The 57,671-nt window shown below is 29.8% G+C and carries 57 protein-coding genes and 1 tRNA gene (1 of these 58 cut by a window edge); 44 read left to right on the top strand and 14 right to left on the bottom strand.

What is annotated here, in order from left to right; translation table 11 throughout:
- The 8 genes from ELQ11_RS05320 to putP all read left to right on the top strand — a co-directional run.
- Window positions 1-895, top strand: the 3' portion of a protein-coding gene (locus ELQ11_RS05320) for a formate dehydrogenase subunit gamma (RefSeq protein WP_002867229.1). Its footprint begins 38 nt before the window's first position; only the last 895 of its 933 coding nucleotides appear in the window; its start codon lies beyond the left edge, outside the window; it ends in the stop codon at window positions 893-895.
- 172 nt (window positions 896-1,067) lie between these two features.
- On the top strand, window positions 1,068-1,850 hold the full coding sequence (gene fdhD / locus ELQ11_RS05315; RefSeq protein ID WP_134225182.1) for a formate dehydrogenase accessory sulfurtransferase FdhD: 783 nt from the start codon (window positions 1,068-1,070) through the stop codon (window positions 1,848-1,850).
- Window positions 1,843-2,580 carry a winged helix-turn-helix domain-containing protein gene (locus tag ELQ11_RS05310; RefSeq protein WP_002870865.1) on the top strand — a complete coding sequence of 246 codons (738 nt, stop codon included), beginning with the start codon at window positions 1,843-1,845 and terminating at the stop codon, window positions 2,578-2,580. The genes fdhD and ELQ11_RS05310 overlap by 8 nt, the downstream gene beginning before the upstream one ends.
- Before the next feature lie 113 nt (window positions 2,581-2,693).
- A complete protein-coding gene (ccaA, locus tag ELQ11_RS05305) occupies window positions 2,694-4,796 on the top strand; it encodes an aspartate chemotaxis receptor CcaA (RefSeq protein WP_002870866.1) in 2,103 nt (700 codons plus the stop codon).
- Window positions 4,797-4,907: 111 nt separating this feature from the next.
- The gene (yedF, locus tag ELQ11_RS05300) at window positions 4,908-5,480 is read left to right on the top strand and encodes a sulfurtransferase-like selenium metabolism protein YedF (protein ID WP_002870867.1); all 573 of its coding nucleotides are present in this window, start codon (window positions 4,908-4,910) and stop codon (window positions 5,478-5,480) included.
- Between the two features lie 10 nt (window positions 5,481-5,490).
- Window positions 5,491-6,513 carry a selenide, water dikinase SelD gene (gene selD / locus ELQ11_RS05295; RefSeq protein ID WP_079860378.1) on the top strand — a complete coding sequence of 341 codons (1,023 nt, stop codon included), beginning with the start codon at window positions 5,491-5,493 and terminating at the stop codon, window positions 6,511-6,513.
- A 130-nt stretch (window positions 6,514-6,643) separates the two neighbouring features.
- Window positions 6,644-10,132, top strand: a complete 3,489-nt coding sequence (locus tag ELQ11_RS05290; protein ID WP_134225181.1) for a proline dehydrogenase family protein — start codon at window positions 6,644-6,646, stop codon at window positions 10,130-10,132.
- A 17-nt stretch (window positions 10,133-10,149) separates the two neighbouring features.
- The gene (gene putP / locus ELQ11_RS05285; RefSeq protein ID WP_002870870.1) at window positions 10,150-11,619 is read left to right on the top strand and encodes a sodium/proline symporter PutP; all 1,470 of its coding nucleotides are present in this window, start codon (window positions 10,150-10,152) and stop codon (window positions 11,617-11,619) included.
- 15 nt (window positions 11,620-11,634) lie between these two features.
- Here the strand turns inward: putP and yedF (ELQ11_RS05280) are convergent, their stop codons facing one another.
- Both yedF (ELQ11_RS05280) and yedE read right to left on the bottom strand, forming a co-directional pair.
- Entirely contained in the window at window positions 11,635-11,862 is a 228-nt protein-coding gene (gene yedF / locus ELQ11_RS05280) for a sulfurtransferase-like selenium metabolism protein YedF (protein WP_002867050.1), read from the bottom strand.
- Between the two features lie 3 nt (window positions 11,863-11,865).
- Window positions 11,866-13,074 carry a selenium metabolism membrane protein YedE/FdhT gene (gene yedE, locus ELQ11_RS05275; protein ID WP_126217917.1) on the bottom strand — a complete coding sequence of 403 codons (1,209 nt, stop codon included), beginning with the start codon at window positions 13,072-13,074 and terminating at the stop codon, window positions 11,866-11,868.
- A gap of 139 nt (window positions 13,075-13,213) precedes the next feature.
- On the opposite strand from yedE, the gene ELQ11_RS05270 reads away from it, so the two are divergent.
- The 30 genes from ELQ11_RS05270 to ELQ11_RS05125 all read left to right on the top strand — a co-directional run bounded on the left by ELQ11_RS05270 (window position 13,214) and on the right by ELQ11_RS05125 (window position 41,693).
- Window positions 13,214-13,311, top strand: a tRNA-Sec gene (locus ELQ11_RS05270).
- A 27-nt stretch (window positions 13,312-13,338) separates the two neighbouring features.
- Window positions 13,339-14,589 carry an adenylosuccinate synthase gene (locus tag ELQ11_RS05265; protein ID WP_126264474.1) on the top strand — a complete coding sequence of 417 codons (1,251 nt, stop codon included), beginning with the start codon at window positions 13,339-13,341 and terminating at the stop codon, window positions 14,587-14,589.
- A complete protein-coding gene (locus ELQ11_RS05260) occupies window positions 14,586-15,014 on the top strand; it encodes a flagellar export protein FliJ (protein WP_002880459.1) in 429 nt (142 codons plus the stop codon). Before ELQ11_RS05265 ends, ELQ11_RS05260 begins: the two co-directional genes overlap by 4 nt.
- On the top strand, window positions 15,007-15,525 hold the full coding sequence (locus ELQ11_RS05255; RefSeq protein ID WP_002851265.1) for a MotE family protein: 519 nt from the start codon (window positions 15,007-15,009) through the stop codon (window positions 15,523-15,525). Before ELQ11_RS05260 ends, ELQ11_RS05255 begins: the two co-directional genes overlap by 8 nt.
- A gap of 92 nt (window positions 15,526-15,617) precedes the next feature.
- A complete protein-coding gene (locus ELQ11_RS05250) occupies window positions 15,618-16,169 on the top strand; it encodes a DUF507 family protein (RefSeq protein WP_002851269.1) in 552 nt (183 codons plus the stop codon).
- On the top strand, window positions 16,169-17,287 hold the full coding sequence (carA, locus tag ELQ11_RS05245) for a glutamine-hydrolyzing carbamoyl-phosphate synthase small subunit (RefSeq protein WP_070252602.1): 1,119 nt from the start codon (window positions 16,169-16,171) through the stop codon (window positions 17,285-17,287). Before ELQ11_RS05250 ends, carA begins: the two co-directional genes overlap by 1 nt.
- Entirely contained in the window at window positions 17,284-17,943 is a 660-nt protein-coding gene (locus ELQ11_RS05240) for a sulfite exporter TauE/SafE family protein (protein ID WP_134225180.1), read from the top strand. The genes carA and ELQ11_RS05240 overlap by 4 nt, the downstream gene beginning before the upstream one ends.
- On the top strand, window positions 17,940-19,151 hold the full coding sequence (gene bumS, locus ELQ11_RS05235; protein ID WP_052949149.1) for a butyrate sensor histidiine kinase-like phosphatase BumS: 1,212 nt from the start codon (window positions 17,940-17,942) through the stop codon (window positions 19,149-19,151). The genes ELQ11_RS05240 and bumS overlap by 4 nt, the downstream gene beginning before the upstream one ends.
- Before the next feature lie 2 nt (window positions 19,152-19,153).
- Window positions 19,154-19,834: a butyrate response regulator transcription factor BumR gene (bumR, locus tag ELQ11_RS05230; protein ID WP_002862143.1), complete on the top strand. Its 681-nt coding sequence runs from the start codon at window positions 19,154-19,156 to the stop codon at window positions 19,832-19,834.
- 125 nt (window positions 19,835-19,959) lie between these two features.
- A complete protein-coding gene (gene ccoN, locus ELQ11_RS05225; protein ID WP_002862142.1) occupies window positions 19,960-21,426 on the top strand; it encodes a cytochrome-c oxidase, cbb3-type subunit I in 1,467 nt (488 codons plus the stop codon).
- A gap of 12 nt (window positions 21,427-21,438) precedes the next feature.
- Entirely contained in the window at window positions 21,439-22,104 is a 666-nt protein-coding gene (gene ccoO / locus ELQ11_RS05220) for a cytochrome-c oxidase, cbb3-type subunit II (RefSeq protein ID WP_002870875.1), read from the top strand.
- A 4-nt stretch (window positions 22,105-22,108) separates the two neighbouring features.
- Entirely contained in the window at window positions 22,109-22,372 is a 264-nt protein-coding gene (locus ELQ11_RS05215; RefSeq protein ID WP_002870876.1) for a cytochrome c oxidase, cbb3-type, CcoQ subunit, read from the top strand.
- The gene (locus ELQ11_RS05210; RefSeq protein ID WP_002870877.1) at window positions 22,372-23,235 is read left to right on the top strand and encodes a cbb3-type cytochrome c oxidase N-terminal domain-containing protein; all 864 of its coding nucleotides are present in this window, start codon (window positions 22,372-22,374) and stop codon (window positions 23,233-23,235) included. The genes ELQ11_RS05215 and ELQ11_RS05210 overlap by 1 nt, the downstream gene beginning before the upstream one ends.
- Entirely contained in the window at window positions 23,232-23,453 is a 222-nt protein-coding gene (locus ELQ11_RS05205; RefSeq protein ID WP_072223679.1) for a DUF4006 family protein, read from the top strand. Before ELQ11_RS05210 ends, ELQ11_RS05205 begins: the two co-directional genes overlap by 4 nt.
- On the top strand, window positions 23,450-23,551 hold the full coding sequence (locus tag ELQ11_RS05200) for a hypothetical protein (protein ID WP_002858872.1): 102 nt from the start codon (window positions 23,450-23,452) through the stop codon (window positions 23,549-23,551). The genes ELQ11_RS05205 and ELQ11_RS05200 overlap by 4 nt, the downstream gene beginning before the upstream one ends.
- A complete protein-coding gene (locus ELQ11_RS05195; RefSeq protein WP_002870878.1) occupies window positions 23,548-24,150 on the top strand; it encodes a hypothetical protein in 603 nt (200 codons plus the stop codon). The genes ELQ11_RS05200 and ELQ11_RS05195 overlap by 4 nt, the downstream gene beginning before the upstream one ends.
- A complete protein-coding gene (locus ELQ11_RS05190; RefSeq protein ID WP_002862138.1) occupies window positions 24,137-24,658 on the top strand; it encodes a FixH family protein in 522 nt (173 codons plus the stop codon). Before ELQ11_RS05195 ends, ELQ11_RS05190 begins: the two co-directional genes overlap by 14 nt.
- Complete coding sequence (locus ELQ11_RS05185; protein WP_070298951.1) at window positions 24,655-27,021, top strand: PD-(D/E)XK nuclease family protein; 2,367 nt, start codon at window positions 24,655-24,657, stop codon at window positions 27,019-27,021. The genes ELQ11_RS05190 and ELQ11_RS05185 overlap by 4 nt, the downstream gene beginning before the upstream one ends.
- On the top strand, window positions 27,018-29,783 hold the full coding sequence (locus ELQ11_RS05180) for a RecB-like helicase (RefSeq protein WP_072223678.1): 2,766 nt from the start codon (window positions 27,018-27,020) through the stop codon (window positions 29,781-29,783). The genes ELQ11_RS05185 and ELQ11_RS05180 overlap by 4 nt, the downstream gene beginning before the upstream one ends.
- Window positions 29,784-29,866: 83 nt before the next feature.
- The gene (gene rplM / locus ELQ11_RS05175; protein ID WP_002779321.1) at window positions 29,867-30,292 is read left to right on the top strand and encodes a 50S ribosomal protein L13; all 426 of its coding nucleotides are present in this window, start codon (window positions 29,867-29,869) and stop codon (window positions 30,290-30,292) included.
- A gap of 2 nt (window positions 30,293-30,294) precedes the next feature.
- Entirely contained in the window at window positions 30,295-30,684 is a 390-nt protein-coding gene (gene rpsI, locus ELQ11_RS05170; RefSeq protein WP_002851459.1) for a 30S ribosomal protein S9, read from the top strand.
- Between the two features lie 124 nt (window positions 30,685-30,808).
- On the top strand, window positions 30,809-31,768 hold the full coding sequence (gene cadF, locus ELQ11_RS05165; protein ID WP_070233839.1) for a fibronectin-binding outer membrane protein CadF: 960 nt from the start codon (window positions 30,809-30,811) through the stop codon (window positions 31,766-31,768).
- Window positions 31,768-32,409 carry an HAD family hydrolase gene (locus ELQ11_RS05160; RefSeq protein WP_002862133.1) on the top strand — a complete coding sequence of 214 codons (642 nt, stop codon included), beginning with the start codon at window positions 31,768-31,770 and terminating at the stop codon, window positions 32,407-32,409. Before cadF ends, ELQ11_RS05160 begins: the two co-directional genes overlap by 1 nt.
- Window positions 32,410-32,488: 79 nt before the next feature.
- Entirely contained in the window at window positions 32,489-36,049 is a 3,561-nt protein-coding gene (nifJ, locus tag ELQ11_RS05155; protein WP_002870883.1) for a pyruvate:ferredoxin (flavodoxin) oxidoreductase, read from the top strand.
- A gap of 23 nt (window positions 36,050-36,072) precedes the next feature.
- Entirely contained in the window at window positions 36,073-36,384 is a 312-nt protein-coding gene (locus ELQ11_RS05150) for a hypothetical protein (protein ID WP_002862131.1), read from the top strand.
- On the top strand, window positions 36,362-37,774 hold the full coding sequence (gene mshL / locus ELQ11_RS05145; protein WP_002870886.1) for a pilus (MSHA type) biogenesis protein MshL: 1,413 nt from the start codon (window positions 36,362-36,364) through the stop codon (window positions 37,772-37,774). The genes ELQ11_RS05150 and mshL overlap by 23 nt, the downstream gene beginning before the upstream one ends.
- Window positions 37,767-38,375: an ATP-binding protein gene (locus ELQ11_RS05140; RefSeq protein WP_002862129.1), complete on the top strand. Its 609-nt coding sequence runs from the start codon at window positions 37,767-37,769 to the stop codon at window positions 38,373-38,375. The genes mshL and ELQ11_RS05140 overlap by 8 nt, the downstream gene beginning before the upstream one ends.
- 3 nt (window positions 38,376-38,378) lie before the next feature.
- The gene (locus ELQ11_RS05135; protein WP_134225179.1) at window positions 38,379-38,966 is read left to right on the top strand and encodes a transformation system protein; all 588 of its coding nucleotides are present in this window, start codon (window positions 38,379-38,381) and stop codon (window positions 38,964-38,966) included.
- A complete protein-coding gene (locus tag ELQ11_RS05130) occupies window positions 38,956-40,515 on the top strand; it encodes a GspE/PulE family protein (protein WP_134225178.1) in 1,560 nt (519 codons plus the stop codon). Before ELQ11_RS05135 ends, ELQ11_RS05130 begins: the two co-directional genes overlap by 11 nt.
- Window positions 40,512-41,693, top strand: coding sequence for a type II secretion system F family protein (locus ELQ11_RS05125; protein ID WP_126264994.1), 1,182 nt, complete (start codon window positions 40,512-40,514; stop codon window positions 41,691-41,693). Before ELQ11_RS05130 ends, ELQ11_RS05125 begins: the two co-directional genes overlap by 4 nt.
- Here the strand turns inward: ELQ11_RS05125 and ELQ11_RS05120 are convergent.
- The 10 genes from ELQ11_RS05120 to ELQ11_RS05075 all read right to left on the bottom strand — a co-directional run bounded on the left by ELQ11_RS05120 (window position 41,686) and on the right by ELQ11_RS05075 (window position 49,381).
- Window positions 41,686-42,450: a TSUP family transporter gene (locus ELQ11_RS05120; RefSeq protein WP_002855301.1), complete on the bottom strand. Its 765-nt coding sequence runs from the start codon at window positions 42,448-42,450 to the stop codon at window positions 41,686-41,688. The genes ELQ11_RS05125 and ELQ11_RS05120 overlap by 8 nt on opposite strands.
- A 3-nt stretch (window positions 42,451-42,453) precedes the next feature.
- The gene (locus ELQ11_RS05115; RefSeq protein ID WP_126229029.1) at window positions 42,454-43,218 is read right to left on the bottom strand and encodes a TIGR02757 family protein; all 765 of its coding nucleotides are present in this window, start codon (window positions 43,216-43,218) and stop codon (window positions 42,454-42,456) included.
- A 16-nt stretch (window positions 43,219-43,234) separates the two neighbouring features.
- Window positions 43,235-45,061 (bottom strand): flagellar hook-associated protein FlgK, encoded by a 1,827-nt coding sequence (gene flgK / locus ELQ11_RS05110; protein WP_002870892.1) that lies wholly within the window; start codon window positions 45,059-45,061, stop codon window positions 43,235-43,237.
- A gap of 9 nt (window positions 45,062-45,070) precedes the next feature.
- Window positions 45,071-45,505: a flagellar protein FlgN gene (locus ELQ11_RS05105; RefSeq protein WP_044778880.1), complete on the bottom strand. Its 435-nt coding sequence runs from the start codon at window positions 45,503-45,505 to the stop codon at window positions 45,071-45,073.
- A gap of 40 nt (window positions 45,506-45,545) precedes the next feature.
- Window positions 45,546-45,743 (bottom strand): flagellar biosynthesis anti-sigma factor FlgM, encoded by a 198-nt coding sequence (gene flgM / locus ELQ11_RS05100; RefSeq protein ID WP_002792053.1) that lies wholly within the window; start codon window positions 45,741-45,743, stop codon window positions 45,546-45,548.
- Between the two features lie 62 nt (window positions 45,744-45,805).
- Complete coding sequence (locus ELQ11_RS05095; protein ID WP_002862122.1) at window positions 45,806-46,147, bottom strand: hypothetical protein; 342 nt, start codon at window positions 46,145-46,147, stop codon at window positions 45,806-45,808.
- Window positions 46,147-47,193, bottom strand: a complete 1,047-nt coding sequence (locus ELQ11_RS05090; RefSeq protein ID WP_002870893.1) for a flagellar basal body P-ring protein FlgI — start codon at window positions 47,191-47,193, stop codon at window positions 46,147-46,149. Before ELQ11_RS05090 ends, ELQ11_RS05095 begins: the two co-directional genes overlap by 1 nt.
- Window positions 47,194-47,251: 58 nt before the next feature.
- On the bottom strand, window positions 47,252-47,935 hold the full coding sequence (rsmD, locus tag ELQ11_RS05085; RefSeq protein WP_044778878.1) for a 16S rRNA (guanine(966)-N(2))-methyltransferase RsmD: 684 nt from the start codon (window positions 47,933-47,935) through the stop codon (window positions 47,252-47,254).
- A complete protein-coding gene (locus tag ELQ11_RS05080; protein ID WP_002870895.1) occupies window positions 47,928-48,311 on the bottom strand; it encodes a hypothetical protein in 384 nt (127 codons plus the stop codon). Before ELQ11_RS05080 ends, rsmD begins: the two co-directional genes overlap by 8 nt.
- Window positions 48,308-49,381: a DUF5644 domain-containing protein gene (locus ELQ11_RS05075; RefSeq protein WP_134225177.1), complete on the bottom strand. Its 1,074-nt coding sequence runs from the start codon at window positions 49,379-49,381 to the stop codon at window positions 48,308-48,310. Before ELQ11_RS05075 ends, ELQ11_RS05080 begins: the two co-directional genes overlap by 4 nt.
- An 86-nt stretch (window positions 49,382-49,467) precedes the next feature.
- On the opposite strand from ELQ11_RS05075, the gene ELQ11_RS05070 reads away from it, so the two are divergent.
- From ELQ11_RS05070 to ELQ11_RS05060, 3 genes are all read left to right on the top strand, one after another.
- Window positions 49,468-50,289 (top strand): thiamine-phosphate kinase, encoded by an 822-nt coding sequence (locus ELQ11_RS05070; protein WP_126231680.1) that lies wholly within the window; start codon window positions 49,468-49,470, stop codon window positions 50,287-50,289.
- Window positions 50,258-51,361 (top strand): tRNA pseudouridine(13) synthase TruD, encoded by a 1,104-nt coding sequence (gene truD, locus ELQ11_RS05065; RefSeq protein ID WP_126231679.1) that lies wholly within the window; start codon window positions 50,258-50,260, stop codon window positions 51,359-51,361. Before ELQ11_RS05070 ends, truD begins: the two co-directional genes overlap by 32 nt.
- Window positions 51,362-51,428: 67 nt before the next feature.
- Window positions 51,429-52,406, top strand: coding sequence for a DUF4917 family protein (locus tag ELQ11_RS05060; protein WP_070317688.1), 978 nt, complete (start codon window positions 51,429-51,431; stop codon window positions 52,404-52,406).
- On the opposite strand, the gene prfB is transcribed toward ELQ11_RS05060, so the two are convergent.
- Both prfB and ELQ11_RS10300 read right to left on the bottom strand, forming a co-directional pair.
- The gene (gene prfB, locus ELQ11_RS05055) at window positions 52,407-53,504 is read right to left on the bottom strand and encodes a peptide chain release factor 2 (protein WP_126264480.1); all 1,098 of its coding nucleotides are present in this window, start codon (window positions 53,502-53,504) and stop codon (window positions 52,407-52,409) included.
- A gap of 107 nt (window positions 53,505-53,611) precedes the next feature.
- Window positions 53,612-54,517: a sugar transferase gene (locus ELQ11_RS10300; protein WP_243833538.1), complete on the bottom strand. Its 906-nt coding sequence runs from the start codon at window positions 54,515-54,517 to the stop codon at window positions 53,612-53,614.
- Between the two features lie 717 nt (window positions 54,518-55,234).
- On the opposite strand from ELQ11_RS10300, the gene ELQ11_RS05045 reads away from it, so the two are divergent.
- The 3 genes from ELQ11_RS05045 to ELQ11_RS05035 are packed head-to-tail and all read left to right on the top strand — an operon-like array spanning window position 55,235 to window position 57,583.
- On the top strand, window positions 55,235-55,528 hold the full coding sequence (locus ELQ11_RS05045) for a hypothetical protein (protein ID WP_126264481.1): 294 nt from the start codon (window positions 55,235-55,237) through the stop codon (window positions 55,526-55,528).
- On the top strand, window positions 55,528-56,250 hold the full coding sequence (locus tag ELQ11_RS05040) for an SDR family oxidoreductase (protein ID WP_126264482.1): 723 nt from the start codon (window positions 55,528-55,530) through the stop codon (window positions 56,248-56,250). The genes ELQ11_RS05045 and ELQ11_RS05040 overlap by 1 nt, the downstream gene beginning before the upstream one ends.
- Complete coding sequence (locus ELQ11_RS05035; RefSeq protein WP_126264483.1) at window positions 56,243-57,583, top strand: fatty acid--CoA ligase family protein; 1,341 nt, start codon at window positions 56,243-56,245, stop codon at window positions 57,581-57,583. Before ELQ11_RS05040 ends, ELQ11_RS05035 begins: the two co-directional genes overlap by 8 nt.
- Window positions 57,584-57,671: the final 88 nt, after the last annotated feature.

The raw sequence follows: 57,671 nt of genomic DNA, 5'->3' as shown, positions 1-57,671 counted from the left end.
AAGTTTATTTGCTTATGGTAGCGAGAGAATGGGACAAGATACTCAAATTTGGGATTTTCATCGTATTACAAATATCCCAAATTATGATACTTTTGGCAAACTTTGGACAACTTTGCAAGGTGAATATATAGCTACTATAGCTTTAATTGCTGTTATTGCAGTGTTGTCTGCATTTGCTTTGCATTATATGGTTATAGGACCTAAGCAATTTTCACACGATGGAAAGAAAATTTATGCTTTTACATTATTTGAAAGACTTTTTCATTTTATCGCGGCAATTTCTTGGGTGATTTTAGTGCCAACTGGTTTTGTGATGATGTTTGGGGCGACTTTTGGAGGCGGACTTTTTGTAAGGGTTTGTAAAAATTTACATGCTTTTGCAACGGTTTTATTTATCATCTCTATAATCCCTATGTTTTTATGGTGGATTAAAAGAATGCTTCCTGCAAGTTATGATATCAGATGGATGATGATAGTAGGTGGTTATTTAAGCAAAGTAAAACGTCCTGTACCTGCAGGTAAGTTTAATTTTGGTCAAAAATCTTGGTATTATATTGCTGTTTTTGGTGGATTTTTGATGATAATTACAGGTGGATTTATGTATTTTCTTGATTTTAATTCCACGGCAATTCAAGGTCTTTTTGGTTTAACTCAAATTGAACTTTTAAGAATTTCAGCTATAGTGCATAATTTTTTAGGTATAGTGTGTGCAGTATTTTTTGGTGTGCATATTTATATGGCAGTATTTGCAATCAAAGGCAGTATCCATTCTATGATTAGTGGTTATAAAGAGGAAGAAGAGGTTTATATTTTACATTCTTATTGGTATAAAGAATTAAGCAATAAAAAGCAAATTGAACCTAGTTTTTCTTATGATCCTAATGTAAAAATTTAATCTTTAACCGCTATGTTATTGCATAGCGGTAGTTTTAAGCTTTTTTTGAAATAAATAGAACGAATTTTATTTTATAAGTTGAATCTAAAATCTATTTTTCCATATATAAATTTGTTATTTATGTTTTTTTGATATAATTAAATTTTTAAAATAACGCGAAAAGAGAAAGCTTATGGAACCCTTATTTACAACCCAAATTTTAAAATATAAAGGTGATGAATCTTTTACATGCGATGATACTTTAGTGCGTGAAATTAAGCTTGAAATTTTTATTAATAATGAAAGAGTAGGTGCTTTAATGGCAACTCCTGTAGATGAACAGGCATTAGCAATAGGGTATTTAATGAGCGAAAATATCATTGCAAAAGTAAGCGATATTGAGAACATAGAAACAAAAGATGATGGTATGAGTGTGCATATCAAAGCAAAGATTGATAAAGAAAATTTAGCAAAGCTTAATGCTGAAGGCGTAGTTATAAGTGGTTGTGGTAGAGCACATACTGCAAATATCGATTTAGAAGCCATTGAAGCGAGTAAAATTAGTTCTGATGTAAAATTTAGCAAAGATGAAATTTTAAAACAAATGAGTACTTTTTATACTCAATGTGAGCTTTATGAGAAAACAGGCTGTGTGCATACGGCTAAGCTTTTTGTAAATGAGAAAACTTTTTTTATAGGTGAAGATATAGCCCAGCATAATACCATAGATAAAGCTTTAGGAAAGGCGCGTTTAGCTGAGGTCGATTTAAGTCAATGTTTTTTAATGGTTAGTGGAAGGCTAAGTTCTGAAATGGTGGCTAAAGCAGTTATGCATAAAATTCCAGTGCTTGTTTCACGCACAGCTCCTACTTGTTTAGGGGTTATGATAGCAAGAAAATTTGATTTAACGCTTTGTGGTTTTGCTAGAGAAAATAAGATTAATATTTATAGTGGAGAATTTAGAATTCATGGATAAAAATCAAGAAAAAGAAATCATCTCATACATGAGAGAATTGTTAAATAGTAATGAAAAATTAGATTGTGGTACGGCTTTTAAAATTGCAAAGAAATTTAATGTAAATATAGAAAAAATCGGACAATTAGCCGATGAAAATCACATGAGAATTGATAATTGCGAGTTGGGGCAATTTGGATATTTAGATTTTGAAAAAGCAAAGATTGAAGTGCTTAAAAAAATAGAACCTAGTTTAGATGAAAAGCGTAGAATTTTTTGTAAAGATGCAAGAGATATTGCTAAAGAAGGTTGTGGACTTAAAAGTATGCGTTCAGCTTTAAAAGCTTATAAGGTTGATGTAAAGTATTGTCAACTTGGTTGTTTTAAAGAAAAAAAAGGTAAGCAATTTATAGTAAGAACAAAAACTTGGATTGAAAATGCGGATGGAGATTTGCTTTTTGGACGAGGAAAAACAGAACTTTTAGAACTTATCGGACAAACGGGTAGTTTATTGCATGCTTCTAAACTTATGGGGATTAATTATAAAAAAGCTTGGATGCATTTACAAACCTTGCAAAAAAATTCTCAAGAAATTTTAGTTAGCACACGACAAGGACGCTCTAAAGAATCAGGAACAAAACTTACTCCTAGAGCTTTGGAATTAATGGAAAATTACTCTATTTTGCAAAAGGACATAGAAGAATATGCTAATAAACGCTTTAAAGAATTGTTTTTAAAAGGAAAAAAATAAGTCTTTCACAAAAAATACTAATACATAATATTTTTATAATTAATTAATGGTATTTTTTTAAAAAATATGTTAAAATATAAAATCCAAAATTTTATTTTTTAGGAGTTATTAAGATGTTTAAATCTTTAAATATAGGTTTAAAACTTATTTTTTCTGTAGCAACTGTTGTTGTTATTGGGCTTATTATTTTAATTTCCTTGATTACCAAACAAGTAAGTCAAAATATTACTGAAAATACAGAAGATATTTTAGCTTCTATTACAAAAGAATATGCTACCCAAACTCAAGGAATTTTTGGGGAAATGATTGCTTTAAATAAAAGTATTTCAGGCACCTTAACAGAAATGTTTAGATCAACTTCAAAAGAAAATTTAGATATAGATAGTATAACAAATATTATAACCAATACTTTTGATAATAGCGCTTATTCTAATTTTACTTATTTGTATCTTATCGATCCGCCAGAATATTTTAAAGAGGAAAGTAAATTTTTCAATACTCAAAGTGGAAAATTTGTTATGCTTTATGTTGATGAAGAAAAGGATAATAAAGGCGGGATAAAAGCAATACAAGCTAGTGATGAAATAGCTAATTTACAAGTTGTGCAAGATATATTAAAAAAAGCAAAATATGGGGAAAATAAAGTATATATAGGACGTCCTATTAGGATGAATTTAGAAGGTCAAGATTTTGATGCTGTAAATATTGCTATGCCTATATTTGACCGAAAGAATCAAGTTGTAGGTGTTATCGGTATGACTTTGGATTTTTCAGCTATTGCTACTTATCTTTTAGATCCCAAGAGTCAAAAATATGATGGAGAGTTAAGAGTTCTTTTAAATTCAGATGGATTTGTTGCGATTCATCCTAATAAAAATTTGGTTTTAAAAAATTTAAAAGATGTCAATCCTAACAAAGGTGCACAAGAGACTTATAAGGCTATGAGCGAAGGAAAAAATGGAGTTTTTGACTATATAGCTTCTGATGGTGATGATTCTTATGCCGCGATTAATAGTTTTAAAGTGCAAGATAGCTCTTGGACAGTTTTGGTAACTGCACCTAAATATTCGGTTTTTGAACCTTTGAAAAAATTACAATTAATTATTATTAGCGCATCTTTTATTTTTATTTTTGTTGTTTTGGGAGTGGTTTATTATTGCGTAAGAAAAATTGTTGCAACAAGATTACCAATTATTCTTAATTCTTTAGAATCTTTTTTCCGTTTCTTAAATCATGAAAAAATTGAACTCAAATTAATTAAAATTCGAGCTAATGATGAATTAGGGGCAATGGGTAGAATCATAAATGAAAATATTGAAAAGATTCAAATATCTTTAGAACAAGATCAAAATGCTGTAGATGAATCAGTGCAAACTGCTAGAGAAATCGAAAAAGGTAATTTAACTGCAAGAATTACTAAAAATCCTATAAACCCTCAATTAGTAGAACTTAAAAATGTTCTTAATAGAATGCTTGATGTTTTGCAAAGTAAAATTGGTTCTAATATGAATGAAATTAATAGAGTTTTTGATAGTTATAAAGCGCTTGATTTTAGCACAGAGGTGCTTGATGCTAAAGGCGAAGTTGAGATTACAACTAATATTTTAGGTAAAGAAATTAAAAAGATGCTTCTAGCTTCTTCAAATTTTGCTAAAGATTTAGCCAATCAGTCAGAAGAGTTAAAAAATTCTATGCAAAAACTTGCTGATGGCTCTAATGCACAAGCGAGTTCTTTAGAACAATCGGCTGCAGCTGTAGAGGAGATTAATTCTTCTATGCAAAATGTAAGTGGAAAAACAGTTGAGGTTGCTTCGCAAGCTGATGATATAAAAAATATTGTCAATGTGATTAAAGATATCGCTGAGCAAACGAATCTTCTTGCTTTAAATGCAGCTATTGAAGCTGCACGTGCTGGAGAACATGGGCGTGGTTTTGCAGTTGTTGCAGATGAGGTAAGACAGCTTGCGGAAAGAACAGGAAAATCCTTATCTGAAATCGAGGCAAATATTAATATACTTGTTCAAAGCGTAAATGAAGTAGCAGAATCTGTAAAAGAACAAACAGCAGGAATCACACAGATTAACGATGCTATAGCACAACTTGAAACTGTAACTAAGGAAAATGTCGAAGTTGCAAATGTTACCAATAATATAACAAATGAAGTCAATCAAATTGCTGCAGCAATTCTTGAAGATGTGAATAAAAAAAGATTTTAAAAAAAGCTCATTTTTGAGCTTTTGAATTTTTTCTATATTATTTAAAATTTTTAAACACAAAACAAGTAATAAAATAATATTATTTTTCAAAGCTAATATTAAGGAAAAATAATGAAAATTGATTGTCGCAATCTTTCTTGTCCTCAGCCTATAGTTGAAACAAAAAACGCTCTTGAAAAACTTCAAGAAAATGAAATTTTAGAAATTGTTTTAAATTCTATTATTTCAAAAAATAATGTTGTAAAATTTCTTAACTCTTTAAATTTAAATCCTATTATAGATGAAAATGCACAAGAGTTTTGCATCAAAGTACAAAAAAAGAATTTTAATTCTAGTGAAATAAATATTCACGATTATAATGTTTTATTTTTAAAAACCGACAAAGTGGGTGAGGGTGAATTGGGACAAAATTTACTTGTAGGATTTTTAAGTACCTTAAAAAATTTAGATCATGCTCCAAGTAAAATTCTTTGCGTAAATGAAAGTGTTTTAATCAATGTTGATGAAAATCATAAAGCACATTTAGCTATGAAAGAACTTGAAAATTTAGGTATTGAGATCATAAGTTGTGGAGCTTGTCTGGAATTTTTTAATAAAAGCAAAGAACTTAAAATAGGAAATATAGGCAATGCTTATGAAATTTTAAATGAGCTTTTTGGTAAAGCAAAAATTATTACTTTGTAAAGGAAAAATACTGCAATATAAAAATCAAAATTTAACGCATTTTGTTAAAGCAGCAGGCTGAGCAGCGAAATTAAGCCCGGGTGGTCTTAAAACAATTTTAAATTTCATGCAAAAAACCCCTGCCTTACTTAGCGATATCGGAAATAATGAAGATGCAAGCGTATATCAAATCAGCCGCGATTTAGCTTTGGTGCAAACGCTTGATTTTATCACTCCTATAGTAGATAGTGCCTATCATTTTGGTGCTATTGCCGCAGCAAATGCTTTAAGCGATGTTTTTGCTATGGGTGCAGAGGTAATTAATGCCTTAAATATAGTAGGTTTTGATACTTGTAATCATGATTTAAATATCTTAAAAGAGCTTTTAGAAGGTGCAAATGATAAGGTTCAAGAATGCAATGCTTTAGTTGTGGGTGGCCATACTATAGAAAGCACTGAGCTTTTTTTTGGACTTAGTGTTACAGGAAAAGTACATCCTAGTAAATTTATTGCTAATAATACTTCTAAAGTTGGAGATTGCATCATTTTAACCAAGCCTTTAGGAACAGGAATTTTAAGTACAGCTTTAAAGGCACAAATGTTAAATCAAAAACATTTAGATATAATGCTTAAAAGTATGATGGAGTTAAATTATAAAGCCAGTCAAATTGCTCTTAAATTTCATCCAAGTGCCATGAGTGATGTCACAGGTTTTGGACTTTTAGGACATTTAAAAGAAATGCTAAATAAAAATATTTCTTTTGAAATTTTTGAAAGTGAACTTCCTTTTTTAGATGGAGTAAAAGAGTATTTTAATATGGGTTTAATCCCTGCTGGAGCTTATAAAAATTTAGAATTTATAAAAGAATTTATCCCTGATTTAAATGAAGAAAAATTATTACTTTGTGATCCGCAAACTTCAGGAGGACTTTTAATTTCTATAAGTGAAAAAGAATCCTTAGAATGTTTAAAAAAACTAGAAGATGAAAATATTCAAGCTAAAATTATTGCTAAGGTTGCAAATAAGCAAGAAAATGATATTATCATTTCTTAATTTTTGTTACTTATATACCCATTAAAATTTTTTTTATCATTTTTTATACATTTTCTATGATTTAAAATATTATTTTTTATCTTATTTATATATTATTTATTAAAATTTATTTTATCTTAGGAGATACGAAATGATACAAAAAGCTTTAGCCTTAGCTGAAGAATTGCAAGGACAAATAGAAGCTAATATTTCAAATTCTGAAAAAGAATTTCACTCAAAAATGCAAAAACTTCTTAATAATCCCAAAAATAAAGTTATGCTTATAGAACTTTTAGATCGTTCTTTTAGATGTAAAGATAAAAATGCAAGTTTTGAGCTTATAGAATATACTTTGAGTAAATATGGCATAGCGGATTTTTTTAGCACTTTTGAAAAATTCCTACTTTTTAGCTTTTTAAATTTTGGAAAATTTGCTCCTAATTTAAGTGTGCCTTTTTTTGTCAAACATTTAAGAGAAGATACTAAAGCTATGGTTCTAGATGCAAATCCTAGTGTTTTAGAACCACATATTAAGAAAAGAAAAGAGCAAGATAAAATTACCTTAAATGTGAATTTAATCGGTGAAGAGGTTTTAGGTGAAGCTGAGAGTAAATATCGCATACAAAAATATGAAGAAGCTTTAAAATCAAGTTATATCACTTATATTTCCATAAAAATTACTACTATTTTTTCACAAATTAATATTATAGATTTTGATTATTCCAAAGAAGAGGTAGTAAAAAGACTAGATTATCTTTATGCTTTAGCCTTGGAAGAAGAGAAAAAACAAGGTGTATCTAAATTTATCAATCTGGATATGGAAGAATTTAGAGATTTAGAACTCACCGTTGTAGCTTTTATGGAAAGTATGGCTAAATTTGATATTAAAGCGGGGATTGTTTTGCAAGCTTATATTCCTGATTCTTATGAGTATCTTAAAAAACTTTTTGCTTTTTCAAAAGAGAGGGTTTTAAAAGGTATGAAGCCTATTAAGATCCGTTTTGTTAAGGGTGCTAATATGGAAAGTGAAGAAACTATTGCATCTCAAAAAGGCTGGGAGCTTCCTACTTTTTACAAAAAAATAGATACTGATAGTAATTATAATAAAATGCTTGATTTTATTCTTGAAGGAGATAATTATAAATACATCAACATAGGAATTGCAAGTCATAATATCTTTGAGATTGCTTATGCTTATACACGCATAAGTGAAGCGGGTGCTTTAGATTCTTTTACTTTTGAAATGCTTGAAGGTATGAGTTTGCAATGTTCTTATGAATTATCTAAAATGCATGATTTAATCCTTTATGCCCCAGTTTGTGATGAAGCACATTTTAACAATGCCATTGCTTATCTTGTAAGACGCCTTGATGAAAATACAAGTGAAGATAATTTTATGCGTTATTTTTTCAATCTTAAAGTAGGAGATAAAAACTGGAATATCCAAAAAGAACTTTTTTTAAAATCTTTAGAAGGCATAAAAACTCTTGATAACACTACGCATCGCAAGCAAGATAGAAATAAAGAATTAAATATCACAAGTTCTTATGAAAGTAAAAAATTTAGCAACGAAAGTGATACGGATTTTATTTTAGCGCAAAATAGAGCATGGGCTAAAGAAATTAAAGCTAAATATGAAAATTTAAAAGATTATGATGTTTATCCTGTCATAGGTGAGCTTGATTTTAAAGCAGAAAATTTAAATGTTTTAGAAGTTAAAGATAAGATTGAAGATAGAGTGATAGGAAAGGCTTATTTAGCCGGAGAAAAAGAAATCAAACAAGCTTTAGAAGTAGCTAAAAATTCCAAATTTATACAAAAAAGTCATGATGAAATTTATCAAATTTTAGCCAAAAGTGCAAAACTTATGAGAGAAAGAAGAGGGGATTTGATAGGTTTGGCGGCTTTAGAAGTGGGCAAAACCTTTTTAGAGATCGATCCAGAAGTGAGTGAGGCTATTGATTTTATAGAATTTTATCCGCACTCTTTAGAAGAGCTTAAAAAACAAAATCCAAAAGTTACATTCACACCTAAAGGCATAGGGGTTACCATAGCTCCTTGGAATTTTCCTATAGGGATTTCAGTAGGTACTATAGCTGCACCACTAGCTGCAGGTAATGTGGTGATTTATAAACCTTCTTCACTTTCAACCCTAACAGGTTATATGCTTTGTAAGTGTTTTTGGGATGCAGGTATTCCAAAAGACGCTTTGATTTTCTTACCTTCAAAAGGAAGCGATATTTCTAAATATTTACTTGTTGATGAAGCGATTAAATTTTCAATTCTTACAGGAGGAGAGGATACTGCTTATGCTATGTTAAAAGCTAATCCAACCTTGCTTTTAAGTGCTGAAACGGGAGGAAAGAATGCGACTATAGTTTCTAAATTTGCTGATCGTGATAGTGCGATTAAAAATATCATTCATTCTGCGTTTAGCAATAGCGGTCAAAAATGTTCAGCTACTTCTTTGCTAGTCTTAGAAGAAGAGGTTTATCATGATGAAGAATTTAAAAAGACTTTAGTAGATGCTGCAAGTTCTATGGCGGTGGGCAGTCCTTTTGAATTTAAAAATAAATTAGGTGCTTTAGCTGATAAGCCAAGTTCTAAAGTTCAAAAGGCCTTAGATGAATTACAACCTTATGAAGAATGGGCATTAAAACCTAAGTTTTTAGAGGATAATCCTTATTTAATGACTCCAGGCATAAAATACGGCACTAAAAAGGGTGATTTTACCCATATGAATGAACTTTTTGTGCCGATTTTAAGTGTGATGAAGGCTAAAGACTTAAAAGAAGCTATTGATATAGTAAATTCCACAGGTTATGGTTTAACTGCAGGTTTTGAAAGCTTAGATGAAAGAGAATGGGAGTATTTTCACACTCATATAGAAGCAGGAAATATTTATATCAACAAACCAACCACAGGGGCTATAGTGCTTCGCCAACCTTTTGGTGGAATTAAAAAATCAGCTATAGGTTTGGGTAGAAAAGTGGGAATTTATAATTATATCACTCAATTTTTAGAGATTAAGCAAGAAGATTTTGATGATCATTTAATTGAAGATAAATTTTCAAAAAAATTAGCACAAATAGATTTAAAAGAATCACAAGATTTTATGAACGATTTAATTAAAATGTCTCAATCTTATGCTTATCATTATAAAAATGAGTTTAGTGTTTCAAAAGATTATGTCAATATTCGTGGAGAAGATAATCTTTTTTCTTATACTAAAATAAAGAATATGGTTTTAAGACTTTGTGGAAATGAAAGCTTAAAAGATGTTTTAGGGGTGATTTTAGGTGCAAATATTGTAAATATTGATCTAAGTATCAGTTATGATGAACAAGATGTTAGTATGATAGAACGAATTGTTCAAAGCATAGGAGCAAAAGTATTATTTTTAAAAGAAAATAAAGAAAATTTTATCAAGAGTATTAAAGAATATGAAAGAGTGCGTTATTTGGCAAAGCCAGATGTAAATGATGAGATTTATAAAGAGGCTGCAAAGCTTGCTAAAATCATCATAAGAGAAAAGCCATTGTTAAATGGTCGTTTTGAACTTTTAAATTATTTTAATGAAAAAGCTTTAAGTATATCTTTTCATCGCTATGGAAATTTAGGCATTAGAGCAATATCTTAATGATCAAGGAGAGATTGATGGAAGTAGTTCAAATTAATACCCCAATAGCAGTGATGTTTGTAGTTTATGCCTTATTGATGCTTTATATAGGTTTTTATTTTTATAAGCAAAATAAAAATTCAGAAGATTATTTTTTAGGTGGGCGTACTATGGGGCCTGTGATATCTGCACTTAGCGCAGGGGCTTCTGATATGAGTGGTTGGCTTTTAATGGGATTACCAGGAGCTTTATATGTAAGTGGCTTTATAGATTCTTATATTGCGATTGGGCTTACTATAGGAGCTAGTTTAAATTGGATTTTTGTGGCAAAAAGACTTAGAATTTATACCAGTGTGATTGCAAATTCTTTGACTATTCCTGATTATTTTGAAACTCGTTTTGATGATGATAAACATATACTGCGCATCATATGTGCGGTGGTAATTTTGATATTTTTTACCTTTTATGTTTCATCAGGGCTTGTAAGTGGAGCAAAACTTTTTGAAAGTACTTTTGGTATCAGATATGATTATGCTTTAACTACTGGAACGATTATTATTGTTGCTTATACTTTTTTAGGTGGATATAAGGCAGTTTGTTGGACGGATATGATACAAGGGCTTTTAATGATGATGGCTTTAATCATTGTGCCTTTGGTTATGCTTTATCATTTAGGTGGCTTTGGTGAAGCGATGAATATAGTAAGAGAAATAAAGCCACAAGCTTTATCTATGGGCGAAGGAGTAGGAGTTATAAGCATTATATCTGCACTTGCTTGGGGTTTGGGTTATTTTGGTCAACCACATATTTTAGTGCGTTTTATGTCGATTCGTTCTACTAAAGATATTCCTATGGCCACTTTTATAGGCATTGCTTGGATGGCGGTTTGTCTTTTAAGTGCTTGTATGATAGGTATTTTGGGCATAGCTTATGTGCATAAATTTGAATTAAGTTTGCAAGATCCTGAAAAGATTTTCATCGTGATGTCGCAGCTTTTATTTAATCCTTGGATAGCAGGTATTTTACTCAGTGCTATTTTAGCAGCTATTATGAGTACAGCAAGTTCACAATTGCTGGTTTCAAGTTCTACTATAGCGGAAGATTTTTATAAAAAGATTTTTAGAGAAGATGCGCCAAGTCATGTTGTATTAAATTTAGGTAAATTAGGTGTTTTACTAGTAGCTGTAATAGCGTTTTTGATTTCTACTGATAAAAACTCAAGTGTTTTGAGTATAGTTTCTTATGCATGGGCCGGATTTGGAGCTTCTTTTGGTTCTGTAATGCTTTTTTCTTTATTTTGGAGTAGGATGACAAGAGTAGGAGCGATTTTAGGTATGATAACAGGAGCTGCTACTGTGGTGCTTTGGAAGAATTTTGCAAATTCAGGTCTTTATGAAATAGTTCCAGGGTTTTTAGCAGCTTCGGTGGTGATTATTATTGCAAGTTTGTTTACAAATGTAAGATCTGGAACTAAGACAGCTTATGAAAAGATGTTAAAAGAGCTTTGAGAACAAAAGCCTTTTTTAAGGCTTTTGTATTAAAAATCTTAGCGTGGGTCCACTTTGATCGATTTCAAGCACTTTAAAACCACGGTTTTTTGCATCTTGAGGTATGGAATTGATACTTTGTGGGCAATCACAAAGCACTTCCAAAATTTCTCCGCTTTGAAGCTTAGGTAAGACATCAAGTGTTGCTATAGCAGGATAAGGACAAGCTTCACCTTGTAAATTTAAACTATAAGTAATTTTCACTGTTTATCCTTTAAGTTGATTTTTAAAGAAGTGTTTTTTGTAAAATACTACAAAAACAAACATCAAGATGAATAAAATAAGGTTGATAAAAAATCCATTTAAATTTCCAAATTCAGTTAAAAGATTGATTTTTATACCTTCTTTAAAAGCCTTTGGTAAAAAGTCGTAACTTAAAGCTAAAATCATAGTTCCTATTATATTTGCAATTCCTACTATCATAAAATGACTTTGTCCTTCAAAGGCACGATAAGCCCAACCACACTCACAACCTCCGGCAAAAACTATACCAAAACCAAACAAAAATGCTCCTACAGCTACAGCAGGAGAAAGTTCTATGAGTTTGCTAGTATGACCTTGCAAGATAAAAGCAAAAGCGATTAAAGAGGCGATAATCATACTGATTAATGCGCCTTTTATAGCATTATCTCTACCAAATAAAAATAAATCTCTAAAGCAAGAAGTAAAACAAATTTGCCCTCTAGAAATAATAAAGCCAAAAACAAAACCAAAAATCAGCGCTAAAGCTAGAAGGCTTTGTTTGTTTTGTGTGCTGATATTGCCATTTGTAAAAACAAGATAAAACACCCAAACTAAAAAGGCTATGAAAAGCAATATGCCTAAGTTAAAATATAATTTTGTACGCAAACTTTGCTTGTTTAACGGCAAATTTTCTTTATTTACCCGTTCTAATTTAGCTTTAGGTTTAAAAAAGGAAGTGTTGCAAATTTTCACTCCTAGATAAATTCCTAAAACCATAAAAACAGTAAAAAGCCAAGTGTGTAAAGAAAAATAAGGTAAACCTGTAAAAAAATTAGCTAAATTGCATCCAAATGCAAGTCTTGCTCCATATCCTGAAAGAATTCCACCTACTATTGCTTGAAAAATTCTTATATTGCTAGCAGGTAGACGAAATTTGACTTTGTTAGCTAAAAGTGCGGCTACTAAACAACCTATAAACATACCTATGAGCATAATACCATCAGTTCTTGTTAAAGGGGTTCCATTTAAATTTTGCTTTTGGTAATAAGAATATCCATCTAAATTCATACCTAAAAACTCTAAAAACTCACCACCCCAACGCGTCATTTCTCCAGTAACAGCCCAAACGCCACCAAAAATCCCAAAATACACTGCACTTAAAATTCCAAGTGCAATCATAGAACGGGAATTGTCCCAAAAATTGATTAAATATTTTTGTTTAAAAGAATTCAAAGAAAGATCCTAAAAATGTAATCATCAAAACTTGATGCTAAAAAAGAGTGAGATTATAGCTTAAATTTAACATGAAGTCAAAAAGAATATTGATAAATTTATTTTGTTTTTCATTAAAAATCGCTATAATTATCGCTTTGGAAGATTAGCGTATCTGGTGATCGCCACTGACTTCAAATCAGATGAAAGGATAGTTGACTATTCTTTGGGGAGTTCGATTCTCTCATCTTCTCGCCAATATTAAGTAAAATCAAGGAAATTTTTATGAGCAAAGCAGATATTATTGTCGGCATTCAATGGGGCGATGAAGGAAAAGGTAAGGTAGTTGATAAATTATGTGAAAATTATGATTTTGTTTGCAGAAGTGCAGGTGGACACAATGCAGGACATACGATTTGGGTAAATGGTGTAAGATATGCGCTTCATCTTATGCCAAGTGGAGTTTTGCATCCAAGATGTATTAATATTATCGGAAATGGAGTTGTGGTTTCTCCTGAAGTATTGATTGCTGAAATGGCTCAATTTGAAAATTTAAAAGGTAGATTATATATCAGTGATAGAGCTCATTTAAATTTAAAACATCATTCTTTAATAGACATTGCAAAAGAAAAACTCAAAGGCAAAAATGCCATAGGAACAACAGGTAAGGGTATAGGACCTTCTTATGCAGATAAGATTAATCGTACAGGACATAGAGTTGGAGAGCTTTTAGAACCACAAAGACTTTGTGAGGCTTTGATGAAAGATTTTGAAGCTAATAAAACTTTTTTTGAAATGCTTGAAATTGAAATTCCAAGTGCTGAAGAATTGCTTGCTGATTTAAAACGCTTTAATGAAATTTTAACTCCTTATATTACAGATACTACAAGAATGCTTTGGAAGGCTTTAGATGAAGATAAAAGAGTGCTTTTAGAAGGAGCTCAGGGCTCTATGCTTGATATTGATCATGGAACTTATCCTTATGTGACAAGTTCAAGTACTATTTCAGCAGGCGCTTTAACAGGACTTGGGTTAAATCCTAAAGAAGCGGGAAGTATTATAGGTATTGTAAAAGCTTATGCAACGCGTGTGGGAAATGGAGCTTTTCCTACTGAGGATAAGGGTGAAGATGGAGAAAAAATTGCGCAAATTGGAAAAGAAATTGGCGTAAGCACGGGACGTAAAAGACGTTGCGGGTGGTTCGATGCAGTTGCTGTAAGATATACAGCAAGGCTTAATGGTCTTGATGCTTTATCTTTGATGAAGCTTGATGTTTTAGATGGTTTTGAAAAGATAAAAATTTGTCGTGCTTATGAATATAAGGGCATGGAAATTGACTACATACCAAGCGATTTAGAAAATGTTCAACCTATTTATGAAGAAATGGATGGTTGGGATAAAGTTTTTGGTATAAAAGATTATGATTTATTGCCAGAAAATGCTAAAAAATATATAGCAAGACTTGAAGAGCTTGCAGGGGTTAAAGTAAAGTATATTTCCACTAGCCCTGAAAGAGATGATACTATCATCTTATGAAAAGTAAATATAATTCTGTTGTAAAAGTAAGAAAACAACAACTTGATAAAGCAGAATCAAATCTTAATCAAGCCAAACAAAGACAGCTTGAACATGAAAAAGCTTATGAACTTTCACGCCAAGAGTGTGAAAGTTTAGGCGTATTGCCAAAATCAGGATCTATAGCAGAGTTAAGATCAAATTTAAGTATGGCGCAAGTAGGACGCGAGGCTTTGGCAAGAGCTAAGGAGAAAGTAGAACTTTCTAAAAAAGAAATGAATCATTATCAGTTTTTATATCAAAAAGCGCATTTAGATTATGAAAAAATGAAGGCTTTGGAAACTGAAGAAATTAAACAAAAACAAAAAGAACTTGCGAAGGCTGAAGAAAAATTTTTAGATGAAATTGCAATCAGTCGTTTTTTCAAAGGGGAAAAAGATGATTAAAAAATTTATATTGTTAGTTTTTATTTCAAGTGTAGTTTTTGGAGCTGAACAAGATTGTGAGCAGTATTTTGAAGCTAGAAAAGCTCAAATTGAATTGCAAACTAGAGAATTTGATGAAGCAAGACAATCTTTAGAAGCTTATAAAGCCTCTTTTGAAGCTTTGCAAAAAGAAAGGCTTGAAAATTTAGAAAAAAAAGAGGCTGAGGTTAATGCAACTTTGGCAAAAATTGAAGAATTAAAGCTTGAAAACGCAAGGCTTGTAGAAGAGCAACAAAAGATTTTAAATTCAATCAATGATAAAACTCAAGGTAGGGTTAAAGAAATTTATTCCCAAATGAAAGATGCAGCCATTGCAGATGTTTTAAGTCAAATGGATGCAGAGGATGCAAGCAAAATAATGCTTTCTTTGGAATCACGTAAAATTTCAGGTGTTTTATCTAAAATGGATCCAAAAAAAGCTAGCGAGCTTACTTTGCTTTTGAAAAATTTAGATAATAATGCTAGTAATTAGGTGATTAAAAGAATGAAAATTTTTCATTTTTAACATTCTTTTACCAAAAATAAGCTATTATTTCAAACATTATTAAATAAAAGGTTTTCAAGATGCGTATAAAATTACCACATATTCCTTATATCGCAAATAAAATGATGTTAGATATAGCTAATTCTTCTTTTGTAGAAATTAAAGATCAATTAGAAAAGCTTAAGGTATGTATAATAGAAGTTTTAGAGAAAGATATTCTAAATGAAAGAAAATTAGATGAAAGAGTAAAAGAACTTTTAGAGCAACAAGAAGATGAAATGGAACTTATGCAAGTAGATCGTAAAAATATGTTTTGGCTTGTGAAGAAAAAGTTAGCTCCCGAATTTAATGTGATTTTAGATTCTGAAGATAGACATAATCATCTAGCGCATCAAATTTTAGAAGAACTTGTAGAGAATGATTATATTAATTTTATAGTGAGCGAAAATAGAGTTAAAAATTTAATCTTTTCAAGCATAGAGTCTTATCTTAAAATTTATGAAAAACTTGAAGATGAGGTTTATGAGAAAATTAGCAATTATAAAACAAAACCTATTCCAGGTAGTGAAGAATACGATCTTATCTTTGAAAAACTCTATCAAGAAGAGCTTAGAAAAAAAGGTATGTTTTAATGAAGGCTTATATTTATTTAGAAAATGATATTTTTTTAAGTGCTAAGGCTTTTGGAAAGAGCGGTACTTTTTTTGGAGAGCTTGTATTTAACACTTCTTTAACAGGATATCAAGAAATTATTTCAGATCCTTCTTATGCAGGGCAATTTATCGTATTTTCCATGCCAGAAATTGGTATAGTGGGAACCAATGAAAATGATAATGAAAGTAAGGAAATTTTTGCAAGCGGTGTTTTAATGCGTGAATTAAGTTCTAGTTTTTCAAATTTTCGCGCTAAAGAAAGTCTGCAAGATTATCTTGAAAAACATGGAAAAATAGGAATTTATGAACTTGATACGAGATATCTAGTAAAAACGATAAGAAATAATGGCAATTTAAGAGCTGTAATTTCAACTGAAATTTCAAATAAAGAAGATTTAAAAATCGCCTTAGAAAAATCAGCAAAAATTGATGAAGTAAATTTTGTAAAAGAAGTTAGCACTAAGAAAAATTATTCTCATAAACAAGGTGTTTGGAACGCTAGTTTTCAAAAATTTAATGATGCTAAAAGAAGTGAGAAAAAAGTTGCTGTTATAGACTATGGTGTTAAAACAAATATCCTAAATGAACTTGTAGAAGTAGGTTTTGAAGTAGAAGTTTATCCATATAATGTTAAAGCAGATGAGTTGATTACTCTGTATAAAAAAGGTGAAATTCAAGGCGTGTTTCTTTCTAATGGTCCAGGTGAGCCAAGGATTTTAAAACAAGAGATTGCAGAGATTAAAAAACTTGCAGAAGCTAAAATTCCTATGCTTGGAATTTGCTTAGGTCACCAGCTTTTAAGTAATGCTTTTGGATATGAAACTTATAAAATGAAATTTGGACAACATGGAGCAAATCATCCTGTGATCAATCTTGATACAAAAACGGTAGAAATTACCGCACAAAATCATAATTATAATGTTCCAGAAGAATTAGCTCAAGTGGCTCATATCACTCATAGAAATTTATTTGGCGATAATGTTGAAGGAGTAAGATATAAAGACTATCCTATTATTTCAGTGCAACATCACCCGGAAAGTTCTTCAGGTCCTCATGAAAGTAAGTACATTTTTAAAGAATTTATGAATTTGATGTGAGTATAGATTTTTTAGCTATTACCAGCGTTGCTTTTTTATCTAGTTTTGGACACTGCTATTCTATGTGTGGTGGTTTTAATTTACTTTTTATAAATTTAAATTCAAAAAGCAATAATTTATTTTTATTAACTTTTATTTATCATTTGTTTAGAATTTTTGCTTATATTGTTTTAGGGATAATTTTTGGGACTTTTGGGAATATCTTGGCAATCAATGCTAAGGTTCAAAGTTTGTCATTTTTTATTCTTGGTATATTTATGATGATTTTGGGTTTTGCTCTTATTTTTAGAGGCAATATATTATCTTTTATTGAAAATAATGTTTTTTTTGATAGTTTTGTAAAGAAAATTATTAAAAAATCTAAAAATTTTAAAGGATTAAAATCAGCTATATTTTTAGGATTTTCAAATGGTTTTGTTCCTTGTGGATTGGTGTATTTTTTTATAGCCAATGCAATAAGTAAGCAAAATATTTTTGAAGGTATTTTGGTAATGATGATTTTTGGAATATCAACTTTACCTGCGATGTTATTTTTTTCTAAAATTTCACAATTTTTTAGTGATTTTTTGAAAAATTTGTTTAATTATTTATCGTATGGCATTATTGTTTGTTACGGTATAAATCTTGCCTATATAGGTTTTAAGGCTTTTCAATGAAAGATTTTTTTAAAGATCAGTTTTTTAAAGCTCTGGAAAAAAATACAATTTTTTCAAGAGCTGATGTGCAAGGAAATTTAATTTTTGTCAGTGATAAGCTTTGTCAAATAAGTGGATATAGCAAAAAAGAGCTTATAGGAAAAAAACATTCAATATTTAAACATCCAGATGTTGATGAATGTTATGTTGAGAAGCTTTTAAAAGATCTTTCATATAAAAAGCCTTATCAGGTTATTTTTAAAAATATTGATAAATTAGGCAAAACCTTCTATCTTGAAACTTTGTTAATCCCCATATTGGATAAAAATAATGAATTAATAGAAATAGTAGCACTTTCTCATGATGTCAGTAATTCTTTTAAGCTTAATGAAGAGCTTGCTTTAAATCACGCTAAATTAAGAGAATTAAGTATTAATCTTGAAAATACAGTTAAAAATCACCAACAAGAATTTATACAGTTAGGTAAAAAATTTGAGAAAAAAATGAAAATTGCCTTGGAAAAAAATGAAAAAGATATTAAAATAGCATATGAAGAGATTTTGAAATCTTCATTAGAACAAATGATTAGTGATATAGCACATCAATGGAGACAACCGTTAAATGAGCTTGGTATTGCCATGTTTCAAATGAAGCAAAATCTTAAAGATGAAAAAGGATTTGCTGAAATTTATTCACAATCAAAAGATATGATTAAAAATATGTCAGAAACAATTGATGTGTTTAGAACTTTGTTTAACAAAGGAGTAGAGCAGTATGTATTTATAAAAGAGACTTTAAATAAAGCCTTAGAAATTGCTTTTGAAACTATAGAAAAAAATCATGTAAATATTAATATTGTTTCGAAAAGTGATTATGAAGTTTTGGCGTATGAGAATGGTTTAATAAGAGTTTTTCTTAATTTGATTTTAAATTCAATAGAGGCATTTAAAAACAAAAAAAGGAAAATCATAACAATAAATTTTTCAAAATTTGGAAAAAACTATCTGAAAATTACAATAAAAGATAATGCTGGTGGGATTGATAAAGAAAATTTAGATAAAATTTTTCAACCTTATTTTACAACAAAACATCCCAGTCAGGGTATAGGAGTAGGACTTTATATAAGTAGACAAATTATTGAAAGTTTCCAAGGAAAAATAAAAGTTAAGAACGGAAAAGATGGGGCTTGTTTTGAGGTATTTTTAAAACTAAAAGAGAGGGTAGAGTAGAAATGTCACAAGAATGTAAAGAATTGATAATATTAGTAGTTGAAGATGAAATTAAGACTAGAGAATCATTGATTAATGTATTAAGCGAACGCTTTAGTAAAGTAATCGGAGCTCAAAATGGAGATGAGGGGCTTAAAAAATTTAAAAAATTTAAGCCGGATTTAGTTATCACAGATATTGCTATGCCTATTATGGATGGGCTTGATATGGCAAGAGAGATTAAGGAAATTTCAGATGATGTCCCAATTGTTGTTCTTAGTGCGTATTCAGAGAAAGAGAGACTTTTGCGTTCTATTGATATTGGTATAGATAAATATTTGATTAAACCTGTTGATATAGAAGAGTTGTTTAAAGTTTTAGATTATCTGATAGGTGAAAAAATTGAAGCAAATATGCTTGTAAAAATTTCTGAAGAATATCAATTTAACAAAACTAAAAGAACTTTGATTTACAATGGTGAAGAAATTGTTTTAACTAAAAAAGAATTAGCTTTTATTTCTTTGCTTTTAAAGCAACCTGGGGCTTTGGTTTTGCATGAAGATATAAAGAAAAATGTTTGGATAGGTGAACATGTAAGTGATACTGCTGTTAGAACTTTTATTAAAAGAGTAAGAGATAAAGTGGGTGAAGATTTTATAAAAAATGTACCAAGTTTAGGTTATAAGATAAATATCAATAAATAAGACTGATTTAACCTTAAAATATAAAGCATAACAAATGATTAACAAAATTATCATTTTTAAGAAAAAATGTATAATTAATATTCTATAATATTCTCTTGTTATCAAAAATTTTAAGGAGAAAGTCGATGCATCCAGGTAATGTATTAAATTACGACTATACGGTTGCAAGATATTTTATGTTTACAACCGTATTGTTTGGCATTGTTGGTATGGCTATAGGAACTCTTATAGCTTTTCAAATGGCATATCCTAACTTAAATTATTTAGCAGGAGAATATGCTACTTTTTCAAGACTTAGACCACTTCATACTTCAGGTGTGATTTTTGGTTTTATGCTTTCAGGGATTTGGGCAACTTGGTATTATATAGGTCAGCGTGTTCTTAAGGTAAGTATGGCTGAGTCAAGATTTTTAATGGCTGTTGGTAAGCTTCATTTTTGGCTTTATATGCTTACTATGGTTTTAGCTGTTATATCTTTGTTTATGGGTGTGACTACATCTAAAGAATATGCAGAGCTTGAGTGGCCTTTAGATATTCTTGTTGTTCTTGTTTGGGTTTTATGGGGTGTAAGTATTTTTGGACTTATTGGAATTCGCCGTGAAAAAACTCTTTATATTTCTTTATGGTATTATATAGCTACATTTTTAGGTATAGCTATGCTTTATCTTTTTAACAACATGGAAGTACCAACTTATTTTGTTACTGGAATGGGTAAATGGTGGCATAGTGTATCAATGTATGCAGGAACAAATGATGCTTTAGTACAATGGTGGTATGGACATAATGCTGTGGCATTTGTATTTACTGTGGGTATTATTGCTCAAATTTATTACTTCTTGCCAAAAGAAAGTGGTCAGCCGATTTTCTCTTATAAACTCTCTTTATTTGCATTTTGGGGCTTAATGTTTGTTTATCTTTGGGCAGGTGGTCACCATTTGATTTATTCAACTGTACCTGATTGGATGCAAACTATGGGTTCGGTTTTCTCTATAGTATTGATTTTACCTTCTTGGGGTTCAGCGATTAATATCTTACTTACTATGAAAGGTGAGTGGAGCCAGCTTCGCGAGAGTCCATTGATTAAATTTATGATTTTGGCATCAACTTTCTATATGTTCTCAACACTTGAAGGGCCAATTCTTTCAATTAAGTCTGTTAATGCTTTAGCACACTTTACAGATTGGATTCCAGGACATGTTCATGATGGAACATTAGGTTGGGTAGGATTTATGACTATGGCTGCTCTTTATCATATGACTCCTAGAGTTTTCAAAAGAGAGCTTTATAGCAAATCTTTAATGGAAGCTCAATTTTGGATCCAAACCACAGGTATAGTTCTTTATTTTGCTTCAATGTGGATTGCGGGTATTACTCAAGGTATGATGTGGAGAGCGACAGATGAGTATGGTAACTTGCTTTATAGCTTTATTGATACTGTTGTGGCTATTGTTCCTTATTATTGGATTAGAGCGATTGGTGGATTGTTGTATCTTATCGGTTTCTTTATGTTTACTTATAATATTTACAAAACAATTGCTTGTGGAAGAGTGCTTGATAAAGAACCAAAAAGCGCTTCGCCTATGGCAGCATAAAAAGGAGAAAATATGTTTAGTTGGTTAGAAAAAAATCCATTCTTTTTTGCTGTAGCTGTTTTTGTAGTGATTGCTTATGCAGGTATAGTTGAAGTTTTACCAAATTTTGCAGAAAATGCAAGACCAATTGAAGGTAAAAAACCTTATACGGTTTTACAACTTGCAGGGCGTGCAGTATATATTAAAGATAGTTGTAATGCTTGTCATTCACAGCTTATTCGTCCATTTAAATCAGAAACAGATCGTTATGGTATGTATTCTGTAAGTGGTGAATTTGCTTATGATAGACCTTTTCTTTGGGGTTCAAAAAGAACAGGACCTGATCTTGCTCGTGTAGGAAATTATAGAACAGTTGATTGGCATGAAAATCATATGTGGGATCCTACTTCTGTTGTTCCAGATTCTATTATGCCTTCATATAAGCATATGTTTAAAAATAATGCAGATATTGAAACTGCTTATGCTGAGGCTTTAACTGTGAAAAAAGTTTTCAATGTTCCTTATGATACAGAAAATGGAACAAAACTTGGTTCTTGGGAGGATGCACAAGCTGAAGTAAAAGCTGAAGCTCAGGCTATAGTTGATCAAATGAAAAATCAAGAAGTAAAAGATGCTTTTGCTAAAGGTGAAATCAAAGAAATAGTTGCTTTGATCGCTTATTTAAATAGCTTAAAGTAAGATGATGGAAGATTTATCAATAGTTTTTGATGTGATTAAAAATTTAATCACATTTGATTTAGCAACAGTCCAAAAACATGAGTGGGAGATTTTCCAAGGTTATGGTTTTTTTGCACTCGTTATGTTTTTGTCAATAGTATTATATGCGTATTGGTATCATTTATATAGAACAGAAAAAAAAGGCGAGAGAAATTATGAAAATTATGCAAACCTTGCCTTAAAAGATGATATTGATGATAGTGTATTAGAAAGTAAAAGGAGTGCTTAATGCAATGGTTAAATTTAGAAGATAATGTTAATCTCTTATCTTTAATTGGAGCTATTCTTATCATTTTAATCACACTAGTTATTGTGAGTAGAATGTTTAAGCAGATGAAAGAAAAAAAAGGCGAGTCAGAGCTTAGTGAACATAGTTGGGATGGAATAGGAGAGTATAAAAATGCTGTTCCTACTGGTTGGGCTGTGGTATTTTTCCTGACTATTGTTTGGGCTATTTGGTATTTTCTATGGGGATATCCTTTAAATTCTTTTTCAAGTATAGGTCAATACAATGAAGAAGTAGCAACTCATAATACAAAATTTGAAGAAAAATTTAAAAATTTATCTCCTGAAGATAAAATAGCAATGGGTCAAAATATCTTTTTAGTTCAGTGTTCAGCTTGTCATGGAATTACAGGCGATGGTATCAATGGTAAAGCTCAAAATTTAAATATTTGGGGTAGTGAAGAAGGTATAATCAATGTAATTAAACATGGTTCAAAAGGTATGAATTTTCCAGGTGGAGAAATGCTTGGTGCTGCTGATTTAGGTGTGGCAGAAGAAGATATTCCTGCTATTGCTGCTTATGTAGCAAAAGATCTTTCAGCTATTAAGAAAACTGCAAATGAAAATTTAGTAGCAAAAGGTAAAGAAGCTTATGCAACTTGTGCAGCATGCCATGGAGAAGATGGAAAAGGTCAAGATGGAATGTTCCCAGATCTTACAAAATACGGTTCTGCAGCTTTTGTAGTAGATGTTTTACATAGTGGTAAGGCTGGTTTTATAGGAACAATGCCGAGTTTTCCAACACTTAATGATATTCAAAAAGAAGCTGTTGGCGAGTATGTAATTTCTCTTTCAAGGGGTGAATGATGGAAAATAATAATAGATGCGTGTTTTCTCTTTCAGGTGTTACAGGTATGTTAATTGCTACGGTTTTATTACTTGCTATCTTAGTAGTTTTAACTATTTGGGGTCTTAAAGCTCAGCAAGAAGTGATGCAAAAGCCATATAGTCTTAAAGATGCACAAAGTGTAAAGATGTTTGGTTCAAAAGAACAAGATCATAGAAGTATAAAGGAAGCACAATGAGTAAGGCTTTGGAATATTTAATTGTTATTGGTTTAGTTGTTGCTGCTGCAATTACCGCTTGGTCGGTTTTAACTGTAAATCATCTTCATATAGGATGAAAAAAATATTACAAGATGGCTTTTTTTTAGCCATCTTTTTCTTTGTTTTATTGCCTTCTAGGGTTTTTGCTCTTGATGCTGTACTTTTTAATGAAAATATTTTAAGTCAAAAAGTAAGTAATGAAATTAATCTTATAGGAAAAGAGCTTTACCAAAAAAGTAATATTTTTATCGGCGTTATGGTTGGTGATGAAACTGAAATTGAAACTTTATTAAATAAACAAAAAGAACTTCCTCAATCTTATATATTGCTTCTTTTGTCAAAAAATTCTCACAAAGTTGATATAGTGGGCTCAAAAGGTGCTTTAGCTTTGATTGATAAAGAATCCGTGCTTAGTCCTTATCCTGGAACAGGATCTATTTTGCCGATATTAGCTACAAATAAAGGTGATATTTATAATGCTGCTATACTTAATGGTTATGCAGATATTGTAGATCGTGTGGCAAAATCCTTGGGATTACAATTAGAACATTCTATAGGTAATGCAAATCGTGATACTATCAATATCTTAAGAATACTTATCTATGGATTTATTTGCTTTGCATTGTTATACTATGCACAAAGAAGGATAAAGAGGAAAAAAAATGTTAGAAACTAAAAGAAGTTTTTGGCCTTATGGTATTTTGCTTTCACTTTTGGCTATAATTATTGCTTGTATTGTAACGATTTTTATAGCAAGTCACCATCCTGTATATGAGGATGATTTTTATTTTGACTCTTATCAAAATGTTGAAAATAATTACAATCAAATACAAAAACAACAAGTAAATTTTGATAAATTTTTTAAAGTAAATTTTCAAAATGATAAAATCACTTTTATAGGTAAAAGAAAAATTCCTAGTTATGAAGTGGATCAAAATTCCTATGTTGCAAATTTTAAAATTTCTGCATTACAAAATATAAATTCTGATGATTTAAAAGTTCAAGTTCTTCTTACAAGACCATTCACTAAAAATTTTGATCAAAAGTTAGAAGGACAAGTTAAAAATGGAATTTTAAGTATCGCTTTGCCTAAATTAGATAAAGGTAGATGGGAGCTTAAGCTAAAGTTTTATGCAAATCAAGAAACAGTGGGTTTTTTTAGCTACGAATTAAATGCTCAATGAAATTAAGAATTTTTAGTTCTTCAAGACAAATTAGAGAGTATTATAACCAAAAAAAACAGCAAAATGCTTTATTAGATAGTGCTATTCATATAGGTGAATTTTTAGATAAAGTTTGTTTGAGTAATTTTCATAAGGCAAGTTCTTATGAAAGCTTGCTTTTAATGCAAGAAGCTTGTCTAAAAAGTAAGGATTTAGAAAAAAAACTAGGAATTTCTGTAGAATTTTTTGCTTTTTTGAAAAACAATGAATATCTTTTTTCCTTTTTCAAAGAACTTAGTTTAGAAAAAAAAAGCATAGAAGATCTTAAAAATAATGATTATTATGCCACCTATAATGAACATTTGGAAATTTTAGATGAGGTATATAAGAATTATCTTGCTTTGCTTGAAAAGAAATCTTTTTATGATGATCTTTCTTTGCCTAAAAATTACACTCTTAATAAAGATTTTTTAGATGAGTATGAAGCTATAGTTTATGATTTGCAAGGTTTTTTGAGTAAATTTGAAGAAAATTTATTAAGTGAAATTTCTCAGATTAAAGAAGTGGTTTTAAGTTTTAAAACGAGTAAATTTAATCTCGAATATCTTTTAAAACTTGATTTTTTAAAAACATTTGATTTAAAAATAAACACTCATTATGAAATCAATCTTTCAAAACAAGAGATTTTAAAAGAAGAAATTTTTAAAACAAAAAATTCAAAAATTAAACTCAAATCTTTTGAATTAAGGGCTTTACAATGCGCTTTTGTTATGGATGAAATTTCACATTTTGTACGCAAAGGTTTAAAGTCTGAAAATATTGTAGTTATAACTCCAGATGAAAGTTTTTGTGAGTTTTTAAGACTTTTTGATAAAGACAATATGCTTAATTTTGCAAGTGGGATTAGTATTAAAGAAAGTTTATTTTATCAAAAATTTCAAGCACTTTATGAAAGTGCTAGTAGTGCTTCTTTTGTTTATAAAAATCAAGAGGATTATTTTGAAGACACGCAGATGATTTTTGATTATCACAATACGCTTTTACATTCTTTAAAGCTTGATTTTATAGAGTTTAAAAAGTATTTTGATGAGAAATGTGATTTTGAATATTTTGAAAAATTACTTGCTTTATTTTTAGAAAATGAAAAGCAAGAGCTTATTTATTTGATACGAAAAGAACTTTATTTTATTAAAGATTTATTGAAAAATCAGTCTTTAACTCTTAAAGAGTTGATCCATCTTTTTTTCATGCAAATTTCACAACTTTCCCTTAGTGATGTAGGTGGAGGTAAGGTTACGGTAATGGGACTTTTAGAAAGTCGTGGGCTTTGTTTTGATGGGGTGATTTTGGTTGATTTTAATGAAGAATTTATTCCTAAAAGAAGTGTTAATGAACTTTTTTTAAACAATGAAGTGCGTAAAAAAGCAGGATTGATTAGCTATGATAGAAGAGAAAATTTACAAAGATTTTATTATGAAAGCTTGATGAAGAATGCTTTAGAAATAAGTATTTGCTTTGTGGAAAATGAAGAAAAAAGCAAATCACGTTTTTTAGATGAACTTGATTTTGACTTTTTTTATGAAACCCATATTCACCAAAAAGCTTATCTTAATGCTTTAAAATTAGACTATGAGGGCATAAAACCTAATCTAACTCCTATAAAAGCTCCTATTTTAAAGCATAATCCTTTCGAGTTCCCGCTTTCTTTTAGTCGTTTTAATTTATTGGAAAATCAAAAAAGAACTTATTATTATCGCTATATTTTAAATTTAGCAGAACCTAGGGTTTTAAGCGAGGAAAGTAAAGCGAAAAATCAAGGAAATTTCATCCATAAAATGCTTGAAATTTATTATAAAAATTATGCAAATAATGATTTTGATATAAAAGTTTTTACAAATTTATTGGATAAAGAATATCAAAAATACAATATCAGCGAACTTGATCTTGAAGTGTTTAAATTAAAATTTATACAATTTGCTAAAAATGAAAAAGAGCATTTTTCAAAAGGCTTTTATGTCGCACATACAGAGCTTGAGTTAAATAATATTTTAAAGCTTGGAGCAGATAGTATAAAACTTAAGGGCACTATAGATCGTATCGATAGTTCAAAAGAAGGTAATTTGATTATTGATTATAAAAGTGGAAAAGTGCCAAGTAATTCTTATCAACTTGCTTTTTACCAGGCTTTATATGATGAAAATGCAAGCGTGGGTTTTTATGATTTAAATAGTATGCAAATATTACATCAAAAAGCCAAAAGTTTAGATGAGCTAAGAGAAAGACTTAAAGATTTAGTTCTTATGAGCAAGGAAGAAATAGAGTTTGAAAATGAACAAGATGAGTATTGTCCTTATAAACTCATTTATAAAAAGGAATTAAAATGAGTCAATTTGAGCCTTTTTTGGCATTAGAAGCGAGTGCAGGAAGTGGAAAAACCTTTGCTTTGAGTGTGCGTTTTGTAGCACTTATTTTAAAAGGAGCTAGGATTAATGAAATTTTAGCTTTAACTTTTACTAAAAAAGCTGCTAATGAAATGCAAAAAAGAATTATTGAGACTTTTTTAAATTTAGAAAAAGAAAATAAAACCAGTGAATGCAATGAGCTTTGCAAGCTTTTAGGTAAAGATAAAGAAGAGCTTATTTCTTTAAGAGATGCTAAAAAAGAAGAATTTTTAAGAACAGAGTTAAAAATCAGTACTTTTGATGCTTTTTTCGGAAAAATTTTGCGTGTTTTTGCTTTAAATTTGGGCTTAAGTAGTGATTTTACAATGAGTGAAGAGAAGCTTGATGTAAGAGAGATTTTTTTAAAACTTCTTAAAAAAGATGAATTAAAAGATTTGGCTTATTATATTAATTTAGTTGATGAGAAAGAAAATTTTTTTAACGAGCTTGAAAAATTTTATGAGAATGCTTATTTTCAAAATCTTCCTAAAATTCCAAATCCATCTAAAGCTTATATCAATAAAGCTTATAGTGAGTTAAGAAGTTATTGTTTGGGTCTTACTCATGTAAAAAATTATAAAAATTTGTGTGACAATTTTAAAAGTGAAGTTTTAGATTTGTCTGTATTTATGCAATCAAGCTTTATGACAAAATTTGAAAGTACAAAATATTTGCAAGATTTAGAAAGCACTAACTTGCATTTTAGCGCAAAAAGAATGGAGCTTATAAATGCTTTAAATACTTATGCTATAGAGCTTGAAAATTATAAAATTGCTAATTTAATGAATCTTTTAAATCATTATAGTGAAGCTAAAAATATATTTCATAAAGATAAAAATACTTTAAATTTCCAAGATGTGAGTAAAAAAGTTTATGAGTTAATAACCAGTGAATTTAAGGATATGATTTATTTTCGCTTAGATGGTTTTATTTCGCATTTGCTTATTGATGAATTTCAAGATACAAGCGTGATCCAATATCAAATTTTACGCCCTTTGATTGCTGAGCTTGTTTCAGGGGAAGGAGTTAAGAAAAATCGCACTTTTTTTTATGTAGGAGATAAAAAACAAAGTATTTATCGCTTTCGTAAAGGAAAAAAAGAATTATTTGATTTGTTAAAACAAGAATTTGATCAAATTAAAAGTGACAGTTTAAATACTAACTATCGTTCTAAAGAGCTTTTGGTTGATTTTGTTAATGAAACTTTTAAAGAAAAAATCAAAGATTATAAAGAGCAATTTGCCTTAGAAAGCAAAAAAGGCGGTTTTGTGCGTATTGTGGAATCTAAAGAACAAAAGGTTAAAAACCAAGCTCAAGAAATCAAGGAAAAGACTTTAGAAACTTTATTTGAGCAAGTTAATTTTTTAAGATCTAAAAATATTTCTTATGATGATATTTGTATTTTGTGTTGGAAAAATAGCGATGCAGATATGGTTTTGGATTTTTTAAGAGAGCAAAATATTCCTGCATTTACTCAAAGCAATGTTTTACTTGAAAATAAAGCAAGCGTAAGACTTGTTTTAGAATATGCTAAATATTGTATTTTTGGTGATGAGTTTTACTTGGTATTTTTAAAAGAACTTTTAGGTTTTGAGCCGAGAAAAATCACCCTTGATTTTTCAAAAAATGCTATGGAAAATGTACTTTTTTTAATAAAAGAATTAAAACTTGATTTAAATGATATAGCTTTAATGCAATTTATCGAATATGCTAAAACTAAGGAAAATTTTTTAAAGCTTTTATTTGAGCCTTGTACTTTGAAAATAGTAAGCGAGCAAAATATGGGTATTAGTATTATGAGTGTGCATAAATCTAAGGGTTTGGAATTTGATCATGTGATTTTGCTAGATAGTTTATCTAAAAACAATTCAAACAATGAAGATATCATGCTTGAATATGATATCAATCAAGGTTGGCAACTCCATATTAAGGATAAAATTCGAGAGCTTACTAAAGAGCCTATTTATACCCTTTTTAAAGAAAATATTACAAGAGCAAATTATGAAGATGATATCAATAAACTTTATGTGGCTTTTACAAGAGCTAAGGAAAGTTTGATTATCATAAAAAGAAACGAAGAAAGTGTAAATGGAAATTATCCAAGTTATTTTAAGGGGGGATTTTTAAATATACATTCTCAAGAGAGAGGTTTTTTAGAAAGCAAAGAGCAAATTTTAAGTGTTAAAAAAGAAAGTATTCAAGCTTTACAAAAATTTGAAAAAATTAGCCCACAAGAAGTTCAAAGTGAAGAAAAGCTTGATAGTAAAGAGTTATATTTTGGAAATGCTTTTCACTTTTTTATGCAAAATTTAAAACTCCCTAAGGGTGAAAATTTTCAAATACTTACTCAAAGATGCAAGAGCAAATTTAGGCATTTTTTAGATGAGAGTGATTTTGAAAAGCTTTTTAAAAGAATTGAAATTTTGCTGAAAAATACTCAATTTCAAAATTTAATTAGCGATGGAAAGCTTTTAAAAGAGCAAGCTTTGAGTTTTAATGGAGAAATTAAACAATTAGACTTGCTTGCTCTAAAAGATGAAGAAGCTTTCATAATTGATTATAAAACAGGTCTTGCTATGCAAGATAAACATAAAGAGCAAGTAAGAACTTATAAGATTGCCATTAGTGAAATTTTAAAAAAAGATAAAGTGCGTGCTTTTATAGTTTATTGTTTGGAAAATGAAATTCAAATTTTGGAAATATAAACTTTATTTTTACTTAAATTAAGTAAAAATTAATATTATTTTTTATACAATCACATTTTAAATTTTTGGCAAAGGTAAAAATTATGACAAAGATAACAAAGCCAAACGAAGTAAAACGAGAATGGATTGTTTTAGACGCAGAAGGCAAACGCTTTGGTCGTCTTTTAACTGAAGTAGCAACAATTTTGAGAGGTAAAAACAAGCCTTGCTTTACTCCAAATGTTGATTGTGGTGATTATGTAATTATCATCAATGCTTCAAAAGCTGTATTTACAGGTGCTAATAAAGCAGAAGATAAGCTTTATCATAGACATTCAGGATATTTTGGAAGTGTAAAAAGCGAAAAATTTGGTGATTTACTTGAAAAAAATCCTGCAAAATTATATAAATTAGCAGTTAGAGGTATGCTTCCTAAAACAAATTTGGGCAGAGCTATGCTTAAAAAATTAAAAATTTATGCGGGTAGTGAGCACCCACACACTGCGCAAATTGCTAAAGAAGGAAAATAATCATGGCAACAACATACGCAACAGGTAAGAGAAAAACTGCTATCGCAAAGGTATGGGTAAAACCAGGTAGTGGTAAAATTAGTGTTAATGGTGTTGATTTAAACACTTGGCTTGGTGGACACGAGGCGATTAAGCTTAAAGTGGTTCAACCTTTACTTGTGACTAAACAAGAAACTTCAATGGATATTAAAGCAACTACTTTAGGCGGGGGCTATAGTGCTCAAGCTGAAGCTTTAAGACATGGAATTTCAAGAGCTTTAGCAGCTATGGATGCTGATTTTAGAGCTTTATTAAAACCTAAAGGACTTCTTACTAGAGATAGTAGAACTGTTGAGCGTAAAAAATATGGACGCCGCAAAGCAAGAAGAAGCCCGCAATTCTCTAAACGTTAATATTTTTGGTGGGATTTTCCCACCTTTCTACAATTTTTTATAAAACTTATCCTTTTTTCTGTCATTTATGATATAATTGCAAAATTTAAATTTTTATTTTATAACACAATGAAAGGTTTTTTCTATGAAAAAAATATTATTATGTTTAGGTTTGGCAAGTGTTTTATTCGGTGCTGATAACAATGTAAAATTTGAAATCACTCCAACTTTAAACTATAATTACTTTGAAGGTAATTTAGATATGGATAATCGCTATGCACCAGGGATTAGACTTGGTTATCATTTTGACGATTTTTGGCTTGATCAATTAGAATTTGGGTTAGAGCATTATTCTGATGTTAAATATACAAATACAAATAAAACTACAGATATTACAAGAACTTATTTGAGTGCTATTAAAGGTATTGATGTAGGTGAGAAATTTTATTTCTATGGTTTAGCAGGTGGAGGATATGAAGATTTTTCAAATGCTGCTTATGATAATAAAAGCGGTGGATTTGGACATTATGGCGCGGGTGTAAAATTCCGTCTTAGTGATTCTTTGGCTTTAAGACTTGAAACTAGAGATCAAATTAATTTTAACCATGCAAACCATAATTGGGTTTCAACTTTAGGTATTAGTTTTGGTTTTGGTGGCAAAAAGGAAAAAGCTGTAGAAGAAGTTGCTGATACTCGTCCAGCTCCACAAACAAAATGTCCTGTAGAACCAAGAGAAGGTGCTTTGTTAGATGAAAATGGTTGCGAAAAAACTATTTCTTTGGAAGGTCATTTTGGTTTTGATAAAACTACTATAAATCCAACTTTTCAAGAAAAAATCAAAGAAATTGCAAAAGTTTTAGATGAAAATGAAAGATATGATACTATTCTTGAAGGACATACAGATAATATCGGTTCAAGGGCTTATAATCAAAAGCTTTCAGAAAGACGTGCTAAAAGTGTTGCTAATGAACTTGAAAAATATGGTGTAGAAAAAAGTCGCATAAAAACAGTAGGTTATGGTCAAGATAATCCTCGCTCAAGCAATGATACTAAAGAAGGTAGAGCGGATAATAGAAGAGTGGATGCTAAATTTATTTTAAGATAATGAATAAAACTATTTTATTTGATTTAGATGGCACTTTAATTGATTCTACTGATGCTATTTTAAATTCTTTCCAAGGAGCTTTTAAAGCCCTTGGGTTAACTTCTAAAAATAATGAAGAAATCAAAAATCTCATAGGTTATCCTTTAGAGCAAATGTTTAGAATGCTTTATCCAGATAAAGTAAATTTAAGTAAAGAATTTGTATTAGCTTATCGTGAAATTTATGCACAAATTTATTTAGAACAAACCACTCTTTTGCCTAAAGTAAAAGAAGCATTAGAACTTGGAAGCAAAATTGCAGATCTTGGCATAGTTACAACAAAAGGAGGTAAATTTACTCCGATTTTACTTGATTATTTGGGAGTTAAAAAATTCTTTAAAACTTTAATTACTCTTGAAGATGTCACAAATCCAAAGCCAAGTTCTGAACCTATAATTTTAGCTTTAAAAAGACTCAATAAAACTCAAGAAAATGCCTATATGATAGGCGATACAATACTAGATATTCAAGCTGCAATTTCTGCTAATATCACTCCTTTGGCCTTAACTTGTGGCTATGGCAATGAAAATGAATTAAAAGCTCATTCTATGGTATTTTTAAATGCATATGAGGCTGTTAATTATATAGCTAGATTAAACTAATTTCAAGTTTTCGTTAAACGCCTTTTAAGAGAATTTATAGTAAATTGATAGCTAAAAAACAATATAAAGGAAGGTCTCAATGGGTAAAATTATGAAAACTATGGACGGAAATGAGGCTGCTGCATACGCTGCGTATGCTTTTACTGAAGTTGCTGGAATTTATCCTATTACACCTAGTTCTCCTATGGCTGATTACACCGATATGTGGGCAGCTGCAGGCAAAAAAAATCTTTTTGGAGTTCCTGTAAAAATCGTAGAAATGCAAAGTGAAGCAGGTGCTGCAGGTAGTGTGCATGGATCTTTACAGGCTGGGGCTTTGACTACAACTTATACAGCTTCTCAAGGATTACTCCTTAAAATTCCAAATATGTATAAAATAGCAGGTCAATTACTCCCCTGTGTAATCCATGTAGCAGCGCGTTCTTTGGCTGCTCAAGCTTTGTCTATCTTTGGTGATCATCAAGATATTTATGCGGCAAGACAAATTGGTTTTGCTATGCTTTGTTCGCATTCCGTGCAAGAAACCATGGACTTAGCTGGTATAGCACATTTAGCTGCAATTAAGGGAAGAGTGCCATTTTTGCATTTTTTTGATGGTTTTAGAACAAGCCATGAAATTCAAAAAGTTGAAGTAATGGATTATGCACATTTTGATAGATTATTAGATAGAGAAGCTTTGCTTGAATTTAGAAATAATGCTTTAAATCCAGAAAATCCAAAAACACGCGGAACAGCACAAAATGATGATATTTATTTTCAAACTAGAGAAGTAAGCAATCGTTTTTATGATGCTTTGCCTGATGTTGTTAATGAATATATGCAAGAAATTTCAAAAATCACAGGTAGAGAATATAAACCATTTACTTATTATGGACATAAAGAGCCAGAGCGTGTGATTGTTGCTATGGGTTCTGTGACTCAAGCACTTGAAGAAGTGGTAGACTATCTTAATGCTAAGGGTGAAAAGGTAGGGATTTTAAAAGTTTATCTTTATCGCCCATTTAGCTTAAAATATTTCTTTGATGTTATGCCAAAATCAGTGAAAAAAATCGCAGTTTTAGATAGAACCAAAGAACCAGGAAGTCTTGGGGAGCCACTTTATCTTGATGTAAAATCAGCTTTCTATGGAAGAGAAAATGCTCCTGTTATAGTGGGTGGAAGATACGGACTTTCTTCAAAGGATGTTGATCCTGCTCAAATGATAGCAGTATTTGAAAATCTTAAACTTGATAATCCAAAAGATGGCTTTACTGTAGGTATAGTTGATGATGTAACTCATACTTCACTGAGTACTGGAGAGAAAATTTCACTTGGAGATGAAAGTACGATCGAATGTTTATTTTACGGACTTGGTGCTGATGGAACTGTGGGCGCAAATAAAAACTCGATTAAAATCATCGGGGATAAAACGGATTTTTACGCTCAAGCTTATTTTGCTTATGATTCTAAAAAATCAGGGGGTTATACAAGAAGCCATTTAAGATTTTCTAAAAAACCTATCCGTTCAACTTATCTTGTTTCAACTCCGCATTTTATCGCTTGTTCAGTAGCGGCTTATTTGGAAATTTATGATGTTTTAGCAGGAATTCGTAAAGGTGGAACTTTCCTTTTAAATAGTATTTGGAATGCTGAAGAAACCATAAGACAACTTCCAGATGCAGTAAAGAAAACTTTAGCTGAAAAAGAAGTAAATTTTTATATCATCAATGCAACCAAACTAGCTCGTGATATAGGTTTGGGAAATCGTACAAATACCATTATGCAATCAGCCTTTTTTAAACTTGCAAAAATCATTCCTTATGAAGACGCACAAAAATACATGAAAGAGCTTGCGTATAAATCTTATAGTAAAAAAGGCGATGCTATTGTAGAAATGAATTACAAAGCTATTGATGTGGGGGCTGATGGACTTGTAAAAGTTGAAGTGGATCCAAATTGGAAAAATTTAGAGCTTAAAGAAAAAGAACAAACCAATGCCTATAAAGGCACTGAATTTGTTGAAAAAATCGTAAAACCTATGAACGCAGCTAAGGGTGATGATTTGCCTGTTTCAGCCTTTTTAGGTTATGAAGATGGAAGTTTTGAACACGGCACAACCGAATACGAAAAACGCGGTGTTGGGGTTATGGTACCAAGATGGATAGAAGCAAATTGTATCCAATGTAATCAATGTGCTTCAGTTTGTCCACATGCTGTTATTAGACCATTTTTGATTAATGATGAAGAAATGGCAAATGCACCTCGCGGTGTAAAAGATCATGCTTTAGAAGCTAAAGGGACCAAAGGAGAAAAATTAAGCTTTAAAATTCAAGTTTCTCCACTTGATTGTACAGGCTGTGAGCTTTGTGTTCATGAGTGTCCTACTAAAGAAAAATCTTTGGTTATGGTACCACTTCAAGAAGAGATGGATTTTGGTGAGCAAGAAAATGCGGATTATTTATTTAAAGAAATCACATACAAAGATGATATTTTAAATAAAGAAACCACAAAAGGAGCGCAATTCGCCCAACCTTTATTTGAATTCCATGGAGCTTGTCCTGGATGTGGAGAAACTCCTTATATCACTTTAATTACAAGATTGTTCGGTGAAAGAATGATTGTGGCTAATGCGACAGGTTGTAGTTCTATTTATGGGGGTTCAGCTCCATCAACTCCTTATAGAAAAAGTGTGAAAAATGGACATGGTCCTGCTTGGGGAAATTCACTTTTTGAAGACAATGCTGAGTTTGGTTTGGGTATGAAAATTGCAACTGAAAACACAAGACACCGCATTGAACATATCATGAATGAAAGTATGCAAGAAGTTCCAAATGCTTTATCAGCCCTTTTTAAAGATTGGATTGCAAATAAAGATAATGGTGCTATGTCTGTGGAAATTAAAGATAAAATGATCCCTATTTTAGAGCAAAATAAAAATATTAAAGCGGTGCAAGATATATTAGAGCTTAAACAGTATTTAAGTAAAAAATCTCACTGGATTTTTGGTGGTGATGGTTGGGCTTATGATATAGGCTATGGCGGACTTGATCATGTTTTAGCAAGTGGAGAAAATGTAAATATTTTAGTGCTTGATACAGAAGTTTATTCTAATACAGGCGGTCAAAGTTCAAAATCTTCTAGAACAGGAGCTGTAGCACAGTTTGCAGCAGCAGGTAAACCTATACAGAAAAAAGACTTGGGTCAAATTGCTATGACTTATGGTTATATTTTTGTAGCACAAGTAAATTCAACGGCAAATTATACTCATCTTATCAAAGCTATCACTGCAGCTGAAGCTTATGATGGACCATCTTTGGTGATTTGTTATTCTCCTTGTATAGCTCATGGTATTAAAGGTGGGCTGGGTTACTCAGGAGAGCAAGGTGAGCTTGCTACAAAGTGTGGTTATTGGCCACTTTATACCTTTGATCCTCGTTTAGAAGAACAAGGAAAAAATCCTTTAACTCTAACAGGAAAAGAGCCTGATTGGGATCTATATGAGCAATTTTTAATGAATGAAGTGCGTTATAATTCACTTAAAAAAGCAAATCCTGAACACGCTGCTGAGCTTTTTGAACGCAATAAAAAAGACGCTCAACGTCGCTATAGACAGCTTAAGCGTATCGCTATGGCTGATTATAGCAATGAGGTTGAAAGCTGATAAAATATATTTTTAGTGCTACATTGTGTTTTAGCACTTTGTTTGCACAAGATAATTTTGAAGAGTATTTTAAACTTATAGATAAAGAAAATCGCATAAATTTTAATACTCTTCAAAACCCATTTGTGAATCCTACTTTTGAAAAATTAAGACATATTAAAATTACTGCAATTATGCTTGATAAAGTAAAAATTTATGATCGATGGTATAAAAAAGGTGATATGATTGATGATGCTATAATACATGAAATAAATACTAAAGAGATTAAATTCCAATATGATAATTTAGAAATTGCAATCCAAATAAATAAAAATGATAAGATTAATATTAATTAACATTCTTTTTTGCCATTATCTTTATGCTTTAGATTGTCAAAAGCGTCTTTTTGATATCAGTATTAATGAAAAATTAAGCATACAAGAAAGTCTTGATGAGCTTGCAAAATATTGTTCTTTTAGTATTATTGTTAAAGATAAAATTGCCAAAGAAAAATTAGAAACATTGCAAAATTCTGTCAATATTCATCAAATGAGTTTAGACGAAATTTTTAATTTTTTTATCAAAGAGCATGATCTTAGCTATGATTTTGATGGTAAAATTTTAAGAATTTCAGGCATTAATACGAAGATTTTTAAGATAAGTTATATCACTTCTATCAGAGAAGGACAAAGCATAACTAAAGCGTCTGTAGACGCTAAACCAAGGCAAAGTGAATATAGCGGTAGTTTTGATGACGCAGAAGACAATATGATTAAAAGTATGGAAAAATTTGATTTTTGGCAAAATATAGAAAAAGAGATTATTGTATTATTAAAAAATTCTCATGAAGATTATGAGGCTAAAACTCCCATTATAAATCCCAATGCAGGTCTTATTATAGTAACTGGAACAAATTCTCAGTTAAAAAGTGTGAAAAATTATTTGCAAAAACTAGAAAATCGTCTTAAAAAACAAGTTATTATCGATGTTAGCATACTTGCTGTGAGTTTAAATGAAAGCCATTCTAGTGGGATTAATTGGCAAAATTTTAATATAGGTTTAAATTCACAAGTAAATAATGAAAATTCTTTTATTCAGTTTCAAAATGGGCAAGGTTTTGTTAAGAATTTGGGTTTAAGGGCAAATTTAAATTTTGATTCTATTATTAACTTTCTTTCTCAAAATGGAAAAACTAGCGTGCTTTCTAATCCAAAGCTTATGGCTTTAAACAACCAACAAGCCATTATTTCTGTAGGCGATACTATAAATTATCAAGTCAAAGAAAGTTCTAAAGGCACTGAAAATGGGACTACTGTTAGTGAAAGTTATAATAATTATTCTATTTTTGTAGGCATTTTACTCAATATCTTGCCTGAAATTTCTGATGATGGAAAAATAATGCTTAGGATTAATCCAAGCTTAAGTGATTTTAAGTATCCAGAAGATAATAAACGACAAAAAGAGCCAAGAACTATTGCTCCTGATACTATACAAAAAAAGCTTTCTAGTGTTGTGCAAGTGGAGAATAATCAAACTTTAATTTTAGGTGGATTGATTTCTCACGATAAATCTAATGAGAAAAATTCTATCAATTTTCTATCAAAAATTCCAATCCTAGGTTCTTTGTTTGAAGGAGAAGTTTTAAATTCTAAAGCAACTGAAATTGTTTTTATTATCACTCCAAGTATAGTAGATAGTGTAAACGCTCCAAGTCTTAAAGATCTAGGATTTAAGCATTATGAGTAAAATTATTCCATTTAGAGAAGAAATTTTTCATCAAATCAATCAAATTTTAGAAAGCCAAAAAGCTTTTATTTTTTTATGGGGAAAAAGCGGTAGTGGTAAAAGTGTATTGTTGCAAAGATTGGCAAAAAAATATAATGTTGATTTTATTAATGAAAATTTTAAAGATCAGAGTTTCTTAAAAGAAAAAATTGAGTTTTTGATTTCACAAGGCCAGAGTTTAATTATTCTTGATGAAGTGGGAATGTATGATTATGCAATGCTAGAAAGCATCAGGATTTATAGTGATTCTATAAGTTTTGTTTTAAGTTCTCATAAAAAGTTGAATATACTTAAAAAAGAGCATTTTAAAAGTCGCTTAAGTGCTTGTTTTGAATTGAAAAATATTAGTCTTTTAGAACTTGATGATTATATTAAATTGAAATTTGGAATGAATTTTTCAAATAAATGTCTTAAGTTTTTACAAAAAATTTCTCAAGGAAATTTAAGATATATTGATAAAACTTTAAAAAGTTTTTACGAGATAAATAGTTTTTTCGATAAAAACAAAAGTCAAGAGTATATTTTAAAGCTTAGTGCTTTAGAGAATGGCTTATTAAGGTAAGATATGCAAGAAAGAATTAAAGAGCTTGAGCTTAGGTATAAATATTTTTTACTTAAAAAATATTTAAAATATTTATTTTTAATTGTTTTAATCTTAGTAATAGCATTTTGTTTTTTTGTGCTAATGCAAAAATATAATAAGCAAAAAAATATTTATTTGCAAGCTATTGAACATAAAAAGCATTTAGAGCAAAAGATTCTTCAAGCACAAATTTTACAAGAAAAAAATAAGATTTCTAGGGAAAAGTTATATAAAGAACTAGAAGAAGTTAAAGCGGTGCAGGAAAATACACATATTAGTAAGATAGAAATTGATTCTAAAATTTTAAATATTTCTGATTTAAAAAAATCTTTTTATCGAAATCCAAGCTATGAAAAGGCATTAAATTTAGCTAAGAAGTATTTTGATATTAAAGCCTATCAAAAGACAATATTTTGGGCTTTAAAAGCCAATGAACTTGACAAGCAAAAACAAGATTCTTGGCTGATTTTTGCTCAGGCTAAAAGAGCTTTAGGCGAAGAAAAAGAAGCTCAAAATGCTTTAGATGCTTATATAAATTATTATGGTTTAATGGAATTAGATGGAAAGTAGAATGGATAAAATTTTTCAAGCTTATATTGATAATGAAATGAGTCTTGATGAAATTTGCACTAAATTTAATATCACTTCTTGGGATTTTTTTAAAAAATTAGCAAATTTTTGTAATTTACATTTTGTTGATTTAGATGAAGATAATGATTTTATTTATGAAGGTATACCTTTTTCTTTACTTTTAAAATTTAAATTTCTGCTTATTAAAAACAATGACGGCTTTATGATTATTAGATCCAAACCTTGTTCTTTAGAGCTTTTAGAGCAAGTTAAGACTTTTATGATTTGTGAAAAAATCGTCACTGCAATTGCCGATGAATTAAAGATAGCTAAAATTTTAAATCAAATTCGTATTCAAGAGGAGATTAAAAGATTAAGCATTAAGCTTAGACTTGAATGGCAAGAAAATCAAAAAAGAGATGATCAAAGTTGCATCAGTCAAATTTTTGATTTTTTATTACATGAAATTTTATCTTTTCATGCGAGTGATATTCACATAGAAGCAAGGAATGATGATGCTTTGATTAGGTTTAGGGTTGATGGAATTTTGCGTGAATTTGCTATTTTTGAGAAGGATGTTTATGAAGCTTTGGTTTTTCATGTCAAATTTTTAGCTTGTTTGAATTTAGCTGAATCAAGAAAAACACAAGATGGAAGTTTTGAATTAGATTTTGAAAATGAAAGATATGATTTTCGTGTTTCATGTTTGCCTTTGATTTATGGCGAAAGTGTTGTTATAAGAATTTTAAAACATGATAAAGAAATTTTGGATTTGTATAAACTAAATCTTGGAGATAAAAATTTAGAAATTTTAAAAAAGATTTTACATCGTCCCAATGGAATGATTTTATTAACCGGCCCTACTGGCAGTGGTAAAAGTACAACTTTATACGCGTGTTTAAATGAGTTGAAAAGTATTGAAAAAAAGATTATTTCAGCAGAAGATCCTATAGAATATAAAATTCCTTTAGTGCAGCAAATTTTGCTCAATTCAAAAGTTGGAGTCGAGTTTAATAGTGTTTTAAGAGCAATTTTAAGGCAAGATCCTGATATTATCATGATAGGAGAAATTCGCGATGAAGAAAGTTTAGATATTGCACTTAAAGCTTCTTTAACAGGTCATTTGCTTTTAAGCACCTTGCATACTAATGATGCTCTTAGTACCATTGATAGGCTTTTGGATATGCAAGCAAAAAGTTACTTGATAGCATCGGCTTTGAGACTTGTTATAGCACAGCGTTTGGTTAGAAAACTTTGTCCTTGGTGTAAGCAAAAAAGCAAAAAATATTATATTGAATTTGAAGGTGAATTTTTTGAACCAAAAGGATGTGAGCGTTGTCATCATAGTGGATTTTTTGGCAGAGAATTAATCGCTGAGTGCTTAGAGATCAATGAAGATTTAGCTTGTGCAATTAGGGAAAATCAAGATAAAACGATTTTAATGGAGCTTGCAAAAAAATATGGCTTTCAAACTATGTTTGAACAAGGTTTAAAAAAAGCCAAAGAAGGTCTTACAAGTATAGATGAGCTTTTAAGGGTTGTAAGATGAAATTTTATGAAGTAGAATTTCTTAAAAACAATCAAAATTATACAAAAACTATAAAAGCTGAAAATTTAAATATAGCACAAGCAAAAGCCTTATCAAAGAATTGGAAAATCATTGATATAAAAGAAATTCAAAAATCTAATTTTCAGAGATTAAAGGATGAAAATTTTATACTCTTTTTTAAAGAGTTGGCTTTGTTGTGTGAAGTTGGATTAAGTGTTCAAGAAGCGATTAGAGAATTATATCTTATGCATTCTTGCAAGATTATGAAAAAAATATTAGACAATTTAATTTTAGCCCAAAATTTAAATCAAGCTTTTGAAAATGCTAATTTTGGATTAAATCGTGCGGAGCTAGCTTTGATAAAAACGGCTGAAAAGACAGGAAAAATCAGCGAAGTGTTTAGTCAAATTTCTAAACTTCGAGAAAAAAGCTTAGAGACTCAAAAACAATTAAAAAAGGCTTTTAGATATCCTACTTTGGTTTTTTTAAGTATTATCGGAGCATTTTTGTTTTTAATGCTTTTTGTAGTGCCTAATTTTAAAGATTTATTTGAAAATTTAGGCGCGAGTTTACCTTTTATCACACATGTAATGTTAGAAATTTATATTTTTTTAGATGACTATGGAATTTTTTGCATATTTTTGTTTGTTATTTTTATTGTTATGCTTATTTTAGCTTATAAAAATTTTCATTCTTTTGCTTTTTCTTGCGATTTTTTATTTTTAAAAATACCTTTGATTTCTCGTTTGATTATTTATAATCAAAATTATTATTTTTTTATGGTTTTTTCTTTGCTTTTAAAAAATGGAATTTCAATATCTAAAGCTTTTGATTTAGCTATTATAGGGCTTGAAAATAAATTTTTAATTTTTCAGTATAAAAAACTTTTTAGTTTTATAGATTCTGGTCTTGAGTTAAGTCAGGCTTTTAAAAAGATTGATATTTTTGATTCTTTGGTATTTTCTATGCTTAGTGTTGCGATGAAAAGCGGAAGACTTGAAGTGTTAAGTGAAGAAATTGCCAAATATTATCAACAAAAAAGCGAAAATTTAATGGATAGATTTTTGATTTTTTTAGAGCCTATGATGACTTTATTTGTGGCGCTTTTAGTTTTGTTTTTGGCTTTAGGTATATTTTTACCTATGTGGGAGCTTAGCTCAGGGGTCAATTTTAACTAAAATAATCCCAAGCTACTTTAATGATAGTAGCTCCTACAACGATTAAAAATAAAGTTTTTATAAACTTTCCATTAGTTTTTAATACAAGTTTTGAGCCTAAATAAGCTCCTAAAACTTGTCCTACGCCCATAAGCAAGCCTACAGCCCATAAAAGTTCGTATTGCCATAAAAATATAGCAAGAGCAATGATATTACTAGTGAAATTTAAAATTTTAGTATTAATGCTTGCTTTTCTCATATTAAAACCTAGTAGCATCACACAAGCAAAAATCCAAAATGAACCCGTTCCAGGCCCTAAAAATCCATCATAAAATCCTAAAGTTAAGCCACAAATTAAATGAAAAATTTTGATATTTTTTATTTTAGGTTCACTTTCGTGTTTGCCTAAGTTAGGACGTAAGGCTGTATATAAGAAAGTAAGAGTTAAAAAGATTAAGATAATAAGCTTTAATTGCTCATCTTTTACAAAAAGAACGCTATAACTTCCTATAGCTGCTCCTAAGGCTGTAAAAAAAACACCCCAAGCAAGATGAGGTAGAGTGGTGGATTTAAAATAAGTTAAAGTAGCCGTAAAAGAACCAAAGACGCTTTGGAGTTTGTTTGTTGCTAAGGATAAATGCGCAGGAATTCCACAGGCTATGAGTGCTGGTAGAGTAATAAGCCCTCCTCCACCTACAATAGAATCTATAAAACCAGCAAAAAGAGCTACAAAAAAAAGTATGAAATAATAAATTGTATCTAAGTGCTCAAAGCCCATTTTTCACTCCTTAAATTTGTCAATTTCCTTACTTTGCCCTAAACGATAGAGTGCAAAGTCATATTTTATGGGATCATTTGCATCTAATTTTTTTAAATTTTGCGTGAGTTCTAAAACACTTTTATAATCATATATTTTACGCTTTAGAAGTCCTAAAGTCAAGGAAATTTTATGTGTATGTGTATCAAGTGGAATTAAAAGATCTTTGGTGTGAATTTTGGTAAAAAGTCCAAGATCAAGTTCATCTTTTCTAACCATCCATCTTAGATACATATTATAGCGTTTAAGAGGTGAAGTAGGGGTGTTTTGCCAAATTTTTCCAAAGAAAAAATCATACCCATAACTTGAATATGAATTTAAGGTTTTGATTTTTTGCATAAAAGCTAAGATGGCATCTGTGGTATTTTCTCTTTTTTGATAGGCTTGATAAAAAAGTTCGTAGAGTGAAATTTCATTTTTAAGTCTTGAAAGAGTGATAAAAATTTCTTGTATATCTTTCTCATTTTGGAAGCGGTATTTTAAATTTTTAAGTTCTTTTTTTATTTGTTTTTCTTGAAGGTTTAATAAAGAAAAATCAAGTTTTTTTAGAAAATTTAATATTTTTTTAGCATTTCCATAGGCAAATAAAGCACAAATTAAGGCAATAAATTCATCATTGTGAATTTTAGCAATTTGCAAAGGATCTGGAGTTTCAAAAAGGGAATGATTGGTATTTTTTTGATTGGCTAAAAAATCAAGCTTAGCTTTAAGATGGATAAAATTTTTCACTTGATATTGCTAGAGCTTAAGATTTAAGCCCTAGTAAGGTATCAAGCATTTGATCTACGGTTGAGACGATTTTTGCTGCAGCACCGTAACTTGATTGGTATTGTATAAGAGCGGCTAATTCTTCATTTGTATTTACGCCACTTTTAGATTGGTATTCGCTATAAACAGAATTATAAAGAGTTTCATTGCTTGAATTTACAACATTGTTATTTTCACCATCTGAGGCTATTTTACCTGTAAGTTTGCGGTAATATTCTTCCATAGTAAGATTATCGATAGTACCATCTTCATTATAAAAATTAACTTTATCATATTGAAGTTGGATGATTTTATTTGCCATGTCATTGCCACTATCAACCCCATTTGAGCTTGCTCTTACTGTGCTTGGATCATTTAAGATAGAATCTTTTACTTTCATGTCACTTGCATCGGTTCCGCTGAAAAAACCACCTATGCTAAACGCACCTGCGAAATTTGTGCCCTTATCTTCAATGGCTACTTTAAAACCTGATTTTGCATTGATTTGAAATAAACCATCTCCAGTTTTTGCATCGTAGCTAAAACTTGCATTGATATGATCATCAACATCATTATTTGCATTGTGATCGTTATTATCATCTGTATTAGCATTGATTTGACGCATGATATCATTCATGGTTGTATTTACATCTATGGTGATGGTTTTGGTGAGTTTTTTATCGCCTTTATCATCATAAATGACAATATCAAAACTTCCTGGTTGTATGGTTCTGTCGTAATTAACTAAAGGAATATCTCCCTTAAGTCCAGATAGATAATCAGAAGTAACAGAACTTTTCGCAGAACTCGCATAAAGATTGTTAGTTTCATTGATCATGGTCTTGGCAAAAGTATCTAAAGAATCCATATAACCTTGGATAATTCCATCTTCATATTTTCCTTCGCTTTTGCTATAGTTTCTACCGCGTAAGTCAAGTTGAGCACCAAGCTGTCCACCGTTAATCTTTGCAGTAAGATCGCGAACTTTTTCATCAGGAGTTTCATAATAAATGCTATAAGATTTATTCTTATCATCATAATCAAGCTTTAAAGGATGAAAATTTATCCCATCTACTATACTAAAACCTTCTATACTTAGATTGTATTGATGTCCTGGATCAGTGATGGTTGTATCAAGGCGATTGTCTTGATTGATTTCATTTTTGCTTGCAACTGCACTAACTAGCTTTGAAAGGGTAAGTTCAAGTTCATCTCTTCTATCCCTAAGCTCATTTGCGTGTTCTGTTGGTAAGGCTTCTTGTCCATAAATTTGTTTATTTATAGTAGCAATTTCTTCACCGATTCTATTAATCTCATCAACCGTATTTTTAATATCATCATTTACTTTTTTTTGGATTTTATCCAAGGTTGCAAAAGTGTTATTAACGCTTTCTGTTAAGGTTTGAGAAGCTTTCACAAGGGCTATTTTTGTGGCATTTTCATTGGGATTAGATGCAAAATCATTCCAAGCTTTGTTATAATTTTCTAAATCTTTCAAAATTCCAGTATTTTGTAAGTCTGGAAAACGCTGAGCGATTTCTTGTAAGGTTGAAGCCATATATTTAGTGTATTCTAGTTGGTTTGATGCACCTTTTAATTTATAGTAAGAATACTCATCATGCAAACGCACTATACTTTCTATAGCAGTTCCTGTGCCTACTTGAACTCCACCTGTGGTAATATACCCATTTGTAGTTTGCACTACTCTTTGGCGTGTATAAAAAGTTGCATTAGCATTTGAGATATTATTTCCAGTTGTTGCGATTTGAACTTCGCTTGCCTTTAAGCCTGTAACACCTGTGTATAATGTTCCAAAAATACCCATTATAAATCCTTATACATTGATCTTGAAAATTGACTCTGGATTTGTCTTTTTATCTCCATAAGCATTATTTGTTCCATCATTGATATCAAACATTTTATTTACTAAGCTATCAAGAAAATCTTTGACAATAAGAACAAATTTAGCATACTCTTTGTTTTTACTATGAAGGTTTTGAAGATTTTTTTTAAGTAGATCTAGTTTTTGTTTATCTTCATTATCTAAGAGTTCACTAAGCCCTTTTGTAGAGCTATTATTTAGCTCAACCAAGGCAACATCAAGTTGTTTTTTAGCTGTAATAAATTCGGCGATAAGTTTGTTTTTTTCTTCTACACTTGGCGTTACACTCTCATGTTTAGCCACTTTGATATTTTCTATATCTTCTTCGGTTAAAGCAATAAGTTTTGCTAAGATAGCATTTACTTCATCAAGTCTTTGTTTAAGCATATTTTCTCCTTTTCTCTCTCAAAAAAAGGAGAATGAAAATTTAGATTAAAGAGTCAGCAATCGCAGCAGCTGTAGCTTTTGTATCGATTTTATAAGTACCGTTTTTAATCTGCTCTGCGATTTTACTCGCTTTATCATTTTCCGTTTTTTGAGTATCGTTTGTTTTTGTTTCTTTATCTATTCTATTTGTATTTAATGTGGTATTTGCCACATAACTTTGTTGTATAGGATTGATCATTTCTGCCTCCTTGATCTTAGTTATAATCCTCTACAAACTATATCGACCCAAATTTAAAAAACTTAACCCCTTTCTTTTAAAAAATCGTATAATAATTTTGAAAAACCCATACCTCCACTTAAAGCTTTACTCATGGTATCGTTATACATGGAAGAGTATATTTCATCGCTGGCATCTTTTCCAAAGAGTGAATTTTGACTTTTTAAAGATACATCTAAAACTTGCTTTAAAAAAAATGCTTCAAAAGCATCCGTTTGTTCTTTTAAGGCTTCATCTTCTTTGCTCTTTGTAACTATATCATTATCATTTATTTTGATGCTTGATTCTAAACTTCTTGCTTTAGCTGCACGATCAAGTAAAGCACTATTCATACTATAAGTATTTAAAAAATTATCGATTTTCATTAGATGATCTCCAAATCCGCGTTAATTGCACCTGCACGCTTTAAATTTTCCATAATAGCGATAATGTCATTTGGGGTTGCTCCAAGTTTGTTAAGCATTCTAGCTATATTTGCAACTGTGCTTTTTGCATTGTTGATTCTTAAGGTATTTGAACTTGGATCTACAAAACCACCGTCTTTCATATCGATTTCATTTTGATTAGCTACTGAGTTATTATTTGGATCTATTTTTATGGTGATATCTTTATGAGTGATTAAAACAGGTTCTACCTCTACATCAACTCCAGCAATCACTGTTCCTGTTCTTTCATCAATGATAACTTTGCTTTGTGGTTTATAAGCTATATCTTGTTCTAAAACTCTTGCCATAAAATCAACATTTGAAAGATCTTCAGGTTTTTTGAGTTTTACTGTGCGAGAGTCGATGGCTTTAGCCACTTCTTCGCCAAAGACAGTATTTAAAACTCTTTCTATATCGTTTGCGGTTTTAAAGTCTGCTACTTTTAAGCTTAAGGTTAGATCATTATTTTGACTAAAATTTTGTGGAATTTCTCTTTCTACATTAGCTCCGCCCATTACGGTTGCAGCAGTTGAGTGAGAACCTGCTCCTCCTGGTCTAGGTGTTAAACCTCCTGTTGAGATAGAGCCTTGTGCTATAGCATAAATTTCACCATCAATCCCACGAAGTGCAGTCAGTAAAAGTGTTCCGCCTTGTAAAGATTTTGCATCACCCATAGATGAAACGGTAATATCAAGTTTATCTCCGCTTTTTGCAAAGGCTGGAAGTTTGGCTGTAACCATAACAGCTGCGGTATTTTTTGATTTGATATCGTTAGGATCTACTTTGATATTCATACCTTGCAAAAGGTTTGAGATGGATTGTAGTGTAAATTTAGAGCTTGTTCCATCGCCGCTTCCATTAAGCCCTACAACAAGTCCATAACCTATAAGTTGGTTATCTCTTACACCTACAGTGTTTGCTACATCCTTGATTTGTACTGCAAAAATGCTTGTCATAAAGAGTAAAAATATCGTTAAAACTCTCATGGATTCTTCCTTTAATCTATTGTTGATGATAGATCAAGCAAGAAGTGTTCCAAGTAAGTTAAGAAGCGTAAAAGCTTAAGCTAGTTGATCCAAATTTCTTTTCTTTGACTTTTTGAAAATTTTGGATTTTTTCGGGAGTTTTTATGGTTGAGTGGTGTTCAAAAATGATTAAATTTAAAGCCTTTAAATCTAAATTTTCTAAAAAATGATAAATTTTTTCATAAATATCGCTAAAACCTTCCCTAATATCAAAAGGTGGATCAAGATATAAGATGATTTTATTTTTTGAATTTTCTATGAGTTTGGGTAAAATTTCAAAAGTATTTGCATGGATAACTTCTAAATTTGGATCTATATTTTTAGCATTTTCTAAAGCAATTTTATAGGCTTTTACATCAAGTTCTATAGCATAAGCTTTTAAAGCATAATTACTTAGTGCTTCAGCCGCCATTAAAGCACTTCCACCAAAGGCTTCAATGAAAATTTTATCTCTTAAATCTTCCCTTATTACATTAAAAACACAACTTTTTACTATGCTTTTAGTACTTCTTGTTGTTGTAAGACTAGGTAAAAGTAGTTTTTTCCCTTTGTATTTACCACTTTCTATATTTGTATAAAGCTTTGTTTCTTTGACTTTTTTTATTTTTTCTTTAGGGGAACTAATTTCTTGTTTTTGAAGAAATTTTTTTCTTTTTTCATTGTGATTAAAAAAGTCTTTAACGCTTATAAATTCATCATTCATCATTAAGTGCTTTTACGAGTTTGTTTTTAAGATCTTTTATGGCAAGATCGATTTTATTTTCATAATCTTTTTTAAATTCCAAAGCAATAGCGTCAATTTTTTCTTCAAGCAGTCTTTTTTGTTCAAGTGCAAGTTGTAAAGCTGCTGCTTTTAAAGCATTGTCAAATTCATTTAAAGACTCAAACAAGGCTTCTTTGCTAAATGGCACGCTTAAAAATGGAGAGTTCTTAGAGATGATAAATAAGGGTTTTGCGGTGTGAATTTTTTCATCGCTAATGATAAAATCACAATCTTTTTTCATTACCAAATGATCTTTTAAAAAAAGTTCTAAAGTTTTTTCTATGATGAGGTCTTTACATTCTAAAGAGATTTTCATATCAAACTAACCTTTAAAGTGTGATTTTTTAATGATGGAGCTTGTATACCTTGGATAAGGGCTAAAAACTCAAAACGACTTAAAATATAAAAGTCTTCAAATTCTCTCCCACTTGTTCCCATAAGTTTTTTAGCACAAGTATCAAAAAGATAAAAATCCTTTTCTTCTTTTACTACCATAAAATCAGCCCCGCTATCATAAGCGTCCAAAACAATATCTGCAGCCATTTTATAGCTTAGTGTGGGATTTAAATTCAGTAAAGTAAAGCCATTATTTTTTGTACTGTTTTCATAGGAAATAAATTTAGCTTCAAGTTTGGATTTTAAAGTATCACAAGCATTAAAACCATAAAAAGCTATATTGAAATCTTTAAAATTATGCTTAATTTCCTTAAGTTCTTTAATCTCATTATCAAAAGCATTGGTTTTAGGTAAATCAAAGTGTAAAATATTTTTATCAAAAAGCCCTAAATTTAAAATTTCATTTTGTAGGTTTTTGATCGTTGTTTCTAAAATTTCATTTTTGCTTTCAAGGTGATAAAAAATACCCTTTTCTTTATCTGCTAGAGTTTTTAAAATTTCTATCTTTTTTTCAGGATATTTTTCTATCATTTTTGAGGCCAAATAAAACACTCCATCGCCCATATATTCAGGAAGATAGTCTAAAATTTCACTCGCATAATATAAATAATCATATTTTGCATAAAGCTTTTTATCCTCTTCATCGCCAAATTTTTCAAGATATTTGTATTTGTCTAAAAAATCATTTTTATCAATGATAAGATCTTTAATAGCTCTTTTTGTACTTAAAGGCTCGATACAAAGATTAAAATCAAATTCTTTTGCTATTTTTTCTAAAGGTGTAAAAAGTGGTATGATTTGCTTATTTACAACTATGTAAGTATTTTCATATTTATCAAAATCAAAATAAATATCATCATCTTGAACTTGTAAAAGCAAATCATAAAAGCTTGCAAAATTTTCATAATTATCATAAATATAAGGTTTATAATAAGCCTCATAATCCTTGGTTTTATCAAATCTAAAAATTCTTAATTCTAATTTTTTCATGGTTTTTCCTTAAATATTTCTATATTATATAAAATTTTTCTAAAATTCACTAGAATTTAAAAGGAAATTTTATAAAATCACGCATTATGAACAAAGAAGATTTTATTATCAAAGCTTTTTTAAATGAAAAAAATGGCGATGATGGAGCTATTATTGATGATTGGTGTTTTAGCAAGGATTTGTTTTTTGAAAATGTGCATTTTAAAAGAGAGTGGCTTAGCTTAGAGCAAATCGCTACAAAAGCAATGCTTGTCAATATCTCAGATGCCATTGTGATGAATGCTGTACCAAAATACGCACTTTTAGGACTTGCTTTACCAAAAAATTTAAGCGAAAATGAGATCAAAGCCTTGCAAAAAGGTTTTTTAAAAACAGCTAGGAAATTTAATATAAAAATCATAGGCGGCGATACTATAAGTAATGATAAAATAGACATTAGTCTTACTATCATTTCAAAGATCAATAATAAAGCTGTTTTTAGAAAAGGTTTAAAAAAAGGACATTTACTTGCTTATACAGGAAAATTAGGACGAAGTTTAAAAGGGCTTGAAATTTTACAAAATGGGGGCACTTTAAAACCAAACCATGTATTTATAAAGCCAAAATTAAGAGCTAGTTTTTTTTATGAAATCGCACCTTTAATTTCTTGTGCTATGGATATTTCAGATGGTTTAAGCAAGGATTTATCAAGGCTTTTAGCCTTAAATAAATGCGGTATTTCTTGGTTTAAAAAACTTGATGATTATACGCTTTATAGTGGAGAAGAATATGAAATTTTGTTTGCTTTTGATGAAAAAGAACGGCAAAATATAGAAACAATAGCCAAAAAATACGGCGTGAAATTAAATATCTTTGGAAAAGCAGTGAACGGAAAATATGAATTTAGCGGAAGAGAACACCATTTTTAAGCCTTTGTATAGTTTAAAACACAGTCCTATTAATGCGTATTTTAGTAAAAATAGCGATGATTTTGTAGTGCGTGAAAAGCCTTTGTATGAATTTAGCGGTAAGGGTGAGCATATTATTTTACATATCAATAAAAAAGATTTAACCACAAATGAAGCTTTAAAAATTTTAAGTGAAGCAAGCGGGGTTAAAATAAGAGATTTTGGTTATGCAGGGCTTAAAGACAAGCAAGGATCAACCTTTCAATACCTTTCTATGCCTAAAAAATTTGAGAGTTTTTTGTCAAATTTTTCTCATCCTAAACTTAAAATTTTAGAAATTTTTACCCATGAAAACAAGCTAAGAATAGGGCATTTAAAAGGAAATTCTTTTTTCATACGCTTAAAAAAAGTTTTACCAAGCGATGCTTTAAAACTAGAACAAGCTTTGATGAATTTGGATAAACAAGGTTTTGCGAATTATTTTGGTTATCAGCGTTTTGGAAAATTTGGGGATAATTACAAAGAAGGGCTTGAAATTTTGCGTGGCAAAAAGATGAAAAATGTAAAAATGAAAGAGTTTTTAATTTCAGCTTTTCAAAGTGAGCTTTTTAATCGTTATTTGAGTAAAAGAGTGGAGTTGTCACATTTTGCAAATGATTTTAGCGAAAAAGAATTGATCCAAATTTATAAAATCTCCAAAGAAGAAGCTAAAGAACTTAAAAAACAAGAACAATTTTTTAAGCTTTTAAAAGGTGAGGTTTTAGGGCATTATCCTTTTGGAAAGTGTTTTTTATGCGAGGATTTAAGTGCTGAGCTTGGGCGTTTTAAGGCAAGAGATATAAGTGCCATGGGGCTTTTAATCGGTGCTAAGGCTTATGAAACAGGAGAAGGTTTGGCCTTAAATTTAGAAAATGAAATTTTTAAAGATGCTTTGGAGTTTAAGGCTAAAATGCAAGGTTCAAGACGCTTTATGTGGGGATATTTAGAAGAGTTAAAATGGCGTTATGATGAAGAAAAAGCTCATTTTTGTATAGAGTTTTTTTTACAAAAAGGCTCTTATGCCACTGTGGTTTTAGAAGAAATTTTGCATTGAATCACGAAATGATTAAAACAATAAGTAAATATATCACTGAAGAATACTACGAAAGGATTTTTTTAAAATGAATGATAAAAATCAATTATTAACGTATGAAGATATAAAGAGAAAACTGACAATGTTGTCTCAAAAAAATAACGTTTTACTTTTGGGCAATGGATTTAGTATAGCTTATGAAGCTAATTTTTCTTTTGAAAATTTGATAAATAATATGAACAAAAATGACAATATTATAAATAATCTTTTTTCTAAACTTGAATTAACAAATTCTCATGATATTGAAGAAATTATGAAGCATTTGGAGATTAGTCAAAGAGTTTTAGAATGTTTTGATTTTAATGATAAATCAAGTATTGTAGAAGAATATAAAATTAAATTAAAACAAGAATTTATTAAAATTATTAGAGAAAAACATCCTAAATTTTTAGATGAAAAATCTTCTACAGCTATTGAATTTATAGAGCCTTATGGTAATATTTTTACTCTTAATTATGATTTGCTTTTATACTGGTTAATAATGGAGTATAATAAACAAGCAAAAGATGATACAAGAAGGAAATACTGCGATGGTTTTCTTAAAAAAGATTCAAGCTTAATATTTCAAGAAGACTATTGTGATAAAAATTTCTTTTTTCTTCACGGAGCACTCCATTTATTTGAAATCGATAATAAGCTTATAAAGATACGTAATAAAGATAAAGCCATCTTGGAACAGATTATTGAACAAATTGATAATAAAAACTACCCTGTGTGTGTTTTAGGTGGAGATTCTAATAAAAAATTAGAGCAAATTTTAAAAAATAAGTATCTTCAATTTTGTTTAGAACAATTAAAAACCATTGAATGCGATAATTTAGTTATTTTTGGAACCAAGCTTAAAGAAAATGATGAACATATTAGAGAGGCAATCAATAGTAATCATAATATAAAAAATATTTTTTTAGGTATATCTGATTGTGAAAAAAGATCAGAAATTAAGCCATTTAGCACTGATAAAATTATTTTCTTTTATGATTACAGAAGTGTAAAATTATGGAAATAACTACTCCGCTTTCAAAGCAATCAAAACGCCTTCTATCATTTTCTTAATATCTCCATCAAGGATATTATCCACTTGAGAAAAAGCTTCTCCGCTGCGATTGTCTTTGACTTGCTGATAAGGGAAAAGCACATAAGAGCGGATTTGATGCCCCCAACCTATCTCGCTTTTTTCTCCAGCATTAGCACTATCTTGTTGTTTCATGAGTTCAAGTTCATAAAGGCGAGATTTTAGCATTTTAAAAGCAGTGGCTTTGTTTTTGTGCTGACTTCTGTCATTTTGGCATTGTACAACTATACCAGTTGGAAAATGTGTGATTCTTACAGCTGATTCTGTTTTATTGACATGTTGTCCGCCTGCACCGCTTGCTCTGTAATAATCTATTCTTATATCTTTTTCTTCGATTTCAATTTCTATATCATCATCAAGTTCAGGGCTTACCATAACACTTGAAAAGCTTGTATGACGGCGTCCTGCACTATCAAAAGGAGAAGTTCTTACCAAACGATGGATACCATTTTCAGCCTTTAAATAACCATAAGCATTTTCGCCTTTAACCAAAAAGCTCACATCTTTAAGTCCTGCTTCTTCGCCTTCTTGAAAGTCTAAAGTTTCGACTTTAAAACCTTCTCTTTCGCAAAATCTTAAATACATTCTATAAAGTATGCTTGCCCAGTCATTACTTTCTGTTCCGCCTGCACCTGGGTGAATGGAAACAATGGCATTTTTACCATCATTTTCTCCGCTTAAAAGCATGGAAATTTCAAGACCTGTGATAGTATCTTCAAGCTTTGGTGCGTCATTAAATAAAGCTTCAAGTGTTTCTGTATCGTTTTCGCTATTGGCTAGATCGAAAAGTTCGCATGCGTCATTTAGGGCATTAAAAGCATTTTCATAGTTTTTAAGTAGATTGGTGATTTTGGTTTTTTCTTTTCCTATGATCCCTGCTTGTTTGACATCGCTCCAAAAAGAAGGAGAATTTTCAAGCTCTTCGATTTCTTTAAGCCTTGTTTGGATATTTTCAGGCTTGATGATGGAGGCTATGTTGCCGACTTTGTTTTTTAAAGTTTTTAAAAGTTCGCTAAATTCGTAATTATCCATAAAAATTTTCTTTCTTCATTTTTAGGTATTATTTTAGCAAATTTTACATTAAAAAATCTATTGTTACGATTTCTTATGCTTTGTAAAGATTTAAAAAAATTCTTATTCTACCGCTTCTTCCCAAACTCCTTTTTCAACCTAGGCGCATCTTTGAATATAAATTTGATATACCCCCCCCCATACCAATTCTTACTAGCCTTAATAAATTCTTCTCCTAATTTATAAGTAAAACATTCTTTTTCTTTTAAAGCTTCTTTATAATCTGGATAGCTTTCTAAAGGAGGTAAAGCTAAATTTGGATTTTCTTTTATTTTTTCTTCATAGGCTTTTTGTTCAAATTTGTGTTTGTCTTTTATATAAGATAATACATAAGGCATTCTTATATAACCCCATAAACTTTTTGAATTAGCAATTAAAGCTCGCCCTAGTTTGTAAGATAGATGATTTTGGATGCGAGCTTTAGCTGAATTGGCTTGAATAAAAGTAATTTTAGGATTTATTATGCTCATTTTTATACCCAAAGATTTAGCAAGTTTTTTACTTTCTAATTTTTTAATAACCAAATCTTGTTCTAAATTAGCTAATTCTAAGTGTTGTTTTTTTACAGGTAAGGAATTTAGGGTTTGTTTTAGAGAGATGTTATCTTGTTCTAGTGAAGAGATTTTTGAGTATAGCTCATTTGTTTGATTTTGTAGAAAACATGACTCATTAAGCTGTGTTTTAATATTATATTCCTCTATAGATTCTTTTATTAATTGCAAATCTGGCATCAAATGATTAAAGTTATATTCTTGATCAATGTCAACTTCCTTATGTAACCAACTATAGTTTATATTCTTAGTAGTATTGAAATCTTCTTTAATTAAAAACAAAGAAATTAAATTTACATGATCTAGAGTATTTATATAATTTTCATATTTAAATACTTTATGTGAAATTTCTGAATACTCAAAATTTTCATTAAAGGATACTGTGGTATTATTATCAATTATAAATTTTTTCTTAATATCCAAAAATATATTATATCCAAAAGCTGATTTTATAAGTTTTGAGTGAGAGTTTGAAAATAATAAGCTAGAATAATTATAAGATATATTTGAATTTATATTTTTCGGGGTAATTTTGGATTTTGCATTATTAAAGGTGTGTATTCCTATTAATTGAAATCCATCATATTCAAATTGTCATAGTGTTTTTCTTGTTATGATGATAAATCATATATTCGATATTATCAATAATGTTTTTGCTAATATTATGCTTAAACATATGATATGAATCTGGTTTTATGCAAAAATTACTAATGTCTAGTTAATAATATTTAATATTTATATGTTTTTTATTTTCTAAATTTGCTAATTTATTATAAAGGTAGTATATATTTTTTTTTAAGATCGAAGTAGTATTTGATAAGAGGTATCCATAATATTGGATTTAATAATAATTAAATTAGTATTGTTTATATTCTCATGATTTTTTCTTTTTAAACAGTAAAGTTTATGCAATGATATTGTTATATCAAGTGATAAATTAAATAAAGAAATATTGTTTTTTTTAATTTAGCTTGAAGTCCTATGGAACTCTTAAATTGCTAACTTCAACTAATACAATATTTTTTATTAATACATCCAAAAATATGAAATTTTTAGACTCAAAATTAAGAGATTATACTATATTTAAGTTATTTTTTTATAAAATAAAAGTACAGATTATTTTAGATAAGGATTTATGTTATGAAGACTAATGTTAAAAAAAATATACTACAATTATTAAATAATTTATCGGATGAAATACCTGAATTAAAAATAGTAGATGAAAACACAAAATTATATAATGGTTTCGGTGGTTGTTTAGACTCGTTAGCCCTAGTGAATTTAGTTGCTGACTTGGAAGAACTTTTAAGTAGAGAATTTAATAAAGAAATCATTTTAGCGGATGAAAAGATGATGAGTGCAAGAAATTCTCCATTTAAAGATGTTGAAAGCTTAACTGATTTTATAATTAAAAAACTCCAAGAGCAAGAATAATGCAAAAAATCATCATTATCACAGGAACTAGAAAAGGTATAGGTAAAGAGTTAAGTGAATACTATTTGAAGCAAAATCATATAGTTTGTGGTTGCTCAAGAGGTAAAGCGAGCATAGAGCATGAAAATTATAGACATTTTGAATTAGATGTTTGCAATGAACAAGCTGTAGTTTCTATGGTAAGAAGTATAAAAAAAGAATTTGGAAAAATTGATATTTTGATCAATAATGCTGGTATAGCAGCTATGAATCACATATTAACCACTCCATTTAAAAGCTTAGATAATATTTTTAAAACCAATGTTTATGGTAGTTTTTTACTAATAAGAGAAGTTTCAAAAATCATGAGCCAAACATACAAAAAAAAACAAGTTGTTATGCCTTATAGAATTATAAATTTTTCTACAGTTGCAGTTGCTTTAAGATTAGAAGGAGAAGCTATATATGCGGCATCAAAAGCAGCTATTTGCAATTTAACTCAAGTTTGTGCTAAAGAATTAAGCTCATTTGGCATTACTTGCAATGCCATAGGACCTACGCCAGTTCCCACTGATTTAATTAAAAATGTACCAAAAGATAAAGTCCAAGATTTACTTAATAAACAAGCTATAAAAAGATTTGGAAATTTTCAAGATATTGCTAATGTAATTGATTTTTTTATTGATGAAAAAAGCGATTTTATAACAGGACAGATAATATACCTAGGTGGAGTAAATGGATAAATTCAAAAATATTTTTTTAAATAAAGTTTTTAATGACAATAAAGAGCAATATGCTTTAATTTATGAGGATCAAAAATATACTTATAATGATTTATATAATAATATAATCAATAAAATTAATTTATTAACAAACCTTAAAAATGTGAACATTGTTGGTCTTATAGGAGATTATGATTTCGAAAGTATAAGTTTATTTTTAGCATGTATTGAGCTTAATAAAATAATTATTCCATTTATTAATGAAAGTGAGATTGATAATAAGCTTACTGAAATTAATTGTGATATTTTATTTAAAAACAATCAACACGAACTTCAGAAAAAACCTTACAATAATCATGATTTAATTCAAAAACTTATAGATGCAAATAAGCCTGGCTTGATTTTATTTTCAAGTGGTAGCACAGGTAAGCCCAAGGCTATAGTACATGATCTTGATAAGATTTTAAATATCTATCTTAATAAAAAATCAAAAAAACTTAATATTTTATTGTTTTTAATGTTTGATCATATAGGTGGTTTAAATACTTTGTTTAACTGTCTCAGTATGAATGCTTGTGCAATTGCTATAAAAGATAGAAAAAATATTGAAACCTTAGCTCAAACTATAGAAAAATATCAAATTTCACTCTTGCCTACTTCCCCCTCTTTGCTTAGTTTAATGTTAGTAGCAAATGTTATTCAGAGGTATAATTTAAGCTGTTTAAAAATTATTAGTTATGGCACAGAGAGAATGCCAGAAACTTTACTTGTAAAATTGAAGCAAACTTTTCCAAAAGTTAAATTTCATCAAACTTTTGGTACAAGTGAAGTAGGCATAGCTCAAACAAAAAGCTTTGGGAATTACTTTAAACTAGAAAACATAGCATATAAAATTATCAATAACGAGCTATTTTTAAAAAGTAATATGCAAAGTTTAGGTTATTTAAATGCTGATAATTCTGTTTTTACAGATGATGGATACTTTGCTACTGGTGATTTGGTTGAAGTGATTAATGAAAATGGTGAAGAATATATTAAAATTATTGGAAGAAATAAAGAAGTTATTAATATTGGCGGAGAAAAAGTATTGCCTCAAGAAGTAGAGGGTATATTAATGCAAATACCATTTATACAAGATTGTTTAGTCTATGGGCAAAATAACCCTTTAACAGGTCAAAGTGTTTGTGCAAAGATTGTAATAAAACAAAATGAAAATCCTGCTACTTTAGAAGCCAAGAAGGAAATCAGACTATTTTGCAAAGATAAACTAGCTAGTTATAAAATACCAACTAAAGTAGAGATTGTTCAAAAGTTAGAAATCAATGAAAGGTTTAAAAAGATAAGGAATTCTTAACTCTTTCTTATCTTATGCTTTGTAAAGATTTAAAAAAATTCTTATTCTACCGCTTCTTCCCAAACTCCTTTTTCAACCTAGGCGCATC

It is taken from the genome of Campylobacter sp. US50a (assembly GCF_004379015.1).
In the GTDB taxonomy this organism is placed as follows: Bacteria; Campylobacterota; Campylobacteria; order Campylobacterales; family Campylobacteraceae; genus Campylobacter_D; species Campylobacter_D jejuni.
Note: the sequence above shows the minus strand (reverse complement) of the source record. Positions and strands in the feature narration are given on the sequence as shown.

What these genes read in the sequence shown, in the direction of transcription:
- ELQ11_RS05095 (WP_002862122.1), bottom strand. Translation starts at nt 46,147, where the DNA reads ATGAAAATCGATAATTTTTTAAATACTTATAGTATGAATAGTGCTTTA.
- ELQ11_RS05160 (WP_002862133.1), top strand. Translation starts at nt 31,768, where the DNA reads ATGAATAAAACTATTTTATTTGATTTAGATGGCACTTTAATTGATTCT.
- ELQ11_RS05200 (WP_002858872.1), top strand. Translation starts at nt 23,450, where the DNA reads ATGAGTAAGGCTTTGGAATATTTAATTGTTATTGGTTTAGTTGTTGCT.
- rsmD (WP_044778878.1), bottom strand. Translation starts at nt 47,935, where the DNA reads ATGAATGATGAATTTATAAGCGTTAAAGACTTTTTTAATCACAATGAA.
- bumS (WP_052949149.1), top strand. Translation starts at nt 17,940, where the DNA reads ATGAAAGATTTTTTTAAAGATCAGTTTTTTAAAGCTCTGGAAAAAAAT.
- ELQ11_RS05215 (WP_002870876.1), top strand. Translation starts at nt 22,109, where the DNA reads ATGGAAGATTTATCAATAGTTTTTGATGTGATTAAAAATTTAATCACA.
- ELQ11_RS05260 (WP_002880459.1), top strand. Translation starts at nt 14,586, where the DNA reads ATGAAAAGTAAATATAATTCTGTTGTAAAAGTAAGAAAACAACAACTT.
- prfB (WP_126264480.1), bottom strand. Translation starts at nt 53,504, where the DNA reads ATGGATAATTACGAATTTAGCGAACTTTTAAAAACTTTAAAAAACAAA.
- rplM (WP_002779321.1), top strand. Translation starts at nt 29,867, where the DNA reads ATGACAAAGATAACAAAGCCAAACGAAGTAAAACGAGAATGGATTGTT.
- truD (WP_126231679.1), top strand. Translation starts at nt 50,258, where the DNA reads ATGAATTTAGCGGAAGAGAACACCATTTTTAAGCCTTTGTATAGTTTA.
- flgK (WP_002870892.1), bottom strand. Translation starts at nt 45,061, where the DNA reads ATGGGTATTTTTGGAACATTATACACAGGTGTTACAGGCTTAAAGGCA.
- ELQ11_RS05290 (WP_134225181.1), top strand. Translation starts at nt 6,644, where the DNA reads ATGATACAAAAAGCTTTAGCCTTAGCTGAAGAATTGCAAGGACAAATA.
- ELQ11_RS05140 (WP_002862129.1), top strand. Translation starts at nt 37,767, where the DNA reads ATGAGTAAAATTATTCCATTTAGAGAAGAAATTTTTCATCAAATCAAT.
- ELQ11_RS05130 (WP_134225178.1), top strand. Translation starts at nt 38,956, where the DNA reads ATGGAAAGTAGAATGGATAAAATTTTTCAAGCTTATATTGATAATGAA.
- ELQ11_RS05180 (WP_072223678.1), top strand. Translation starts at nt 27,018, where the DNA reads ATGAGTCAATTTGAGCCTTTTTTGGCATTAGAAGCGAGTGCAGGAAGT.
- cadF (WP_070233839.1), top strand. Translation starts at nt 30,809, where the DNA reads ATGAAAAAAATATTATTATGTTTAGGTTTGGCAAGTGTTTTATTCGGT.
- ELQ11_RS05135 (WP_134225179.1), top strand. Translation starts at nt 38,379, where the DNA reads ATGCAAGAAAGAATTAAAGAGCTTGAGCTTAGGTATAAATATTTTTTA.
- ELQ11_RS05205 (WP_072223679.1), top strand. Translation starts at nt 23,232, where the DNA reads ATGATGGAAAATAATAATAGATGCGTGTTTTCTCTTTCAGGTGTTACA.
- yedF (WP_002870867.1), top strand. Translation starts at nt 4,908, where the DNA reads ATGAAAATTGATTGTCGCAATCTTTCTTGTCCTCAGCCTATAGTTGAA.
- putP (WP_002870870.1), top strand. Translation starts at nt 10,150, where the DNA reads ATGGAAGTAGTTCAAATTAATACCCCAATAGCAGTGATGTTTGTAGTT.
- flgM (WP_002792053.1), bottom strand. Translation starts at nt 45,743, where the DNA reads ATGATCAATCCTATACAACAAAGTTATGTGGCAAATACCACATTAAAT.
- ELQ11_RS05310 (WP_002870865.1), top strand. Translation starts at nt 1,843, where the DNA reads ATGGATAAAAATCAAGAAAAAGAAATCATCTCATACATGAGAGAATTG.
- ELQ11_RS05075 (WP_134225177.1), bottom strand. Translation starts at nt 49,381, where the DNA reads ATGAAAAAATTAGAATTAAGAATTTTTAGATTTGATAAAACCAAGGAT.
- ELQ11_RS05105 (WP_044778880.1), bottom strand. Translation starts at nt 45,505, where the DNA reads ATGCTTAAACAAAGACTTGATGAAGTAAATGCTATCTTAGCAAAACTT.
- ccoO (WP_002870875.1), top strand. Translation starts at nt 21,439, where the DNA reads ATGTTTAGTTGGTTAGAAAAAAATCCATTCTTTTTTGCTGTAGCTGTT.
- ELQ11_RS05080 (WP_002870895.1), bottom strand. Translation starts at nt 48,311, where the DNA reads ATGAAAATCTCTTTAGAATGTAAAGACCTCATCATAGAAAAAACTTTA.
- fdhD (WP_134225182.1), top strand. Translation starts at nt 1,068, where the DNA reads ATGGAACCCTTATTTACAACCCAAATTTTAAAATATAAAGGTGATGAA.
- nifJ (WP_002870883.1), top strand. Translation starts at nt 32,489, where the DNA reads ATGGGTAAAATTATGAAAACTATGGACGGAAATGAGGCTGCTGCATAC.
- ELQ11_RS05125 (WP_126264994.1), top strand. Translation starts at nt 40,512, where the DNA reads ATGAAATTTTATGAAGTAGAATTTCTTAAAAACAATCAAAATTATACA.
- bumR (WP_002862143.1), top strand. Translation starts at nt 19,154, where the DNA reads ATGTCACAAGAATGTAAAGAATTGATAATATTAGTAGTTGAAGATGAA.
- mshL (WP_002870886.1), top strand. Translation starts at nt 36,362, where the DNA reads ATGATAAGATTAATATTAATTAACATTCTTTTTTGCCATTATCTTTAT.
- ELQ11_RS05190 (WP_002862138.1), top strand. Translation starts at nt 24,137, where the DNA reads ATGTTAGAAACTAAAAGAAGTTTTTGGCCTTATGGTATTTTGCTTTCA.
- ELQ11_RS05035 (WP_126264483.1), top strand. Translation starts at nt 56,243, where the DNA reads ATGGATAAATTCAAAAATATTTTTTTAAATAAAGTTTTTAATGACAAT.
- ELQ11_RS05255 (WP_002851265.1), top strand. Translation starts at nt 15,007, where the DNA reads ATGATTAAAAAATTTATATTGTTAGTTTTTATTTCAAGTGTAGTTTTT.
- ccaA (WP_002870866.1), top strand. Translation starts at nt 2,694, where the DNA reads ATGTTTAAATCTTTAAATATAGGTTTAAAACTTATTTTTTCTGTAGCA.
- ELQ11_RS05195 (WP_002870878.1), top strand. Translation starts at nt 23,548, where the DNA reads ATGAAAAAAATATTACAAGATGGCTTTTTTTTAGCCATCTTTTTCTTT.
- ELQ11_RS05045 (WP_126264481.1), top strand. Translation starts at nt 55,235, where the DNA reads ATGAAGACTAATGTTAAAAAAAATATACTACAATTATTAAATAATTTA.
- ELQ11_RS05060 (WP_070317688.1), top strand. Translation starts at nt 51,429, where the DNA reads ATGAATGATAAAAATCAATTATTAACGTATGAAGATATAAAGAGAAAA.
- ELQ11_RS05210 (WP_002870877.1), top strand. Translation starts at nt 22,372, where the DNA reads ATGCAATGGTTAAATTTAGAAGATAATGTTAATCTCTTATCTTTAATT.
- ccoN (WP_002862142.1), top strand. Translation starts at nt 19,960, where the DNA reads ATGCATCCAGGTAATGTATTAAATTACGACTATACGGTTGCAAGATAT.
- rpsI (WP_002851459.1), top strand. Translation starts at nt 30,295, where the DNA reads ATGGCAACAACATACGCAACAGGTAAGAGAAAAACTGCTATCGCAAAG.
- ELQ11_RS05040 (WP_126264482.1), top strand. Translation starts at nt 55,528, where the DNA reads ATGCAAAAAATCATCATTATCACAGGAACTAGAAAAGGTATAGGTAAA.
- ELQ11_RS05070 (WP_126231680.1), top strand. Translation starts at nt 49,468, where the DNA reads ATGAACAAAGAAGATTTTATTATCAAAGCTTTTTTAAATGAAAAAAAT.
- ELQ11_RS05250 (WP_002851269.1), top strand. Translation starts at nt 15,618, where the DNA reads ATGCGTATAAAATTACCACATATTCCTTATATCGCAAATAAAATGATG.
- ELQ11_RS05265 (WP_126264474.1), top strand. Translation starts at nt 13,339, where the DNA reads ATGAGCAAAGCAGATATTATTGTCGGCATTCAATGGGGCGATGAAGGA.
- ELQ11_RS05185 (WP_070298951.1), top strand. Translation starts at nt 24,655, where the DNA reads ATGAAATTAAGAATTTTTAGTTCTTCAAGACAAATTAGAGAGTATTAT.
- carA (WP_070252602.1), top strand. Translation starts at nt 16,169, where the DNA reads ATGAAGGCTTATATTTATTTAGAAAATGATATTTTTTTAAGTGCTAAG.
- ELQ11_RS05090 (WP_002870893.1), bottom strand. Translation starts at nt 47,193, where the DNA reads ATGAGAGTTTTAACGATATTTTTACTCTTTATGACAAGCATTTTTGCA.
- ELQ11_RS05120 (WP_002855301.1), bottom strand. Translation starts at nt 42,450, where the DNA reads ATGGGCTTTGAGCACTTAGATACAATTTATTATTTCATACTTTTTTTT.